The following is a 57671-nucleotide window of genomic DNA, read 5'->3' on the forward strand; positions in this document are numbered from 1 at the left end:
TGAGGCAGCACCTGGCACGGCTGGGACGGAAGTCGCTGTCGTTCTCAAAATCGGTGGAGCTGCATGACAAAGTCATCGGGCATTATCTGAACATAAAACACTATCAATAAGTTGGAGTCATTACCCGAGTCATATTCTGAAATATCCAGCGGATCAAGAAAATTCGTTGGATATTTTTTTTGCATGGATAAAATTATCGCCTCTAAAGTATGTAATAACAGGGAATGTGATGAAAAAAGTTTTATTACAAAACCATCCTGGGAGCGAGAAGTATTCTTTTAATGGCTGGGAAATATTTAATAGTAATTTTGAACGGATGATTAAAGAAAATAAGGCCATGCTGCTTTGTAAGTGGGGGTTTTATTTAACATGTGTTGTCGCTGTAATGTTTGTGTTCGCAGCGATAACATCCAACGGTTTGAATGAAAGAGGCCTGATTACCGCGGGATGCTCTTTTCTTTATCTATTAATTATGATGGGGCTTATTGTTCGGGCCGGTTTTAAAGCAAAAAAAGAACAACTGCATTATTATCAGGCTAAAGGTATTGAGCCGCTCAGTATCGAGAAGTTACAGGCGCTACAATTGATCGCACCTTATCGATTCTATCATAAGCAATGGTCTGAAACGCTGGAGTTCTGGCCGCGAAAGCCTGAACCTGGCAAAGATACCTTCCAATATCATGTGCTTCCTTTTGACTCGATCGATATCATAAGTAAAAGACGCGAGTCTTTAGAGGATCAATGGGGTATCGAAGATAGCGAAAGTTATTGTGCCTTAATGGAGCATTTTCTTTCTGGCGACCATGGAGCCAATACCTTTAAAGCAAACATGGAGGAAGCCCCAGAGCAGGTTATCGCCTTGTTGAATAAATTTGCTGTTTTTCCCTCAGACTATATCTCTGATTGCGCTAATCATAGCTCCGGTAAATCCTCGGCGAAGCTAATATGGGCGGCGGAATTATCATGGATGATCTCGATATCAAGCACAGCTTTTCAAAACGGGACAATTGAAGAAGAACTGGCCTGGCATTATATAATGCTTGCTTCTCGAAAGGCGCACGAGTTGTTCGAAAGCGAAGAAGATTATCAAAAAAATAGTCAAATGGGATTTCTTTACTGGCATATCTGCTGCTATCGCAGAAAGTTAACGGATGCTGAACTTGAAGCGTGTTATCGTTACGACAAGCAGTTTTGGGAGCACTACAGTAAGAAATGCCGTTGGCCCATAAGAAATGTTCCGTGGGGAGCATCATCCGTTAAATACTCATAAACGCCTGAAATTTTGCCGGGGGCGCTGCGCTTGCCCGGCCTACATTAGAGCGTAACTGCAATGAATTGTGCCCATTTGTAGGCCTGATAAGCGTAGCGCCATCAGGCATTTACAACTTAAATCACACCCTGCGCCAGCATCGCATCGGCAACCTTCACAAAACCGGCAATGTTCGCGCCCTGCACGTAGTTGGTTTGCTCACCTTCACCACCATGCTCAACACAGGCATGGTGGATATCCAGCATGATGTGATGCAAACGTGCGTCAACTTTCTCGGCTTTCCAGCCCAGGCGCGCAGCGTTTTGTGCCATTTCCAGGCCCGATGTAGCGACGCCACCAGCATTAGCCGCTTTACCCGGTGCAAATAGTACGCCTGCCTGCTGGAACAGTTCAGTCGCTTCGATGGTGGTCGGCATATTTGCCCCTTCGGCGACGGCTTTAACGCCATTAGCGATAAGCTGATGCGCGGCGTCAACATCCAGTTCATTCTGGGTGGCGCAAGGCAGGGCGATATCAACCGGTAGAGACCACGGCTGTTGGCCTTCGAGATAGACCAGACCAAATTCTTTGGCGTAATCTGCCACTCGACCATCGCGGCTGGCTTTGATTTCGATAAGACGTGCCAGTTTCTCTTTCGTGAATCCGCTTTCATCAACTACAGTGCCGCTGGAGTCTGACGCAGTGATCACACGAGCACCAAATTCCATCGCTTTTTCGATAGCGTACTGGGCGACGTTGCCGGAGCCAGAAACGGAAACGCGCATCCCTTCAAAACCCATACCGTGGCGTTTTAGCATTGCTTCTGTGAAATAAACCAGACCGTAGCCGGTAGCTTCCGGGCGAATAAGACTGCCGCCAAATGAAAGGCCCTTACCGGTGAAGACGCAGGCGGTATTGTTGGAGAGCTTTTTCATCATCCCCGCCATAAAGCCGACTTCACGACCACCAACCCCGATATCACCTGCCGGAACGTCGGTATCCGCGCCCAGGTGGCGATACAGTTCAGTCATCAGCGCCTGGCAAAAACGCATCACTTCACCTTCGCTTTTTCCTTTCGGATCGAAATCGCTGCCGCCTTTACCACCGCCCATCGGCAGAGTAGTCAGGGCATTTTTGAAGGTTTGTTCAAAGCCGAGGAATTTGAGAATGGAAAGGTTAACTGACGGATGGAAGCGCATACCGCCTTTGTACGGGCCGATGGCAGAGCTGAACTGCACACGCCATGCACGGTTGACTTGTATCTGGTTGCGATCATCAACCCATACCACGCGAAACTGGATCACGCGCTCCGGTTCAACCAGACGCTCCAGTAATGACATCTGGCGATATTTTGGATTTTGTTCAAGAAAAGGCCAGAGTGTGGTCATTACTTCACGAACGGCTTGCGCGAACTCGGTTTGATTCGGGTCGCGCTTTTGGACATGGTTGAGGAATGACTCCAGAGAATATGTCTGATCCATAGATATAAAACCCTTATATATTAATACGATTGTGCTTATGTTGTTTATGTCATGTGCTTTTGCAGTTTTCGACTATACCATCAAGAATGTGACGGTAAGCAAGAAAAAAATGACCCAGGAAAGCAAATTAATAACGAGAGTAATCTCATAACCAAATGCGATAACTCAGACGCTAAAGTTTTGCCACCCGGCTACCGTTATCAGTAGCAGAGACAATAACGTTAAGGAGTTCCCTGTGAGTCGAGCATTGTTCGCCGTAGTATTAGCATTTCCATTAATTGCACTGGCTAACCCGCATTATCGTCCGGACGTGGAGGTAAACGTACCGCCAGAAGTGTTCAGTTCAGGCGGGCAGTCAGCGCAGCCCTGTACTCAGTGCTGCGTTTATCAGGATCAAAATTATTCTGAAGGGGCGGTAATTAAAGCCGAAGGAATACTGCTGCAATGCCAGCGTGATGACAAAACCCTTAGCACTAATCCGCTGGTCTGGCGGCGCGTAAAGCCATAAACGCCTCTAATAATGGAATGTCAGCAGGGGCCAGCGGATATTGCAGCGCCTCTTCAGGTGAGCACCAGACCAGCGCCTGATGTTCATGTGCCTGTAACGTCCCGTGGAAGTCGGGTACGTGCCAGGCATGAAGATGGATAATCCGCCCCGAAACTTCTCGCTGATGGCTGGCAACATATTCACCCACAGTTGCTTCGATGCCCAGTTCTTCGCGTAACTCACGCACCAGCGCCTGCCGCTGACTTTCATCCGGCTCGACTTTACCACCGGCAAACTCCCATAATCCCGCCTGATCGCTCTGGGCGGGGCGTTGCGCGAGTAAAATTTTGCCATCACGTTCAATGATGGCGGCAACAACTTCAATCATTTTCATAAATTACACACGGGCAGATAAGCGAAAAATGCCATAATATCCGCACTGTTGCTCAATCAGAAAGGCTTTATATTTAAGGAGTGCCTGTGCTAGACCGCCATCTTCATCCCCGGATTAAACCGTTGTTGCATCAGTGCGTGCGGGTTCTTGATAAACCGGGCATTACGCCAGATGGTTTAACATTAGTGGGATTTGCCATCGGCGTGCTGGCTCTGCCGTTTCTGGCGCTGGGCTGGTATCTGGCGGCGCTAGTCGTCATTTTGTTGAACAGGCTGCTTGATGGTCTGGACGGTGCGCTGGCGCGGCGCAGAGAGCTTACCGACGCGGGCGGCTTTCTTGATATTTCTCTCGATTTTCTCTTTTACGCGCTGGTGCCGTTTGGCTTTATTCTTGCTGCACCGGAGCAAAATGCGCTGGCAGGCGGCTGGTTGTTGTTTGCGTTTATCGGCACGGGCAGCAGTTTTCTCGCCTTTGCTGCACTGGCAGCAAAACATCAGATTGATAACCCCGGTTATGCACATAAGTCGTTTTACTATCTGGGGGGATTAACCGAAGGCACAGAAACGATCTTACTGTTTGTGCTGGGATGTTTATTCCCTGCATGGTTTGCGTGGTTTGCGTGGATCTTCGGTGCGTTGTGCTGGATGACGACCTTTACGCGGGTGTGGAGTGGGTATCTGACGCTGAAGTCGCTCCAGCGTCAGTAATTGCAATGTTATTTGCTACTGTCCGGGCCGCGTTCACCGGTTGCTACCGGATTTTTTGGATCGCTGCTCCATTCGTACCAGCCGCCGTCATACACGGAAACATTCTTCCAACCCATGGCGCGTGCGTACATAAAGGTTTCGGACGCGCGCCAGCCGGTGCCGCAGTAGAATGAAACTTGCTGCTCTGGTTTGATATTCCACGCTTTCCACATAGCGGTAATATCATCGGCGCTGCGCATGGTGCCATCCGGGTTATGAAAATCTTCCATATGCGTCGAGTCGCTACCAGCGTGTCCCCAACGTGCGCCGGCTATTTCACCTTTTGGTTTAATATAGCTGTAACCGCTGGTCGTACCGATAAATTCTGGCCACGAACGAATGCTCACCAGCGATGCATCCTGGCGATGCAGCAGTCCACGGGCCTGTTCCATATCGAGCATCAACTGCGGTTGTGCCGGGATCTTCACGCCGAAATCCGGTTCCGCTTTCACTTTCGGTGGCGTTCCGCGCTCAACAGGCAGTCCCGCGTCGGACCAGGTTTGCCAGCCGCCATCCAGCAGGCGCACATCTTTCACGCCAGCATAAAGCATAATCTGCGCCACACGCGCTGCAGCGTATACGTCACGCCCATACAGAATGACCGTGGTGTCATGGCGAATGCCGTGTTTTGCCAGCATCGCTTTTAGTTGTTCATCAGAAACTTTGTTCCACAGCGGTTCACTTTCCACTTCGTTGGTATCGATGTAGTCAGCGCCGGGAATATGGCTGATAAGGTAAAGCTTAGGAGCGCCCCAGGCCGCTTCAATGACTTTCCAGTCACCGGCAGGTTTCGCCGTAACCTCTTTACCTTGTTGCAGGTCGTGCAGCCATTGCGGATAAACCAGCTGCTCAAAATGCGGCAGTTTTTGCAGACGGGAAGGTTCGCTTAGCGCGTCACTCAGGATGGAGATATGCGTTAAACCTGCTTTTTGCAGTCGCGTTTTGACGGCGTCGACATCTTTGTCATTACCGTACAGCGCCACCGGAGCATCGGTTTTCAGGTTATGTTGCTTGATCCACGCGTTGAGCTGTTCGGTGCTCATTTTGTCAAGCCAGCTGGCAGAGAGGTTTAAGGCGGCAGGTTCATGACCAGAAGGGCCATTTAAGGTTTGTGGCCAGCCGTTATAAAACGCGCTGGGGCGAGTATCTATCGCTTTGCCATTTTGTTGTTGAAGCTGGTCAAGTGTAAGAGGCTTCGCCAGTTCAGCGGCCCACGAAGAAGCGCAAGCCAGCCCTAAAGCCATTGCCAGCGCGGTCATTTGAGAAACACGTTTCATCGAAAATCCCGACATTGTAGTTTTGAGTGCGCCATTCTGAACTGACGCATTGAGAAAAACTTGGCGTTATCGCAGTTTGTTGTAATTTTCTGACCACTGCGCCATATCCAGAACAGAACTATCAGCAGGAACATCCTGGAGATCGTGCGTTACCTGAACGACGGGGATCGCCAGGGCGCGAACTTCGCTGAACACCCACTGGCGAAAATTATCGCGCAGAGCCACATCAAGACGGCTGAATGGCTCATCCAGGAGTAACGCTTTTGGTTGGGCGAGAAGGGCGCGTAGTAGAGCAACGCGCGCTCGCTGACCGCCAGACAAAGTGGCAGGATCCTGATGGAAAGCTCCCTCAAGGCCTGAACGCTCAAGTGCATCATTCACGGCATTACGTCGGGCATTCCCTTTAAGTGTCGCCGGTAGCGCCAGCAGTAAATTTTGCCCGACACTGAACTGGTCAAATAACAGTGCATCCTGAAAAAGAATGCCAATCTGACGCTGTGCGGTGGGTAGGATGTCAATCCGTTGCTCATTGAGCCATAGCTCACCTGTACAAGAAAACTGTTCGGCCAGTGCACCAATCATCCATGAAAACAGAGTGGATTTTCCACAGCCAGACGGCCCCATTAACGTGACAATGTCACCTTTATCCACCGTAAAGTTAACGTTTGTCAGCAAGCGGCTTTCTGGTAAACGTAGCGAAACATTTTTCACGCAGAGCATTAGCGGAGTCCTTGTCTGACATAACCTACCCATTTTGCGACTAACGCGGTCAGGGCAAAAATAATAAGCGGTAATAGCAGTTGCCATAAAGCCTGGGCGGCGAGAATACCGTTGCTGCCGCCGCTGCTTAATGCCACCGCCTCAGTGGTGAGCGTCGGAAAACGCCCCGCGCCCAGCCACAGCGTTGGCATATACTGCGCAATACCGACTGCAAATCCCACCGCGAAGGCAATCAGCACAGGGCGCAACATGAGTGGGCATTTCACGTAAAAGAAGATTTTGGCCCGCGACCAGCCCAGTGTTTGCGCAATCAAAATTAACCGTGAATCAATGCGCTGCCAGGCGGGTTGCAGGATAAACAGCATCCACGGCATCACCCACAGCAGATGCCCCCAGACCACCGCCGTCCAGCTTCCATCCAGTTTCAGCCATAGCGCCAGCGTGTACTGGCCCGCCACCAGTGGCAGAGCAGGTAATAAAATGGGCAACCATAGCCACAACTGGCGACGCTGTGGCCCCCATTCCAGCCACAGCAGTAACAGGAGCAAAGCGATGAATGTCGCCACCAGCCCCATTGTCAGGCTGTTGATGAGCGCTTCACTATTGATCGTCGACTGATCCGCGAGGATCGCCAGCAGAACCACACACAGCACACCGGTTAAGGGTAAAAAAATCGCCAGCGTATTGCCCGGCAATAAAGGCGTGGCAGGCTTGCGAACGCCATCTACGCGGGGAATAGTGCGCCGCCAGCTGCGCCATAGCAGATAGCTCAGCAAAACGTAGGCGGCGAGTAACAGCATCAACAGCAGGCTGGCAAGCGCGCCTTTTGTTTGTTGGTCAATGTCGCCCTGGGTTAACCACTGCCAGCTAATTACCGCCAGCGTCGGGGGATTACCTGGCCCGAGAATAATTGCCACATCCACGACCGACAGCGACCAGGCAACAATCGCCAGCATCGCCATTGCCAGCGCAGGCGCGACGGAGGGCAACAGCAGCCAGTTCAGGCATTGCCAGCGGCTGTAGCCCAGCGAATCCAGCACAATGACCTGCTGCAACAGCCATTTTTCGCTCAATACTGCTGCTAAGATCCACAGCAGAAATGCGCTTTCTTTCACTGCAAGGGTGAGGCCCAGACCGATGCCAAATCGGTCCATTGGCGGAGTGAAATACGGGAAATAGTCATAAAGCAGCCCTCCGTCAGCAAAGAGCAGAAGGGCGCTGGTGGCAAAAGCCACATGGGGAATGGCGAGCAGCCACGGCAGACGGGCGCACATACGCTGCCATTTCGGCCCAGGCCACAGCGCCACAATCACCAGCAGGGCAATCAACAATGCCCCGACCGCCGCGATGGTTGTCGACACCAGCGTTGCCAGTAATGCCTGCGGTAACTGTGGATCGGCAAATAACGCCTGCCAGTGTGTCAACGACAAAGCAGGCGATATCAGCGTGAGAGCTGCCGGGATCAGCGGTGCATAAATCACCGCCACCATCGCCCACAGCAAAAAGATTAATGCGTACCGTAACGGTGTAGCCATTCTTGTTCCAGCGCATTTACCCAACCTGCGTGCGGTTCAGCCAGTACCGGCGGCAGATCCTGCGGCATTCTTGATTGCAATGATTCGCGCTGCCCGTCAGGCAGTTTTTGCGGATCGAGAACAGAAGGATCGCCCCAGACAGCGGGATCTGCTTTACGCAGTTGCGCATCGGGTGAGAGCAGGAAATTGGCAACTACCTTCGCCGCAGCACTGGCATTCGCGTTGGCAGGAATGGTGACGAAATGCACGTTGCCAATCATCCCCTCGCGAAAGCCAAAACTGTAACTGCTTGCAGGCAAATCGCCGCTGGCGATTTTTTGCTGCGCATGCGCGGGGTTAAAGGTCAGCGACAGGCGCAATGTGCCGGCTTTCAGCAGAGCATCCATCCGCGCGGGTGAAGGCGGGAAATCCTTTCCTTCGCGCCACAAATACGGATGCAGCACATCAAGATATTGCCACAAGGGAGCAGTGACACGGGCGAAAGTCGCATCGTCCGGCGCTTCTTTTAATGCGGCGGGATCGGGCGTCAGCATAATCAGCAACTGTTCAAGAAACGCCGTGCCGGTAAAGTCCGGTGGGCGCGGATAGGTAACCGTGCCGGGATTGGCTTTAGCAAACTCCAGTAAGGCTTGCGGCGTTTGTGGTGGCTGTGGCGTAACATCGCGGCGGGCGATAAACGTCAGTTGTGCGCCGCCCCAGGGCGATTCCGCACCTTGTGTCGGCACAGAAAAATCTTCCCGCACCGGCAGCTGTGTGTCGACATAGCGCCAGTTGGGCAGAGTCTCCGCCCAGCCCGTTTGTAATAAATTGGCCTCTTTTAAGGTGCGGAAGTTTTCGCCGTTCACCCAGAGCAGATCCACCGAGCCGCCCGTTTTACGTCCGGCTGCGGCTTCGGTCTGAATGCGCTTCACCGCGTCTGCGGCATCCGCCAGACGGACAATCTTCAGGTTTATAGCGTAATGGGTTTTCATCTCGCCGCTCACCCAGTCGAGATAGCGGTTAATTGCGGTATCGCCGCCCCAGGCGTTAAACCAGACGGTTTGCCCTTTGGCCTCATTTTTAATTTCTTGCCAGTCACTGGCATGTGTTGCCAGAGAAAACAGCGATAACAATCCCAGCAACCACCCACAATGGCGCATCATCTCTCCTTAAGAACGTTTTTCAGGAATACGGCACAGCCCCTGAGCGGGAATGTCCATGGCAGAATTAAAACGGGCTGACAGATTTTGCAGGCCGATCAATGCCGTCAGTTCGGTGAGCGCCTGAGCGTCAAAATGCGCAGCCAGTCGGGTACGCAGGGCATCATCGACCGTTGGCGGCGTTACGCTTGCGGCTTCGGCGTACTCCAGCGCCAGCCGTTCTTCATCGCTAAAGAGCGGGCTTTGCCGCCAGTCAGCCACTGCCAGCAGTTTATCGCTGCTGCCGGTGCGCTCGGCGACTTTCATACTGGTGATATCCACACAAAACTCACACAGGCACATTTGCGCAATGCGCGCGCTGACAAGCGATCGTACTACCGGATCGAGCGGTGAGCGTTTGCGCTCCAGCCAGCCAACAAACATCGACACCAGATAAAAGATAAACGGGATCCGCCCCCACCAGCGAATGGGGCTTAGCACCTCGCCGTAATGGCGACGATGCAGCCACGCCTGTGGACGTAAAATTAAAGGAATTTTGCTAAGCGGCGGTAAACCCATCAGGCATTCCTCTTCTGGCGTTCAAGCCATATTTTCTTCGCCATAAAAATCACCACGGTCAGGGCAAACAGAATAAACAGTCCGGTGACAAACCAGAAAGTACCGCCTGTTAACATGCTGCCCGCCCAGGAATAAACAATAGTTGCCGGTAACTGACCAAGCCCGGTGGCGATAAAAAACGAGCGAAAACGTATTGAAGTCAAACCGGCAGCATAGCTGATTGGATCGAAAGGGACAAAAGGCAATAACCGACAGACCAGAATGGTGTGTTTGCCGTAGCGAGTGAAAAAGCCGTCCATACTGTCAAGCACGGTTTTGCCGGTTAATTTTTCCACCACTTCGCGGCCCATCACTCTGGCGATAAAAAAGCACAGCGCCGCGCCGGCCATCGAACTGGTCCACGACAGCAAGCCGCCCCAGAACGCGCCAAACAGCGACGCATTGGCAAAGGTGATCAAAAACGCAGGTAGCGGTGCAGCAATGGCCTGCAAAATCATCAACAAGAACGAGACAACTGCCGCCAGTGCGCCGTAAGACTGAATAAAGCGTTCTATACCCTGTTGGTCCACGGCGGCAAACGCCGCAACGCTGCGATTGATAAACTCATGGACGCCGGGAAGCAGCGCCCATGCCAGCAGCATAGCGAACAACAGGATGATGAGGGTTATACGGTAGTACCAGATTTTTCGCGATTGCATCATCATCATCCTTTATCCTGGCTTTATTCGGCGATTTTAAAGGTAACCGTTGCCAGCGTGTTATCCGCCGGGAGAACTGAGGCATTGCCTTTGAATTTAACTTCACCACGTTTTTCAACCGCACCATAAGTGTATGTTGCATTGCTGACGATGCCGACCGGGCAGCTATCCAGACACACCAGGCAACCCGTTTTCTTCTCTTCTGCTGCCGTTAAATTACCGCCAAAGCGCATGTCCAGTTTCTTGCCATTACTGTCAACAATCACTTCATCGAAGGAATACGCTTTTGCCGCCCCTTGCCAGTTGACCGAAATATCCAGTTTGCTGCCTGTGACATGAGTCGTTTCTTTATTATCCATCGTCATGTTTTCGCCCGGCGTACCACCTGCCTCTTTCAGGGCTTCATAAAATGCTTTCGGGGTCGCATAACCCATAAACAGCGATTTATGTCCGTTGGAGCCATCTTTAAACACAATACCGTGACGAGTGTCGTCGATGAGGAAACGACCATTAATTTGCACCAGCATGGTTACCGTATGGTTATTGGCATCGACACGCAGCGGTTGGCTGTTCGAAAGTCCGTCGTATTCCACTTTTGCCGCCGCATTCTCTTGTTGATCGCAGCCGCTAAGCCCAGCAACAGCCAGTAAACAGAGTGCAGCCAGTCCTTTTTTCCATGACACTGAATAATGTTGCAACATCGTTCTATCCTTCATTTTTTGGGTGAGTAAGTGGGCTGCGGCGCGAAGCAGACAGATCCACATGTTTGTGTCGGGCGTAGAGTTTTGCGAGCTGGACGAGAATAAACAGCGCCAGGCCCGCCAGACAGAGTTGTAAAATAAAGCGCAGCGTAATGCCTTCATTGGCGAGATCGCTTGCCATCACGGTATAAATAACAATACCGGGTAGGGTCGTGAGTGCCGAAATAAGGGTATAAGGCCAGAAGGCGATTGTGGTTAATCCGTAAGCGTAATTTTGAATATTGTAAGGAAACAACGGGATTAAGCGGGTCAGAATAAGAAAATCAATACCGTTACGCGCAATGCCTTTTTCAATGGCCTGGAAGGTATTGCTATGGCCAACGTATTTCAGCAGTAAATCACGTCCCAGCCAGCGCGCCAGCAGGAATGAGCACGAGGAGGCCAGCGTGGCGGCAATTAATGAGAGTAGTGTCCCTAAGAGCGGGCCAAAAACTATTCCTCCCGCGATCACCAGTATGCTTCCTGGTAACAGCAAGAGGGTGGCAATGATGAATAACAGAATATAGAGGCTATAGCCGAAAAATCCGCTCTGGCGGATGAGTGTCTGTAAGTGGGGTAAATCGGTGAGCAGATCGAATAAACCGAAAGCGTGGATAGCGTAAATGACCAGCGCAAAAATAAGACAGGCAAAAAGAAATTTACGCTCAGCGTTCATCGTGGAGTTTCCTATATCAAACTTGATAATAGAGAAGTGGTCAGACAACTAAAAACGCAGAGACGGTATAACAAAGGACGGCAGGCAACAAATCATTACTGACAGTTTGTTGATTTTTCTCAAGGTTAATTCTCCTGACCCAGTTTGAGCCAGGAGAGCTGCTAAATTAGCGGCGGAAGGTCGCCCAGACGGGGGCGTGATCGGACGGTTTTTCCATGCTGCGGATTTCATAGTCGATGCCGGTTTCTACGCAACATTCTGCCAGCGGTTGGCTGGCGAGCAGCAGGTCGATGCGCAGACCACGGTTATCGTCAAAACCTTTTGAGCGGTAATCAAACCATGAGAAACGATCTGCTGTTTGCGGATTCGCATGGCGGAAGGTATCGACCAACCCCCAGCTCATCAGCCTGTCCATCCATTCGCGCTCTTCCGGCAGGAAAGAGCATTTACCGGTACGCAGCCAGCGCTTACGGTTTTCTTCGCCAATGCCGATATCCAGATCTGTAGGGCTGATATTCATATCGCCCATAATCAGTACCGGATTATCACGTTTGAGTTCGGTTTCCAGGTAGTTTTGCAGATTCTGATAAAACTGCGCTTTTGCCGGGAATTTTATCGGATGGTCGCGGCTTTCACCCTGCGGGAAGTAACCGTTGATCACGGTGACATTACCCAGCAGTGAGGGGATTTCCGCCATAATAATCCGCCGCTGCGCCTCTTCGTCGTCACCGGGAAAGCCGCGACGCACGGCAATCGGCGTCTCTTTGGTCAGCAGCGCCACGCCATAATGGCCTTTCTGCCCGTGATAAAACACGTTGTAGCCGAGCTTCGCCACCTCTTCGAGCGGAAACATATCGTCATGAACTTTTGTCTCCTGCAGGCCAATCACATCCGGTTGGTGCTTTTCGACGATGGCTTCAAGCTGGTGAGGTCTGGCGCGCAGGCCGTTGATATTAAAAGAGACAAATTTCATAGTCGCTGCCATTTATTCAGATAAAGAGTGCGTGGATGGTAGCAGAATTTCGCGTTGCTTACCGCCTGTTGTTAAGTGATTTGATCGATGGTTGTTAATGATGTCAACGATGGCGCAAAAAATGCCCGCTTTTGGTGCGCGCTGCGTCAGAATGGCGCAGTAATTTCCAGTAAATTTCGTCAATGATCACAATTCCAGAATTATATTTTACTTCTGCATAACATTGCGTTTTTTATTCTTTTTATTCACCCACATCGCAAACGTATTCACTTTATATGCACTTTAAATGCATATGGTTTGGTTATAACTCCTTGATTTCCAGTTAGCCTCCGCCGTTTATGCACTTTTATCACTGGCTGGCACGAACCCTGCAATCTACATTTACAGCGCAAACATTACTTATTATTAACATATAAATAACGAATTATTTACTGTAGAGGTCGCTATGTCTCAGCCAATTACGCGTGAAAACTTTGATGAATGGATGATACCTGTTTACGCTCCGGCACCCTTTATACCGGTACGTGGCGAAGGTTCGCGCTTGTGGGATCAGCAGGGGAAAGAGTATATCGACTTCGCGGGTGGCATTGCGGTGAACGCGCTGGGCCATGCGCATCCGGAACTGCGTGAAGCGCTGAACGAACAGGCGAGTAAGTTCTGGCATACCGGCAACGGTTACACCAACGAGCCGGTACTGCGACTGGCGAAAAAATTGATCGACGCCACGTTTGCCGATCGCGTCTTCTTTTGTAACTCCGGTGCGGAAGCCAACGAAGCGGCGCTAAAACTGGCGCGTAAATTCGCTCACGACCGCTACGGCAGCCATAAGAGCGGCATCGTGGCGTTCAAAAATGCGTTTCATGGTCGCACGCTGTTTACTGTCAGTGCGGGTGGGCAGCCAGCCTATTCACAGGATTTTGCGCCACTGCCGGCGGATATTCGTCATGCTGCATATAACGATATTAACTCTGCCAGCGCGCTGATTGACGACTCTACCTGTGCGGTGATTGTCGAACCCATCCAGGGGGAAGGCGGTGTGGTGCCAGCCAGCAACGCGTTTTTACAAGGTCTGCGTGAATTGTGTAACCGCCACAATGCGCTGTTGATTTTTGATGAAGTACAAACCGGCGTCGGGCGCACCGGGGAACTGTATGCCTATATGCACTACGGCGTGACGCCTGATCTGTTAACTACCGCCAAAGCGCTGGGCGGCGGTTTCCCGGTCGGTGCGTTGTTGGCAACCGAAGAGTGCGCCCGCGTGATGACCGTTGGCACTCATGGCACCACCTATGGCGGTAATCCGCTGGCCTCGGCGGTGGCAGGCAAAGTGCTGGAGCTCATCAACACACCAGAGATGCTTAATGGCGTTAAACAGCGTCACGACTGGTTTGTTGAGCGTCTTAATACCCTTAATCACCGCTACGGTTTGTTCAGCGAAATTCGCGGCTTAGGTTTGTTGATTGGCTGTGTGCTGAATGCCGATTACGCCGGGCAAGCGAAACAGATCTCTCAGGAAGCGGCGAAAGCAGGCGTGATGGTACTGATTGCAGGTGGCAACGTGGTGCGTTTTGCGCCTGCGCTCAATGTCAGCGAAGAAGAGGTGACGACCGGACTGGATCGCTTTGCAGCTGCTTGCGAACACTTTGTTAGCCGAGGTTCATCATGATGGTCATCCGTCCCGTTGAGCGATCAGATGTCTCGGCGCTGATGCAGCTTGCCAGCAAAACGGGCGGCGGCCTGACGTCGCTTCCCGCCAATGAAGCCACGCTTTCGGCGCGTATCGAAAGGGCAATCAAAACCTGGCAAGGCGAACTGCCCAAAAGTGAGCAGGGCTATGTGTTCGTGCTGGAAGATAGCGAGACAGGCACCGTGGCGGGGATTTGTGCCATTGAGGTGGCGGTTGGGCTGAACGATCCCTGGTACAACTATCGCGTCGGCACGTTGGTTCACGCCTCAAAAGAGCTGAATGTCTATAACGCATTGCCGACGCTGTTTCTCAGTAACGATCACACCGGCAGCAGCGAGCTGTGCACGCTGTTTCTCGACCCGGACTGGCGCAAAGAGGGCAACGGCTATTTGCTGTCGAAATCGCGCTTTATGTTTATGGCGGCTTTTCGCGACAAGTTTAATGACAAAGTGGTTGCTGAAATGCGCGGGGTGATTGACGAACACGGCTATTCACCGTTCTGGCAAAGCCTCGGTAAACGCTTCTTTTCGATGGATTTTAGCCGCGCCGATTTTCTCTGCGGCACCGGGCAAAAGGCATTTATTGCAGAACTGATGCCGAAACATCCGATCTATACCCACTTTTTATCCCAGGAAGCCCAGGACGTCATCGGTCAGGTACATCCGCAAACCGCGCCTGCCCGCGCGGTGCTGGAGAAAGAAGGTTTTCGTTACCGCAACTATATCGACATCTTCGACGGCGGGCCAACGCTTGAGTGTGACATCGACCGCGTGCGCGCCATCCGTAAAAGTCGGCTGGTGGAAGTGGCAGAAGGGCAGCCTGCGCAGGGCGATTTTCCGGCCTGCCTGGTCGCCAATGAAAATTATCACCATTTCCGCGTGGTGCTGGTGCGTACCGATCCGGCAACCGAGCGTTTGATTTTAACCGCCGCACAACTGGATGCCCTCAAATGCCACGCAGGGGATCGCGTTCGTCTGGTGCGCCTGTGCGCAGAGGAGAAAACAGCATGACTTTATGGATTAACGGTGACTGGATAACGGGCCAGGGCGCATCGCGTGTGAAGCGTAATCCGGTATCGGGCGAGGTGTTATGGCAAGGCAATGATGCCGGTGCCGCTCAGGTCGAACAGGCTTGTCGGGCAGCCCGTGCGGCGTTTCCGCGCTGGGCGCGGCTCTCATTGGCTGAACGTCAGGTCGTTGTCGAACGCTTTGCCGGATTGCTGGAAAGCAATAAAGCCGAATTAACCGCGATTATTGCCAGAGAAACGGGTAAGCCGCGCTGGGAAGCGGCAACCGAAGTGACGGCGATGATCAATAAAATCGCGATATCAATTAAGGCGTATCACGTTCGTACCGGCGAGCAGCGTAGTGAAATGCCGGACGGTGCGGCGAGCCTGCGACATCGCCCGCACGGCGTGCTGGCGGTGTTTGGGCCGTATAATTTCCCTGGTCATTTGCCGAACGGACATATCGTTCCGGCATTGCTGGCAGGTAACACCATTATCTTTAAACCCAGCGAACTGACACCGTGGAGTGGCGAAGCGGTAATGCGTTTATGGCAGCAGGCTGGCTTGCCGCCGGGCGTACTGAACCTGGTGCAGGGCGGGCGTGAAACGGGTCAGGCGCTGAGTGCGCTGGAGGATCTCGACGGTTTGCTGTTTACCGGTAGCGCCAATACCGGCTACCAGCTGCATCGCCAGCTCTCCGGTCAGCCGGAGAAAATTCTCGCCCTTGAGATGGGCGGTAATAATCCGCTAATTATCGATGAGGTGGCGGATATCGACGCGGCTGTCCATCTGACCATTCAGTCGGCGTTTGTCACAGCCGGGCAACGCTGCACCTGCGCCCGCCGTTTATTGCTCAAAAGCGGAGCGCAGGGCGATGCGTTTCTTGCTCGTCTGGTTGCCGTCAGCCAGCGATTAACGCCGGGCAACTGGGATGACGAACCGCAGCCGTTTATTGGCGGGCTGATTTCTGAACAGGCCGCACAGCAGGTGGTTACTGCCTGGCAGCAACTGGAAGCGATGGGCGGACGAACCCTGCTTGCGCCGCGCTTATTACAATCAGAGACATCGTTGCTGACGCCGGGGATCATTGAAATGACAGGCGTTGCTGGCGTACCAGATGAAGAGGTGTTCGGGCCGCTTTTGCGCGTCTGGCGTTATGATTCTTTCGAGGAAGCGATTCGAATGGCGAATAACACTCGCTTCGGACTCTCTTGCGGTCTGGTTTCCCCCGAGCGGGAAAAATTCGATCAACTGTTGCTGGAGGCGCGGGCGGGGATTGTTAACTGGAACAAACCGCTTACTGGTGCTGCCAGTACCGCGCCATTCGGCGGCATTGGTGCATCCGGTAACCATCGCCCCAGCGCTTGGTATGCCGCAGATTACTGCGCATGGCCTATGGCGAGCCTGGAGTCGGACTCGTTAACTTTGCCCGCAACGCTTAACCCCGGGCTGGATTTTTCCGATGAGGTGGTGCGATGAACGCCTGGGAAGTTAATTTCGACGGGCTGGTAGGGCTGACGCATCATTACGCTGGCCTGTCGTTTGGTAATGAAGCCTCTACCCGTCACCGTTTTCAGGTGTCTAACCCGCGACAGGCGGCAAAACAGGGCTTACTGAAAATGAAAGCCCTTGCCGATGCGGGATTCCCCCAGGCCGTGATCCCGCCGCACGAGCGTCCGTTTATTCCGGTGCTGCGTCAGTTGGGATTCAGTGGTAGCGATGAGCAGGTACTGGAAAAAGTTGCACGCCAGGCACCGCACTGGCTTTCCAGCGTCAGTTCCGCTTCGCCAATGTGGGTAGCCAATGCGGCAACGATCGCGCCATCTGCCGATACGCTGGATGGCAAAGTGCATCTCACCGTTGCCAACCTGAACAATAAATTTCACCGTTCGCTGGAAGCGCCCGTCACTGAATCGCTGTTAAAAGCGATTTTTAACGACGAAGAGAAATTTAGCGTCCATTCGGCGTTGCCACAGGTAGCGTTGCTCGGTGATGAGGGGGCGGCAAACCACAATCGTCTCGGCGGTCATTACGGTGAACCGGGTATGCAACTTTTTGTCTACGGGCGAGAAGAAGGCAATGATACCCGGCCTTCCCGTTATCCGGCGCGACAGACTCGCGAAGCCAGCGAGGCGGTGGCAAGGCTGAATCAGGTGAATCCCCAACAGGTGATTTTCGCCCAGCAAAACCCGGACGTTATCGACCAGGGCGTTTTTCATAATGACGTGATTGCCGTGAGTAACCGCCAGGTGCTGTTTTGCCACCAACAGGCGTTCGCTCGCCAGTCACAGTTACTGGCAAACCTGCGTGCGCGGGTCAATGGTTTTATGGCGATAGAAGTTCCGGCAACTCAGGTTTCCGTGTCTGATACGGTGTCTACCTATCTGTTTAACAGCCAACTGCTGAGCCGCGATGATGGTTCCATGATGTTGGTGCTGCCTCAGGAGTGTCGGGAACACGCCGGAGTATGGGGTTATCTCAATGAACTCCTTGCCGCTGACAACCCGATTAGCGAACTAAAAGTCTTTGATTTACGTGAAAGCATGGCGAATGGCGGCGGCCCGGCGTGCCTGCGGTTGCGGGTGGTATTGACAGAAGAAGAACGCCGGGCGGTGAATCCGGCGGTGATGATGAACGATACGCTGTTTAATGCGCTCAATGACTGGGTGGATCGTTACTACCGCGATCGCCTTACTGCTGCCGATCTGGCCGACCCGCAATTGCTGCGCGAAGGGCGGGAAGCACTGGATGTATTGAGCCAATTACTGAATCTCGGTTCGGTTTATCCGTTCCAGCGCGAGGGAGGGGGCAATGGATAATTTTCTTGCTCTGACCTTAACGGGTAAAAAACCGGTTATCACCGAGCGAGAAATCAACGGCGTTCGCTGGCGCTGGCTGGGCGATGGTGTGCTGGAACTGACGCCATTAACGCCACCGCAAGGCGCACTGGTGATTTCAGCGGGAATACACGGTAATGAGACGGCACCTGTGGAGATGCTGGACGCGTTGCTTGGCGCGATATCTCACGGCGAGATCCCGTTACGTTGGCGGTTGCTGGTGATCCTCGGGAATCCTCCTGCGCTGAAGCAAGGGAAACGTTATTGCCATAGCGATATGAATCGAATGTTTGGCGGTCGTTGGCAGCTATTTGCTGAAAGCGGAGAAACCTGTCGGGCGCGCGAACTGGAACAGTGCCTGGAAGATTTTTATGACCAGGGCAAAGAATCTGTGCGCTGGCACCTTGATCTACATACCGCAATTCGTGGCTCCTTGCATCCGCAGTTCGGTGTATTACCGCAACGCGACATTTCCTGGGACGAGAAATTTCTGACGTGGCTGGGTGCGGCGGGGCTGGAGGCGCTGGTGTTCCATCAGGAACCTGGTGGTACGTTTACCCATTTCAGCGCCAGACATTTTGGCGCGCTGGCCTGTACGCTGGAACTTGGCAAAGCGTTGCCCTTTGGGCAAAACGATCTTCGCCAGTTTGCAGTAACTGCCAGCGCAATTGCTGCGCTGCTATCTGGTGAGAGTGTCGGTATCGTGAGAACACCGCCGCTCCGTTATCGGGTGGTTTCGCAAATTACTCGCCACTCGCCGTCCTTCGAAATGCATATGGCAAGTGACACGCTGAATTTTATGCCGTTTGAGAAAGGAACATTGCTGGCGCAGGACGGAGAGGAACGTTTTACCGTAACCCATGATGTAGAGTATGTGTTATTCCCTAATCCGTTGGTAGCGTTGGGATTACGCGCGGGATTAATGCTCGAAAAAATAAGCTAATACTTACCCGCAGAAATCATTCTGCGGGTATTAAGTTGCTTTCTTATAAATTAATACAGATTAATCCTGGTTATTTGCTTTATTTATCACCAGTCATCCGGTATAGTTCTTCATAATCTCTGCAAAATCATCGTGTTGTAATATTCTCTCATCACTCTCCATCAAATTTTCTTTTTTTCTCCATAATTGGCGCAAAAGTGTTTTTTACACTTTCATTGTTTTACCGTTGCTCTGATTAATTGACGCTAAAGTCAGTAAAGTTAATCTCGTCAACACGGCACGCTACTTAAGAAAGCCGTAATAAATAACTGAAAGGAAGGATATAGAATATGCGTAAATTAACTGCACTGTTTGTTGCCTCTACCCTGGCTCTTGGCGCGGCTAACCTGGCCCATGCCGCAGACACCACTACCGCAGCACCGGCTGACGCGAAGCCGATGATGCACCACAAAGGCAAGTTCGGTCCGCATCAGGACATGATGTTCAAAGACCTGAACCTGACCGACGCGCAGAAACAGCAGATCCGCGAAATCATGAAAGGCCAGCGTGACCAGATGAAACGTCCGCCGCTGGAAGAACGCCGCGCAATGCATGACATCATTGCCAGCGATACCTTCGATAAAGTAAAAGCTGAAGCGCAGATCGCAAAAATGGAAGAACAGCGCAAAGCTAACATGCTGGCGCACATGGAAACCCAGAACAAAATTTACAACATCCTGACGCCGGAACAGAAAAAGCAATTTAATGCTAATTTTGAGAAGCGTCTGACAGAACGTCCAGCGGCAAAAGGTAAAATGCCTGCAACTGCTGAATAATCTTTCAGCCAAAAAACTTAAGACCGCCGGTCTTGTCCACTACCTTGCAGTAATGCGGTGGACAGGATCGGCGGTTTTCTTTTCTCTTCTCAAACAGTTGTAAAAAAAGCCTGATCACCACTAACGTAAATCACCCGAGTTGCCGATAACCATCCACGGTTACCTGAACGATAACAATGAAAAGAACGGGCCGGGAGCGAGTATGGAATACTTTGATATGCGTAAAATGTCGGTGAATCTGTGGCGAAATGCTGCCGGTGAAACGCGCGAAATTTGCACGTTCCCACCGGCAAAACGTGATTTTTACTGGCGTGCCAGCATTGCATCCATCGCGGCGAATGGGGAGTTTTCTTTGTTTCCCGGCATGGAAAGGATAGTGACGTTGCTGGAAGGCGGCGAGATGCTCCTTGAAAGCGCAGACCGCTTTAACCATACCTTAAAACCGTTCCAGCCTTTTGCCTTTGCAGCGGACCAGGTGGTAAAAGCGAAACTGACGGCAGGGCAGATGTCGATGGATTTCAACATCATGACACGCCTGGATGTCTGTAAGGCGAAAGTCAGAATTGCCGAACGTACGTTTACTACCTTTGGCTCACGCGGCGGGGTGGTGTTTGTGATTAACGGGGCGTGGCAACTGGGCGATAAATTGCTCACTACCGACCAGGGTGCGTGCTGGTTCGATGGCAGGCACACCCTGCGGCTTTTACAACCGCAAGGTAAACTGTTGTTCAGTGAAATCAACTGGCTCGCTGGTCATTCGCCGGATCAAGTTCAGTAATTTCATAGTTACCGGAAAGCAGCGGCTTACAAAGAATTTTATAACCGTCGTGATCAAACCCGGCGGGTGTCCGAATTAACGTTGTCGCTTCTTCCAGCGAATTAACCGCCCCCAGCCACAGCCAGTTTTGAATAATATGATATTGAGTCATTTCCGGGTGCTGTTCTTTCAGCGCCACCGCCCCTTGCCAAGGCCAACACACCACCCGCAAACGCTCCAGAGACTGGCGCAAGCGTAGCGCATGTTCCTCATGGCTCTCTTTACCGCAGCATGCTCCGGCGCAACGTTTTAGCGCTGAACGAAAACATGCACGACCGCGACTTAACGGTTCCAGTCCCAGCAGGCCATAACAAAGTTTTTGTTCATCAGCGATGGTCTGCAATGCTTGCAAAGCTGCGCGCCTATTGGCAAACAGGCCAAACAGGTTGGGGGCTCGTGAAAAATCCACCTCTTTGGCATACACCACATCGACGCGCTTTTCATTTAATTGCAGGGCACAGAGCTGGCGATTGCGGCGCAACCGTTTATTAAACAGCGGCTGTTGTTCTTTGATTAATCGCGCTTCAAGGAGCAGAGCGCCGATTTCACCGGCGGTACATATCCAGCTGATCCGTCGGGATTGCCGTAGCATGGCGGCTTCATCCGGGGTACGTAAATGAGAAAGGACGCGGCTGCGGATGTTAACGCTTTTGCCGATATAGAGCGGCATGGTGTCACTTTCACCATGAAACAGATACACCCCTGGTCGGGTGGGTAAGTCATTAAGGAATGAACGTAAATGTTCGGGATATTCATAAATTGCCGCAGCTTCAAATTCGAGCCGCGGAGAAGTTAAACGCCGTACCACTGTTGACTCCGAATGCTGGTTATCTATCCAGTGTAACAGGCGGGAAGCGATTAAAAAAGAGGCGGGTCGATGACAAAGGTTACACCGTCTGACGTGCTACGCCTGTCAGGCCTATTCGACTCCTGCAATGTATTGAATTTGCATAGTTTTATAGGTCGAATAAGGCGTTCACGCCGCATCCGGCGTGAACAAATTACTCTTTTTCGCACAATCCAATATGTGCAAATTATTACTTTTTCCAGAAATCATCGAAAACGGTAATTGGCGGACGGCGTTTATGTTCGGTTTTCAGATACCAGTTCTCTATTGTTCTGGCGACCTGTTGAGGTACGTTTTTCCCTTCCAGATAGTCGTCGATATTGTCATAGGTCACGCCGAGTGCCACTTCATCTGGCAGAGAAGGGCGATCATCTTCCAGATCGGCCGTTGGCGCTTTCTTATAAAGGTGTTCCGGGCAAGCTAATGCCGCCAGTAACTGTTTACCCTGACGTTTGTTGAGACGATACAGCGGATTAATGTCCGTACCGCCGTCACCATATTTAGTGAAGAATCCGGTAATGGCTTCTGCTGCATGATCGGTGCCCACCACGACACCGCTGGTCATACCCGCAATGCTATATTGTGCTTTCATCCGCTCACGCGCTTTTTCATTGCCACGGACAAAATCGCTCAGTTCAATGCCTGCTTCCCGCAATGCCTGTTCGCTGGCCAATACCGCGCCCTTGATATTAACGGTTAATACGCGATCCGGTTGAATAAAGGCAATGGCATCCTGGCAATCTTGTTCGTCGGCCTGAACACCATAGGGCAGGCGTACGGCAATAAATTGCAGTGATTCGTTGCCGGTTTCCAGGCGCAGCTCATTAATCGCCATCTGGCACAGCTTTCCGGCAAGCGTGGAGTCCTGACCGCCGCTGATCCCGAGCACCAGTGATTTAATGAACGGATAAGTTTGCAGGTAGCTTTTCAGAAAATCGACACTACGACGAATTTCCTCTTCAGCATTAATCTGCGGTTTTGCGCCCAGCGCCTTTATTATTTGTTGTTGCAATGTCATTGAACCCCTCCAGACAGAAAAGACAAAACTTCCTTAAAGCTAACCCGTTGCTACTGAAACGACAAGCGACAGCGGGCTGAATGGTGGTTAAAACGTCATACAGGAATCCTCTGAAAGCGGAGCCGTTTCGTTCACGGGCTTGAAAAAGCGCCCAATGTATTCCAGGCTTATCTAACACGCTGATAAACAAGAGGACGGAATATGAACAAGAATATGGCAGGAATTCTGAGTGCAGCGGCGGTATTAACCATGCTGGCGGGTTGTACGGCTTATGATCGTACCAAAGACCAGTTTGTACAGCCTGTGGTGAAAGACGTCAAAAAAGGCATGAGCCGGGCGCAGGTTGCACAAATTGCGGGTAAACCTTCGTCTGAAGTGAGCATGATCCATGCTCGCGGTACTTGCCAGACCTACATCCTGGGTCAACGTGATGGTAAAGCAGAAACCTACTTTGTCGCGTTAGATGATACCGGACATGTCATCAACTCCGGTTATCAGACCTGTGCTGAATACGACACTGATCCACAGGCTGCGAAGTAATCAATTCGTCTGAAAGCTTGAGTAACAACGGAAACCGGCCATTGCGCCGGTTTTTTTTGGCCTGAGTTCTTAATTATCTTCGCGAATTATTTGCCCGAAATGTGAAGAGGGTCATAACCACAGGTCAAGGAGAAACAATTTATAAGGTCAAAGAAATACTATTGCTCAGGTCTATACCGTATACTCCTTTCAGCCACAAAAAAAGTCATGTTGGTTTCGCAAGTTACCCAGAGCATGGAAGCAGGTTAAGGCTTGCGGAGTGTCTGGCTGACAGATAATCGTCGATGAGGGCAGTTTTATGGAAAAGAAACACATTTATCTGTTTTGTTCTGCGGGCATGTCTACCTCTTTACTGGTATCAAAAATGCGCGCACAGGCAGAAAAATATGAAGTTCCGGTCATTATTGAAGCATTTCCGGAAACACTGGCTGGTGAAAAAGGTCAGAATGCCGATGTCGTGTTATTAGGGCCGCAGATTGCTTATATGTTGCCCGAAATCCAGCGTTTGTTACCCAACAAACCGGTTGAAGTAATTGACTCGCTGCTTTATGGCAAAGTCGATGGTTTAGGCGTGCTTAAGGCTGCGGTTGCAGCGATTAAAAAAGCCGCAGCAAATTAATTTATTTTAAATTTTCCCGTCAAAGAGTTATTTCATAAATCAATACCGCAATATTTAAATTGCGGTTTTTAAGGGTATTTTTCTATGAGTAATGTTATTGCATCGCTTGAAAAGGTACTCCTCCCTTTTGCAGTTAAAATAGGAAAGCAGCCACACGTTAATGCAATCAAAAATGGCTTTATTCGCTTAATGCCGTTAACCCTTGCGGGGGCCATGTTTGTATTAATTAACAACGTTTTTCTAAGCTTTGGGGAGGGGTCGTTTTTTTATTCCTTAGGTATTCGCCTCGACGCCTCAACCATTGAAACACTTAATGGTCTGAAAGGTATTGGCGGCAACGTATATAACGGAACATTAGGAATAATGTCTTTAATGGCACCGTTCTTTATTGGCATGGCGCTGGCAGAAGAGCGTAAAGTCGATGCGCTGGCGGCTGGGTTGTTATCCGTTGCAGCATTTATGACCGTCACCCCATATAGTGTCGGTGAGGCCTATGCGGTTGGTGCAAACTGGTTAGGTGGGGCGAATATCATCTCCGGGATTATTATTGGCCTGGTGGTGGCAGAAATGTTTACCTTTATTGTCCGCCGCAATTGGGTCATTAAACTGCCCGACAGCGTACCTGCTTCAGTATCGCGTTCCTTCTCGGCATTAATTCCCGGCTTTATTATTCTTTCCGTGATGGGGATTATTGCCTGGGCGTTGAATACCTGGGGCACCAACTTCCATCAGATCATTATGGATACCATCTCAACCCCACTGGCATCGTTGGGTAGCGTGGTGGGCTGGGCCTATGTGATCTTTGTTCCACTGCTCTGGTTCTTCGGTATTCATGGCGCGCTGGCGCTGACCGCACTGGACAACGGCATTATGACGCCGTGGGCACTGGAAAATATCGCGACCTATCAGCAATATGGTTCCGTCGAAGCGGCGCTGGCAGCCGGTAAGACCTTCCATATCTGGGCCAAGCCGATGCTGGACTCCTTTATTTTCCTTGGGGGCAGTGGTGCGACTTTAGGCCTGATCCTGGCTATCTTTATCGCCTCTCGCCGTGCTGATTATCGTCAGGTGGCAAAACTGGCGCTGCCGTCCGGCATCTTCCAGATTAACGAACCGATTCTGTTTGGTCTGCCAATTATCATGAACCCGGTGATGTTTATCCCGTTTGTACTGGTACAACCGATTCTGGCGGCAATCACCCTCGCAGCGTACTACATGGGCATTATTCCTCCGGTGACCAATATTGCACCGTGGACCATGCCAACCGGTCTGGGAGCCTTCTTTAACACCAACGGTAGCGTCGCCGCATTGCTGGTCGCACTCTTCAACCTTGGCATCGCAACGTTAATTTATCTGCCCTTTGTTGTGGTGGCTAACAAAGCACAAAATGCGATTGATAAAGAAGAGAGCGAAGAAGATATCGCTAACGCCCTGAAATTTTAATCGATGCCGGTACGGGTAATCGTGCCGGTAAGAAAAGAGAGGAACGATGTATGATGGATCTCGATAACATTCCCGATACGCAAACGGAAGCTGAAGAGCTGGAAGAAGTGGTGATGGGGCTGATCATCAACTCCGGACAAGCGCGCAGCCTGGCGTATGCGGCACTGAAACAGGCGAAGCAGGGCGATTTTGCCGCAGCAAAAGCCATGATGGATCAGTCACGGATGGCATTGAATGAAGCGCATCTGGTACAGACGAAACTGATTGAAGGCGATGCGGGCGAAGGTAAGATGAAAGTGAGTCTGGTGCTGGTCCACGCTCAGGATCATTTAATGACGTCCATGCTTGCGCGTGAACTGATTACTGAATTAATTGAGCTTCATGAAAAACTGAAGGCATAAGGAGTCGATGATGCAGCCAGTGATTAACGCGCCGGAAATTGCCACTGCCCGAGAACAGCAGTTGTTTAATGGCAAAAACTTCCATGTGTTTATCTATAACAAAACTGAGAGTATCAGCGGACTGCATCAGCACGACTATTATGAATTTACTCTGGTATTAACCGGGCGTTATTTCCAGGAGATTAACGGTAAGCGCGTGTTACTGGAACGGGGCGATTTTGTTTTTATTCCGTTAGGTTCGCACCATCAAAGTTTTTATGAGTTTGGTGCCACGCGCATATTGAACGTTGGGATCAGTAAACGCTTTTTTGAGCAGCATTACCTGCCATTGTTGCCTTATTGCTTTGTCGCTTCGCAGGTATACCGGACCAATAACGCTTTTCTCACCTATGTGGAAACAGTGATTTCTTCATTGAATTTCCGCGAAACAGGGCTGGAAGAGTTTGTTGAGATGGTTACTTTTTATGTCATTAACCGTTTACGTCATTACCGCGAAGAACAGGTGATTGATGATGTACCGCAGTGGCTGAAAAGTACGGTAGAAAAGATGCATGATAAAGAGCAGTTTAGTGAATCGGCGCTGGAGAATATGGTGGCGTTGTCAGCCAAATCACAGGAATATTTGACGCGAGCGACTCAACGATATTATGGCAAAACGCCAATGCAGATTATTAATGAAATCCGTATTAATTTTGCCAAAAAACAACTGGAAATGACCAACTATTCAGTGACGGATATTGCGTTTGAGGCCGGTTATAGTAGCCCGAGTTTGTTTATTAAAACGTTTAAGAAATTAACGTCCTTTACGCCTAAGAGCTATCGTAAGAAATTGACTGAATTTAATCAGTAAGTCGTTATACCTGACAATTCACATATCTGTCCTGTTGCTGGATTATTTATGTCCGGGGGGGCAGATATGCCAGATATCAGTATTCTGTACTGAAGGGAGAAATTATGAGCCAGAAATTAAAAGTCGTCACTATTGGTGGCGGGAGCAGCTATACCCCGGAGTTACTGGAAGGATTTATTAAGCGTTATCACGAATTGCCGGTCAGCGAATTATGGCTGGTGGATGTCGAAGGTGGTAAAGCGAAACTGGATATTATTTTCGATCTCTGCCAACGGATGATTGATAACGCTGGCGTCCCGATGAAGCTTTATAAAACGCTGGATCGCCGCGAAGCATTGAAAGATGCTGATTTCGTTACTACCCAACTGCGCGTTGGCCAATTACCGGCGCGTGAACTGGATGAACGTATTCCATTAAGTCATGGTTATCTTGGTCAGGAAACCAACGGCGCGGGCGGTTTGTTTAAAGGTCTGCGTACCATTCCGGTGATTTTTGACATCGTAAAAGATGTCGAAGAACTTTGTCCGAATGCATGGGTGATTAACTTCACTAACCCGGCGGGAATGGTCACTGAAGCCGTTTATCGTCATACCGGATTTAAACGCTTTATCGGCGTGTGTAATATTCCGATCGGCATGAAGATGTTTATTCGCGATGTTCTGATGCTGAAAGACAGCGATGATTTATCTATCGATTTGTTCGGCCTCAACCATATGGTGTTCATTAAGGATGTGCTGGTAAATGGCAAGTCGCGCTTTGCCGAATTGCTTGATGGTGTGGCGTCAGGGCAGTTAAAAGCGTCCTCTGTAAAAAATATTTTCGATCTGCCATTTAGTGAGGGCTTAATTCGTTCGTTGAATCTGCTGCCATGTTCTTATCTGCTGTATTACTTCAAGCAGAAAGAGATGCTGGCTATTGAAATGGGCGAATACTACAAAGGCGGCGCACGAGCGCAGGTAGTACAGAAAGTCGAGAAACAACTTTTTGAGCTGTATAAAAATCCTGAGCTGAAAGTTAAGCCGAAAGAACTGGAACAGCGCGGTGGGGCTTATTACTCTGATGCAGCATGCGAAGTGATCAACGCTATCTACAACGACAAGCAAGCAGAACATTACGTTAATATCCCGCATCATGGGCAGATTGATAATATTCCGGCAGACTGGGCAGTAGAAATGACCTGTAAGCTGGGGCGCGATGGCGCGACGCCACATCCGCGCATTACGCATTTCGATGATAAAGTAATGGGGCTGATTCACACCATTAAAGGCTTCGAGATTGCTGCCAGTAACGCCGCACTTAGCGGAGAATTTAACGATGTGTTACTGGCGCTAAACCTTAGTCCGTTGGTGCATTCCGATCGCGATGCTGAGCTGCTGGCACGCGAGATGATTCTGGCGCACGAGAAATGGCTGCCAAACTTTGCCGACTGCATCGCAGAGCTTAAAAAAGCACATTAACCGAGGCTGATTATGGAACGCTTACTGATTGTTAATGCCGATGATTTTGGCTTAAGCAAAGGTCAGAACTACGGCATTATCGAGGCCTGTCGCAATGGGATTGTCACGTCGACGACGGCGCTGGTGAATGGGCAGGCTATTGACCATGCGGTGCAGTTGAGTCGTGATGAACCGAGTCTGGCCATAGGGATGCACTTTGTCCTTACTATGGGTAAGCCACTGACAGCTATGCCGGGGTTAACCCGCGATGGTGTGCTGGGAAAATGGATCTGGCAGTTGGCAGAAGAAGATGCTTTACCGCTGGAAGAAATTACTCAGGAGCTTGTCAGTCAGTATTTGCGTTTCATTGAGCTATTTGGACGCAAACCTACGCATCTTGATAGCCATCATCATGTGCATATGTTCCCGCAGATTTTCCCGATTGTTGCCAGGTTTGCGGCAGAGCAGGGCATTGCGTTGCGGGCGGATCGTCAGATGGCGTTTGATTTGCCGGTCAACCTGCGCACTACCCAGGGATTCAGCAGTGCATTCTACGGTGAAGAGATCAGTGAGTCGCTGTTCCTGCAAGTGCTGGATGACGCAGGCCATCGGGGTGATCGTTCGCTGGAGGTGATGTGTCATCCGGCGTTTATCGATAATACTATCCGTCAGAGTGCTTACTGTTTCCCACGCTTAACGGAGCTGGATGTGTTGACATCAGCGTCGTTGAAAGGTGCTATCGCTCAGCGTGGTTATCGGTTGGGGAGTTATCGGGATGTGTAAGTGAGGATGTTTGCCAGATGCGGCGTGAACCTTGCATCCGGCGATTAATTCCTACAAAGGCGGCGTAACTGCGCCGCTTGAGACTGCTGACAAACGCAAAACTGCCTGATGCGCTTCGCTTATCAGGCCTACGTGTTTCCTGCAATATATTGAATTTGCACAGTTTTGTAGGCCGGATAAGGCGTTCACGCCGCATCCGGCATAAACAAAGCGCACTATGTAAATCATTTGAGGCGGCGCAATTGCGCCGCCTCCCATCAGGCAGGAATTTTGTCAATCTTAGGAATGCGTGACCACACGCGGTGTGCTGCCATCAGCGTTAGCAGTTCATCCATAAAACTACCGTCAGCGCTGTCAGCTTCCACAATCCCTTCTTCACCCTGGTCAGCGACCTTGATTGTTGCTTTAAACTTGCGCGCGTCACCCGCCAGCGCAATCGGTTTAAGGTGTTTGTAGGCTTCCATCAGGTAGTAGTTGGCATCGCCGTTGTCAGCGATATCCGCGATATTGCCGCAAGGGACAATGACCGCATCGACCGTCAGCGAAGGTGCACCGGCAAAGGTAGCGGCTATAGGCAACACCGTACCGTCATCCGCAGTCACTTCACCCATTCGGGAGTAGAGCAGTTTGGCATGAACGCCTTTGGCCTTCAGCGCCTTGAGAATGGCCAGAAGGTCTGCCGATCTCACTTCATCATTAAGTAAAATCGCTACCACGCGACCTTTCACATCACCGTCAGGAATGGCGTACAAACTTAAGGATGGATCCTTTTTCAGACCGTTGACGTCCGGAGGTGGGGTGATATTCAGCTGGTCGTCAGTCAGTTCGATACCGAGATTTTTCGCCACCGCCTGGGCCAGAGTGAGATCAATATGCGCCAGCTGGTCAACAACGCGCTCACGAATATACGGACGAACGACTTTGCTTAACTCAAAACTGAAACCATCGACAATATGGCGCTGCTCAAATGGCGTCTGACTTAGCCAGAACAGACGCGGATGGGAATAATATTCGCCAAACGATGGGCTGCGCTCGCGAACTTTATTGCCTTCCACGCGCTCCTGGTATGATTCAAAACCGCCGCGTTTCGGCCCCGGCGGTGTTTCGCGCGGCCAGTTATCGTTAATCGAGTTCGGTTCGTAATTAGCCGGGTTAGTGTCGATCCCCATGCGATGCATGCCGTCACGCTGGAAATTATGGTAAGGGCAGGTCGGACGGTTAATCGGAATCTCATGGAAATTTGGCCCGCCAAGACGACTGATTTGTGTATCGGTATAGGAGAATAAACGCCCCTGCAACAGCGGATCGTTGGTGAAGTCCAGACCAGGAACAATATGACCTGGATGGAATGCTGCTTGTTCGTTTTCGGCAAAGAAGTTATCCGGGTTGCGATTGAGCACCATTTTGCCGACACGCTGAACGGGCACCAGTTCTTCCGGGATAAGTTTGGTTGGATCGAGAAGATCGAAGTCGAACTTGAATTCATCTTCTTCAGGAATCAACTGGAAGCCCAGTTCGTATTCCGGAAAATCGCCTGCTTCAATGGCTTCCCACAACTCGCGGCGGTGGAAGTCCGGGTCACGTCCGGTGAGTTTTTGTGCTTCATCCCAAACGAGTGAGGCTTTACCTGCCAGTGGTTTCCAGTGGAAACGTACAAACGTTGCCTTCCCTTCGGCATTAATCAGGCGGAAGGTGTGAATACCGAAGCCTTCCATGGTGCGGTAACTGCGGGGGATGCCGCGATCCGACATCGCCCACATCACGTTGTGCAGAGTTTCAGGTTGCAGAGAAACATAATCCCAGAAAGTATCGTGGGCACTTTGCCCTTGTGGAATTGCCCAGTGCGGTTCTGGTTTTACCGCATGAACAAAATCGGGGAATTTATGCGCATCCTGGATAAAGAAGATTGGCGTGTTATTGCCAACGAGGTCAAAAATACCCTCTTCAGTATAGAACTTGGTGGCAAAACCACGGATATCACGCACGGTATCGGCAGAGCCAGCGCCACCCTGAACGGTAGAGAAACGTACAAATACTGGGGTGATTTTGTTCGGATCTGAGAGGAAATCCGCTTTGGTAATATCGCTTAAGCTTTTATATGGCTGGAAATAACCGTGAGCGGCTGATCCGCGTGCATGAACAATACGTTCCGGAATGCGCTCATGGTCAAAGTGGGTGATTTTCTCGCGCAGAATAAAATCTTCCAGCAGCGTTGGACCACGGCTACCGGCACGCAGTGAGTTTTGATCATCGGCGATGCGCACGCCCTGATTAGTGGTCAGCGCATAATTTTCACTGCCTTTGCGTACATCTTCCAGAGAATTAAGTTTTTCGTTACGCGTATCAGGGGCTTTCAGGCTCCCAGGGGCGGTAGGTTGTGCACCTGGCGGTGTTGGTTCAGCCGCTGGACGATGAGATCCGTCCTCAGGTGCCAGTGAGTCCATCCCCGGTTTCGCTTCGCTGGAATCGTGTAGTGGTGACTGGTGCTGATGTGGGTTCTTTTCGTTATGTTGCGACATTGAACTCGTCTCCTTAATTTATTACTGAAAGGGCCGCTGTTTTGGTCAAAAAACTCTCTAACTATAGACCACCAGCCAGATCCCGCTTCGGAGACTATTCTGGAAACGGTGTTATGAAATACACGCAAAGCGGGACGTACAGGGGCTAAATCGGCTAAACTACAGTTTTTCTAATTTTTAATATGCGTTTAGTGAAGCCAGTAATGAAGAAACCGCTCCGTCAGCAAAACCGCCAGATTATTAGCTATATCCCACGCACGGAACCCGCGCCGCCAGAACATGCGATAAAGATGGATTCGTTTCGTGATGTCTGGATGCTGCGTGGCAAATATGTTGCGTTTGTACTGATAGGAGAGTCATTTCTGCGCTCACCGGCGTTTACTGTGCCTGAATCTGCCCAACGTTGGGCAAATCAGATCCGCCAGGAAGGGGAAGTGACTGAGTAAGGATTACGTACCTCCCGGTTTTGCCGGGAGTTACATGGCCTGAAATTTTGTATTTCGTTGCTACATTCATTCAAACCACCTGTAACAAAAAGCTGCCTTTGACGATCTATTGCTATAAATAAGTGATCTTTTTTCTTTAATTGTTTATTTATTTTAAATGGTTAAGTTTTGCTAATCATGATGAGCTATTTTTGATAGTTCATCCTGTGGCGTCGCTCTTAAACTTATATTGTAAATGACTTAGATTTAAATGAGATAATAATTTTGTTAACAATATGAGGTGGGAGATGTTTTCTACAAACTTAATACAGAGTAATTATGGTGATTTAAATATTAAAAGTCTGGCTTTTGACTCTTTTAAAGAAAGGCTTGAGTCTACCATGGCGGCACTCACTTTCTTTATATCAACGGGTCAATGTGACTGCGATGAAATAGCAGAATCAAATTTTAATTATATGATTGCCTATATGTCTAACATTAACTATGATGCCTCAAAGCCAGGAGCGCCAACACTTAGTTTTGATACATATCTGCAGGACAATGTTAAATATAAAGTAATAATTAATAATCTTTATGGTAGTGAAATTCGGATAAGAGGTATAAATAAAGATTTTATTGGAATGGATGTCACTTCTGTGTTTCGCCCAGAAAAAATGACGAATTTGATCAATATAAAAAACAGGTTGGTTATTCATTATTTAAGGACTATATACTATGAACAAAATTATATACATCCTGTCGGGAGCATTTTTGCTGCGATTCAAAAAAATGAGAGTCTCCTAAAGTTTCCTTCGATAATATCAATGCTTAATATCAATCTTCTTTTTAATCCACTAAATCTTCCGGGAATGGGAAGTGGTATACTTGAAGATATTATGAGTATTCCAGATAGTTCACTTAGAAAACGTCTCGGGTATGAGGTTTTAAGCTTCTCGCTACAGGCACATTCATTGAGCCAGGAATGTATTGATAAGTTGGACATTTTTTCGCTGACGATCTGTTTAAATATGAGTCAGTATGCATCGCCGCGATGGAACATTTAAAAAGTAAGGCAACGGCCCCTATATGAAACGGACCGTTGCCAGCATAAGAATTAATGGTGTGCCAGTTCGGCGTCGTCTTCGCTATCCAGAATGGCTTTATCGGTTTGCTTCAGCCACTGGCTGGTCAGCGTGCCAGCTGTCATCGAGCCACTAACGTTTAGCGCCGTACGGCCCATGTCGATAAGCGGTTCAACGGAGATTAACAGCGCCACCAGGGTTACTGGCAGGCCCATCGCAGGCAGCACAATCAGTGCGGCGAAAGTTGCACCACCACCGACACCGGCAACGCCTGCGGAGCTAACGGTAACAATACCGACCAGCGTCGCAATCCACATCGGGTCCAGCGGGTTAATGCCAACCGTAGGCGCAACCATCACCGCCAGCATTGCCGGATACAAACCGGCGCAGCCGTTCTGACCAATGGTTGCACCGAAAGAGGCGGCGAAACTGGCGATGGATTCAGGAACGCCCAGACGACGCGTTTGTGCTTCCACATTCAGTGGGATAGACGCAGCACTGGAACGGCTGGTAAAGGCAAACGTCAGCACAGGCCATACCTTACGGAAGTACTTCAGCGGACTCACGCCATTAATGCCCAGCAGAATGCCATGCACTGCAAACATAATCAGCAGACCGAGGTAGGACGCGACAACGAAACTTCCCAGTTTGATGATGTCTTGCAAGTTAGAACCTGCAACCACTTTGGTCATTAGAGCCAGAACGCCGTAAGGGGTCAACTGCATGACCAGGCGAACCAGTTTCATCACCCAGCTTTGTAGGGTATCGATAGCGGCTAAGACGCGTTCACCTTTCGGCGCATCATCCTTCAGCAGTTTCAATGCAGCTACGCCGAGGAATGCGGCAAAAATTACCACGCTGATAATTGACGTCGGATTGGCTCCGGTAAGATCGGCAAACGGGTTTTTCGGGATAAAGGACAAGACCAGCTGCGGAACGCTCAGATCAGAGACTTTACCAACATAGTTACTTTCAATGGCGTTCAGACGTGCAGTTTCTGCACCACCCTGAACCAGACCTTCAGCCGTCAAACCAAACAGGTTGGTGACCAGCACACCGACCAGCGCCGCAATCAGCGTGGTAAACAAAAGCGTACCGATGGTCAGAAAACTGATTTTGCCTAACTGAGATGCGTTATGCAGACGGGCAACCGCGCTCAGAATAGAGGCGAAGACTAACGGCATAACGATCATTTGCAGCAGTTGAACATAGCCGTTACCAACGATGTTAAACCACTGTACAGAATCTTTAAGTACCTGGCTGTCAGAACCATAAATGGTATGCAGGGCAAGGCCAAAAACCACACCCATCACCAGACCCACCAGCACTTTTTTCGCCAGACTCCACTGTTTATGGCGGGTCTGAGCCAGCGCAAACAGCAGTACAACGAACACCACGATGTTCGCAATTAATGGAAAGTTCATCCCCGTTCTCCTGATCTTATTATTTCTATCACTGCGTAGCAGTCATAGTGTTGGCGCAAGATTAACAGAACTGTGAGCTGGCTCTTATATTCAAATGGAATTGCTTATTCCAGAAAGGTGATTTTTGCCTTTTTAGTATTCAACCTGATGCTTAATAAGCCGATGAAACTGGATCTGCAAGGTATTGATCATTTGCGATGACCAACGAACAGCGCTGTTCTCGGGTAATGAATGGGGCATCCATACCGACCAGACAAATAATGCCATGCAGATAAAACGTTCCAGTTGGTTGCCCTTTTGGGGAACCAGGATAGGCAAGCGGAAACGCCAGCGGCATGGCCAGAGCAGGGGAACACCGGCGGGTGTCAGCATATCGGCAAGTATGTGGCTCAAATAACCCAGCACCATTCCTTGTAGCGCATCAGCCGGAATGAACCAGCCTTCCGGAACCTTAAGGTAAAAGGTTGCCAGCAGCGCAAATACCGCCAGCAGACTGTGGGTAAAACCACGATGCCCAAAAGCGCGGGCGATCGGTTTTGATATCCATTTTAATCGCTGCCCAAGAAACGACTTTGGGTGATCGATGTCCGGTAACAAACACGTCAGGATTGCGGAAGGGACAATATGCCACCAGTCACCCTGTGCCAGCACGGGCGTCAGCTCGGCATTTTTGGCAAATACCGCACAAGCAATAGAAAAGAGAAGGTGACCTTCCGCCGTCATGATAAAACTCACTAAACTGTCGATACGTACAGTATAGGATTTTTATACAGTGCACGGAAGTGGTGACGGTGTAACTCTTTCTCTTAAATTGACGATTAATCCGTCAGTTGAATGCAATTTCAGATAAAGAACCAGGGACAGCGAGATCACTGCCCCTGGTCATTAACCGAGAAGGTCTTTTGCGGTGAATTCTGTCAGCGATGAGAGTTTGACGTCTGCTAATACAAAACGTGGATCATTTTGCGCTTCTGGCGCAGGAACGACGATGGAACGCATGCGGGCTGCTTTAGAGGCGATCATGCCATTTACCGAATCTTCCAGCGCTACGCAGGTCAGAGGGTCAACGCCCAGTTTTGCTGCGCAGTCGAGATATACTTGCGGATGCGGCTTGCTGTAAGGCAGTTTTTCGGCCGAGGCGAGGGCATCGAAACTGTCGCGTAAGTCAAACATGGTCAACACTTTTTCCAGCATATGTAGTGGTGACGCGGAGGCCAGTCCCACCAATAAACCTTGTTCTTTGCATAACGCAACGGCTTCGCGCACGCCTGGTAATAATGGACGTGTCTCTTCAACCAGTGAAATGGCACGGGCAATAACCCGTTCTACTACTTCCTGACGGCTTGGCCCATTCCACGGTTGCCGGGCGTACCAAAGATCGACCACCATATCGATGCGTAAACCTAAGGTGTCCGGCAGCTCGTTACGACGGGAGATATCCACCCCCAGGCTTGCCATCACATCCAGTTCGGCTCGATCCCATAAAGGTTCTGAGTCGATAAGTAATCCATCCATATCAAAAATTGCAGCAAGAATCTGACGCGGGGTTGACATTACAACCTCTCCTTTAGAGCATTATGTGTAAGGTATTAAGCCGTGCTTATGATTAAGCGCCTATCATATCGCCTTTAAAGAATGGGCGAAAACAGATATCTACAGGTAAACTAAGTGAAACGACGCGTCTTAATCAAGGAGAACTCATGACGTATCAACAAGCTGGACGCATTGCTGTTTTGAAAAGGATTTTGGGTTGGGTGATTTTTATACCTGCATTGATCTCTACATTGATTTCTTTGCTGAAATTTATGAATACCCGGCAGGAAAACCAGGAAGGCATTAATGCGGTCATGCTCGACTTTACTCATGTCATGATCGATATGATGCAGGCGAATACGCCTTTTTTGAATCTATTCTGGTATAACTCCCCGACGCCCAATTTTAATGGTGGCGTGAACGTTATGTTCTGGGTGATTTTCATCCTGATTTTTGTCGGACTGGCGTTGCAGGATTCCGGTGCCCGGATGAGTCGCCAGGCGCGCTTCTTGCGGGAAGGTGTTGAAGATCAACTCATTCTGGAAAAAGCCAAAGGGGAAGAGGGGCTAACGCGTGAACAAATTGAGTCCCGTATTGTTGTTCCGCACCATACTATTTTCCTGCAGTTTTTCTCACTGTATATCCTGCCGGTTATTTGTATTGCTGCAGGTTATGTGTTCTTTTCTCTGCTTGGGTTTATTTAATCAAAAGGCCGCACGGAGCGGCCATTATCCTCAACCCATATCATGCTGCTAATAATCTATCCAATGACTGCTGAGCAATAACCAAATGCTGACCGCCAAATAACCTTGCACGATTTAACAGCGTGTAGAGTTGGTAAACCGGTTGACGTTCAAGGAAATCGGCAGGTAGCGGGGATACTGACTGATAGCCGTCATAGATTTGTGGCGGCTGTTCAGTATGCAGCGGTAACATCGCCAGGTCGCACTCTCGGTCACCCCAGTAGCAGGCCGGGTCGAAAATGTACGGGCCATCCGGACCCAGTGCACAGTTGCCGGACCATAAATCGCCGTGCAACAGAGAAGGCTGCGGTTGATGTGAGGCCAGACGCTGCTGAATATGCTCGACGATGGCGTCGATATTGCCGAAAGCGATCCCTTTTTCTGCAGCCAGTTCCAACTGCCAGCCAATCCGTTGTTCAGCAAAAAACGTTGACCAGCGACGTTGCCAGGTGTTGGGCTGTGGAGTTGTGGAGAGCGCGTTATCGAAATCAAGGCCAAATTGTGGTTGGTCGCTCCATTGATGTAAACGCGCAATTTGCTGACCAAAAATAAATGCGCTATGCGCATCCAGCGGACGAGGTGGGAGATAATCCATCACCAGAAAACTGTAGTCACGGTCAGCGCCAACTGCCCAAACCTTAGGCACGGTGACGGTTTTACTACGCGACAGTAACTCCAGTTGGTCGGCTTCGGCGGTAAAACCGGGAAGCAGTTCCCTTTCATCACATTTGACGAAAAAATCATGTCCTGCATAGCGCAAATGCCATGCGGCATGGACTTCTCCGCCAGGCAGTTCATTACGCAGTTCGATTTCGCCTTCACCTAACTGCTCGCTCAAAAGACGACTGATTGCCTGCCACATGATGTCTCTCCCATGTTGTCTGCCAGATCATAAGGTTAGCGCAAGAATGCGGTGTAAAAACACGAGCTAACGCACACCACAGACTGATTATTGCCCAAAAACCATTTATTTTCTGTTGCTATTCCATTCCTCCCAGGTCGTGATGGTGATTTCAGGATCTTTGCCGGTTGCACTTTGGGTAAGCCCCGAAACCAGTTCTCTAATTTCTTCTTCACTTTGGGTACTGATAAGTCCAAAAGTGTTAGTTCCCAGCTCATGGATATTTCCCTCATCATCCGTCATAGTGAGCAAAAAACCGTCGCGAGTCAGGTAATTATTCAACTCGTTAATTTCAGTCAATGTATCCTCATGCAACATGACGGTTATGACATAACGGACAAGATCGCCACTGGCCATAGTTCACCCCTTTGTTATCACATGACTTTTGAGCATAGTCGGAGAAACGCGTTGCCGACAGGTTGGTGATGATTCCCCCAATGCTGGGGGAATGTTTTTGTTAGCGGGAAAGGTAAGCGTAAATTTTTTGCGTATCGTCATGGGAGCACAGACGTGTTCCCTGATTGAGTGTGGCTGCACTCCCCGCAGCTACGCCAAAACGAACCATCTCTTCAAGAGAGGCATTTTCTGCCAGTTTCAGTGTCATCGCGCCGACCATGCTGTCACCAGCGCCAACGGTACTCTGGCTTTTCACCGGTGGTGGCACCACCTGAATACAGTTTTCACTATCAACACCCAGCGCTCCTTGTGGACCCAGGGAAACGACAACCCGTTTGGCCTTGCCGCTATTAACGATTTCCTGCGCGGCTTTGCGGACATCGTCCGGCTGGGTGAGTTCGCGATTCACCAGCGCACTGAGTTCTTTTTGGTTAGGCTTAACCAACTCGATGTTACCAATTGCCAGTGCTGCACTTAACGCTTCGCCAGAACTGTCGACGATGCAGCGGATCCCTTGTTTTTGCGCAGCGGAAATCAGTTGGGTTAATTTTTCCAGCTTCACACCTGGCGGCAGGCTTCCGCTTATGACCAGGATGGCCCCGGATTCAATTTCCAGAACTTGCTCTTCAAGCTGGCGAAACTCATCTTCATTTAATGCCGCGCCTGGCATAACAAAACGATACTGCTCACCGCTTGCTTCCACATGTACGTGTAAATTCTGCCGGGTCCAGTCTTTGGCTTCTACAGTAGCGACGGGGACATTTTCATCCGCCAACAGTGAAACCAGGTGTTCGCCGGTCGCGCCACCCGCCGGGAAGATCGCTGTGGCACTGCCTCCAAGATGGGCAATGGCGCGGGCGACGTTGATGCCGCCGCCCCCGGGTTCGAACACCGGTGCGGTACAGCGCAGTTTTCCTTCGGGATAAATTTGCGGGGTAATTGTTGCGCTATCGAGAGAGGGCGCAAGTGTCAACGTATAGATACGTACCATCATTTCCTCCTATAGGCTGATTTCAGTCTGGCACCGAATCAGCGGAAAGTGAAGAAATTAACAATATGATTTATTGGAGCTTTATTTAAAATTTTGCAGATAAATATATATAAATAAAAATCTGTTTTCGCCACATGCTTATTCAAAAAATGAAATAAGAATACATTGCTAAGTTATTCGCGCCTTTTTATAATTCGTTACCTTTCCAGGGACGCTAATCTTTGATCCTTAAGAAAGTTTCCGGGACCGCGATGGTCTCTTTTTTTGTTGTACGGACTCTTGATAAATGAAGCTTTTGAAGACAGTTCCTGCCATCGTTATGTTGGCGGGGGGCATGTTTGCGTCACTGAATGCAGCTGCCGATGATTCCGTTTTTACTGTCATGGATGATCCTGCCAGCGCTAAAAAACCTTTCGAAGGTAATCTGAACGCAGGATATCTTGCACAATCAGGCAATACGAAAAGCTCCTCACTTACGGCTGACACCACCATGACCTGGTATGGACACACCACTGCCTGGTCGCTGTGGGGGAACGCCAGTAATACTTCTTCTAATGATGAGCGTTCTTCAGAAAAATATGCGGCGGGCGGGCGTAGCCGTTTTAATTTAACTGATTATGACTATTTATTTGGTCAGGCAAGCTGGCTGACAGACCGTTATAACGGCTATCGAGAGCGCGATGTGTTGACCGCGGGTTATGGTCGTCAGTTTTTGAATGGCCCGGTACACAGTTTCCGCTTTGAATTCGGTCCAGGTGTGCGTTACGACAAATATACCGACAATGCCAGTGAAACCCAGCCGCTGGGCTATGCCTCCGGGGCTTATGCATGGCAGTTGACTGACAACGCTAAATTTACGCAGGGTGTTTCGGTCTTTGGCGCGGAAGACACAACGCTGAACTCCGAAAGCGCATTAAATGTTGCTATTAATGAACATTTTGGACTGAAGGTGGCTTACAACGTCACATGGAACTCTGAACCTCCAGAGTCTGCACCGGAACATACCGACCGTCGGACAACCTTATCGCTGGGCTACAGCATGTAAAATTATCTGCCGGACCGTGTTATGCGGTCTGGCTGTCTTCGTTTGTCACTGCTCAGCCCCAAATCATTGCTGCCCAACGTAGCAACAACATAGCGCCACAGATTGCCAGTAGCACCACCACCATCTTCCAGTGTTTTTTATCAAAGCGTTTAGTCGGCATACCAGTGTCCTGCATATCTCTTGTGCGTGATAACGGAGTGTAACAAAAGGGACAGGCATCAAGGGATTTTTTGTTATTACAGCCGTCGGGTGGCGTTGTGCACATGGTCACTGTTTCTGCGTTTTATGAAAAAAATAAAATTATGTATCGATATATATCGTAAATAGCTGGTTATAAATACGTCTTTATTTCATCAGCACTAAAACTCAGGCTTTGGCTGATTGCATTAATAGCAGCATAATATGTTTCTACAGTTTTATAATGCTTATGATGAATGGCTATATGAACAGCTGACATGTTGTCATGATTTTTAGCGGCCAATAGTGTAAATAACTGATGTTGACTAAAAGAATGTTTTTTTGCAAAAGCACCCAGCGTCGATATATAAGATAACACGACGTCTTCATTACCCTTGCTCATGGCGATGTATAATGCAGGGGTTCCCTGTGCTGTAGCTCCTTTTAATAAATCCATGATGTTAGCTTTGCTCAACTTGTATTTAAAGGCGATGCCATTAATTTTAGAGAGGAACCGTGTGACACACAAAGGGTGATTATTTTCCATTGCGGCGTATAATCCTGGCTCACCATCATGTATTTTCATGGCTAAAATACTCATCACCAGTTTTTTGTTTAAAAGCTCTTGTGCTATTGGAGTGGTTAATGCATTCAGAAAGATATCGATTATTTCATCGAATCCATACAACATGGAGATATAAAGTCCAGGTGTTTCGTTAGCACTTTTAGTTTGCAGTAATTTAACCAGATTATCTTCATGAATGATGTGATTATCTACCAGTGACTGAATTTCTTGCATAAATATTTTCACGTTGTCAGTATGTCCGTTCATCATAGCCAAAAATAAAGCAGGTGTACCAACGCTATTCTGCGCAGTTATTATTTCAATGATTTCTTTTTCAGGGAGTATGGGCAACTGTTTGAATAATGTAATAAGCTGTTGAGTCTGGCCTGTAGCCATTATTAACAACATTGCCGATGGATGTATAGGGGCAAATGGCATTCGTGATGCAATACCCGCGAAAATAGCCCCTGGAACTCCCACAGGTAATAGGGGCAGAATAGCAATTGCACAGTTGCGAACATATCTATCAGCCCAGGTCTGAGCATCGGGACCTGAACTGATGAACTTATCAAGCGAAAGAAAGCCCCGTGCTGTCCTGTGGGTGTCTCTGACGGCAACGTTGGTATCGTTCGGGTCGTAAACGGACACAACATAATTTAATTGTCCATACACTGACTGCTTTATTCGTAGCCTTACTGACAAAGTATGATTGTCTATATATAAAATCGCGGACATATGACTGACATTGTTTGCCATCATTCGACAAAAGAAAATATCTAAAGCGAAGCCAAAATCCTTACTCGCGATAACGCGACTCCCTGCAGGAGGATGGCGAAGTAATGCTCTGAACTCCGCGTCCCGGACTAAGGGGACATGCTGCTGTATGGATTCAACGGAGGAGTAATGTTTAATCAGGTTGACTTTGCCTTTTCCATTTCTCAATGAATCAAGGGCGTATTGCAATGACAGATGGCGACAAAAAATAGCGTCAGAAGGAGATTGCAAAAAACATGCACTACCATTGAGATTTACTGTTGGGTGTATAGTTTTTTTCTCTATGGATTTTTTTAGACAGTTTCATACAATGGTTACGATCTTCAGCAGTTAACTGTTCCTGTTCAATATAATCCAGTATGCTTCGCAAATGGTTAGCTTTAATAGGCGTGGTTTCTAGTAATAAGGAAATGATTTCTTTTTTATAGTGTAATGTAATGAGTATATTTTCTGTATGGATGGGTGAAGTGGCAAAGTTAATGGTAAAAAGGGCAGTGGAATAACAATTTTGTGATATTTTTCGACAGTTTGCGGTAAATTCCTGAGTAACACAGTATGACAGCATCGAACTTAAGTCAGAGGTATCAAGTAGGGTGATGAGCTGGCGCGCAAATTGATTAATAGGCTCTGATGAAGGTGTTGGTATGTCGCTATCGATGTGCAATCTATGAGGAGACTTATAATGAGTTCTGATAATGATATCGTTTTGACTCATAATCTGTTCGCCTTATATATATCTGGAGGTTTTGAGGATGATGATTAATTATTATCGCCAGAACGAAATGTGCACGAAAAATTGTTATAAGAATTGTGTCACTTTTATCATTGTGATATGACCACTTCGTCATTAATCTCATGAGCGTTTAAAATACTACCGCCAAATCACGCAACGAACTTTGCTGGATTCAGTTTATGCTGCTGTAAATCCGCTCGCAGTAAACCTTTCAGACGCACCGTGATGTTATCAGTTGTTCTTTAAGCGTTTTGCTGGTGTACTCACTACAAACGAATTGCGAATCGAATCAATGTGAAACGGAAAGGTACAATCTCCCTTTTTTTAGTGTTAACATCGCTCAACCGGGTGGAAGGTGAGAGGTTAATGTCTTTCATTTGTGTACCTGATTGCGAACCAATTTAGCATTTGTTGGCTAGATGGTTTCGCAATGAACTGTTAATAAACAAATTTTTCTTTGTATGTGATCTTTCGTGTGGGTCACCACTGCAAATAAGGATATAAAATGCCTGTTATAACTCTTCCTGATGGCAGCCAACGCCATTACGATCACGCTGTAAGCCCCATGGATGTTGCGCTGGACATTGGTCCAGGTCTGGCGAAAGCCTGTATCGCAGGGCGCGTTAATGGCGAACTGGTTGATGCTTGCGATCTGATTGAAAACGACGCACAACTGTCGATCATTACCGCCAAAGACGAAGAAGGTCTGGAGATCATTCGTCACTCCTGTGCGCACCTGTTAGGGCACGCGATTAAACAACTTTGGCCGCATACCAAAATGGCAATCGGCCCGGTTATTGACAACGGTTTTTATTACGACGTTGATCTTGACCGCACGTTAACCCAGGAAGATGTCGAAGCACTCGAGAAGCGGATGCATGAGCTTGCTGAGAAAAACTACGACGTCATTAAGAAGAAAGTCAGCTGGCACGAAGCGCGTGAAACTTTCGCCAACCGTGGGGAGAGCTACAAAGTCTCCATTCTTGACGAAAACATCGCCCATGATGACAAGCCAGGTCTGTACTTCCATGAAGAATATGTCGATATGTGCCGCGGTCCGCACGTACCGAACATGCGTTTCTGCCATCATTTCAAACTAATGAAAACGGCAGGGGCTTACTGGCGTGGCGACAGCAACAACAAAATGTTGCAACGTATTTACGGTACGGCGTGGGCAGACAAAAAAGCACTTAACGCTTACCTGCAGCGCCTGGAAGAAGCCGCGAAACGCGACCACCGTAAAATCGGTAAACAGCTCGACCTGTACCATATGCAGGAAGAAGCGCCGGGTATGGTATTCTGGCACAACGACGGCTGGACCATCTTCCGTGAACTGGAAGTGTTTGTTCGTTCTAAACTGAAAGAGTACCAGTATCAGGAAGTTAAAGGTCCGTTCATGATGGACCGTGTCCTGTGGGAAAAAACCGGTCACTGGGACAACTACAAAGATGCAATGTTCACCACATCTTCTGAGAACCGTGAATACTGCATTAAGCCGATGAACTGCCCGGGTCACGTACAAATTTTCAACCAGGGGCTGAAGTCTTATCGCGATCTGCCGCTGCGTATGGCCGAGTTTGGTAGCTGCCACCGTAACGAGCCGTCAGGTTCGCTGCATGGCCTGATGCGCGTGCGTGGATTTACCCAGGATGACGCGCATATCTTCTGTGCTGAAGAACAAATTCGCGATGAAGTTAACGGATGTATCCGTTTAGTCTATGATATGTATAGCACTTTTGGCTTCGAGAAGATCGTCGTCAAACTCTCCACTCGTCCTGAAAAACGTATTGGCAGCGACGAAATGTGGGATCGTGCTGAGGCGGACCTGGCGGTTGCGCTGGAAGAAAACAACATCCCGTTTGAATATCAACTGGGTGAAGGCGCTTTCTACGGTCCGAAAATTGAATTTACCCTGTATGACTGCCTCGATCGTGCATGGCAGTGCGGTACAGTACAGCTGGACTTCTCTTTGCCGTCTCGTCTGAGCGCTTCTTATGTAGGCGAAGACAATGAACGTAAAGTACCGGTAATGATTCACCGCGCAATTCTGGGGTCGATGGAACGTTTCATCGGTATCCTGACCGAAGAGTTCGCTGGTTTCTTCCCGACCTGGCTTGCGCCGGTTCAGGTTGTTATCATGAATATTACCGATTCACAGTCTGAATACGTTAACGAATTGACGCAAAAACTATCAAATGCGGGCATTCGTGTTAAAGCAGACTTGAGAAATGAGAAGATTGGCTTTAAAATCCGCGAGCACACTTTGCGTCGCGTCCCATATATGCTGGTCTGTGGTGATAAAGAGGTGGAATCAGGCAAAGTTGCCGTTCGCACCCGCCGTGGTAAAGACCTGGGAAGCATGGACGTAAATGAAGTGATCGAGAAGCTGCAACAAGAGATTCGCAGCCGCAGTCTTAAACAATTGGAGGAATAAGGTATTAAAGGCGGAAAACGAGTTCAAACGGCGCGCCCTAACCGTATCAATGGCGAAATTCGCGCCCAGGAAGTTCGCTTAACAGGTCTGGAAGGCGAGCAGCTTGGTATTGTGAGTCTGAGAGAAGCTCTGGAGAAAGCAGAAGAAGCCGGAGTAGACTTAGTCGAGATCAGCCCTAACGCCGAGCCGCCGGTTTGTCGTATAATGGATTACGGCAAATTCCTCTATGAAAAGAGCAAGTCTTCTAAGGAACAGAAGAAAAAGCAAAAAGTTATCCAGGTTAAGGAAATTAAATTCCGTCCTGGTACAGATGAAGGCGACTATCAGGTAAAACTCCGCAGCCTGATTCGCTTTCTCGAAGAGGGTGATAAAGCCAAAATCACGCTGCGTTTCCGCGGTCGTGAGATGGCGCACCAGCAAATCGGTATGGAAGTGCTTAATCGCGTGAAAGACGATTTGCAAGAACTGGCAGTGGTCGAATCCTTCCCAACGAAGATCGAAGGCCGCCAGATGATCATGGTGCTCGCTCCTAAGAAGAAACAGTAAGGCCTTCAAGTAGCACTGTCTGTGGAGCCTTCGGGCTTCACAGGCTTTGTTCGCCTTTGTTTCGTTTATTAACAATGCGAAGTGGAAGTTATTAAAATGCCAAAAATTAAGACCGTACGCGGTGCTGCTAAGCGCTTCAAAAAAACCGGTAAAGGTGGTTTTAAGCACAAGCACGCTAACCTGCGTCACATTCTGACCAAAAAAGCGACCAAACGTAAACGTCACCTGCGTCCGAAAGCCATGGTTTCCAAAGGCGATCTGGGCCTAGTAATCGCGTGCCTGCCGTACGCATAAGCCGTTAACGTTTTTAACTTTTTAATTAGAATATAGATACAGGAGAGCACATATGGCTCGCGTAAAACGTGGTGTTATTGCACGTGCACGTCACAAGAAAATTTTGAAACAAGCTAAAGGCTACTACGGTGCGCGTTCTCGCGTATACCGCGTTGCCTTCCAGGCTGTTATCAAAGCTGGTCAGTATGCTTACCGTGACCGTCGTCAACGTAAGCGTCAGTTCCGTCAACTGTGGATTGCGCGTATCAACGCAGCAGCACGTCAGAACGGTATTTCTTACAGCAAATTCATCAATGGCCTGAAAAAAGCCTCTGTTGAAATCGACCGTAAGATCCTGGCTGATATCGCAGTATTCGACAAAGTAGCGTTCACCGCTCTGGTTGAAAAAGCGAAAGCAGCTCTGGCATAAGCCAGTTGAAAGAGGGAGCTAGTCTCCCTCTTTTCGTTTCAACGCCATCAAAACATTGACTTTTATCGCCGTAGCCTTTTCAATAAAGGTCTTTTGAAGAGTACCAAAAGGTAACGCAAGCAATGAATGCTGCTATTTTCCGCTTCTTTTTTTACTTTAGCACCTGAATCCAGGAGGCTAGCGCGTGAGAAGAGAAACGGAAAACAGCGCCTGAAAGCCTCCCAGTGGAGGCTTTTTTTGTATGCGCGTTTTGAAAAATAAAAAGCCTGTCTCATCAGGTGTAATTGTCGCAGCCAGACTGGACACGGCCAGCGCGGAGAAACCGGAGCGTATTTAAGTACGTGAGAATTTCGAGCACAGCCCGGGACCAAAATGGCAAGTAAAATAGCCTGATGGGATAGGCTCTAAGTCCAACGAACCAGTGTCACCACTGACACAATGAGGAAAACCATGTCACATCTCGCAGAACTGGTTGCCAGTGCGAAGGCGGCCATTAGCCAGGCGTCAGATGTTGCCGCGTTAGATAATGTGCGCGTCGAATATTTGGGTAAAAAAGGGCACTTAACCCTTCAGATGACGACCCTGCGTGAGCTGCCGCCAGAAGAGCGTCCGGCAGCTGGTGCGGTTATCAACGAAGCGAAAGAGCAGGTTCAGCAGGCGCTGAATGCGCGTAAAGCGGAACTGGAAAGCGCTGCACTGAATGCGCGTCTGGCGGCGGAAACGATTGATGTCTCTCTGCCAGGTCGTCGCATTGAAAACGGCGGTCTGCATCCGGTTACCCGTACCATCGACCGTATCGAAAGTTTCTTCGGTGAGCTTGGCTTTACCGTGGCAACCGGGCCGGAAATCGAAGACGATTATCATAACTTCGATGCTCTGAACATTCCTGGTCACCACCCGGCGCGCGCTGACCACGACACTTTCTGGTTTGACACTACCCGCCTGCTGCGTACCCAGACCTCTGGCGTACAGATCCGCACCATGAAAGCCCAGCAGCCACCGATTCGTATCATCGCGCCTGGCCGTGTTTATCGTAACGACTACGACCAGACTCACACGCCGATGTTCCATCAGATGGAAGGTCTGATTGTTGATACCAACATCAGCTTTACCAACCTGAAAGGCACGCTGCACGACTTCCTGCGTAACTTCTTTGAGGAAGATTTGCAGATTCGCTTCCGTCCTTCCTACTTCCCGTTTACCGAACCTTCTGCAGAAGTGGACGTCATGGGTAAAAACGGTAAATGGCTGGAAGTGCTGGGCTGCGGGATGGTGCATCCGAACGTGTTGCGTAACGTTGGCATCGACCCGGAAGTTTACTCTGGTTTCGCCTTCGGGATGGGGATGGAGCGTCTGACTATGTTGCGTTACGGCGTCACCGACCTGCGTTCATTCTTCGAAAACGATCTGCGTTTCCTCAAACAGTTTAAATAAGGCAGGAATAGATTATGAAATTCAGTGAACTGTGGTTACGCGAATGGGTGAACCCGGCGATTGATAGCGATGCGCTGGCAAATCAAATCACTATGGCGGGCCTGGAAGTTGACGGTGTAGAACCGGTTGCCGGCAGCTTCCACGGCGTGGTCGTTGGTGAAGTGGTTGAGTGTGCGCAGCATCCGAACGCTGACAAACTGCGTGTGACAAAAGTGAATGTCGGCGGCGATCGCCTGCTGGACATCGTCTGCGGTGCGCCAAACTGCCGTCAGGGCCTGCGTGTAGCGGTAGCGACCATTGGTGCTGTTCTGCCGGGTGATTTCAAAATTAAAGCGGCGAAACTGCGTGGCGAACCGTCTGAAGGGATGCTGTGCTCCTTCTCTGAACTGGGCATTTCTGACGATCACAGCGGCATTATCGAACTGCCTGCGGATGCGCCGATTGGCACCGATATCCGTGAATACCTGAAACTTGATGACAACACCATCGAAATCAGCGTGACGCCAAACCGTGCCGACTGCTTAGGCATCATTGGTGTTGCGCGTGACGTTGCCGTGCTGAACCAGCTGCCGCTGGTTCAACCGGAAATCGTTCCGGTTGGTGCGACCATCGACGACACGCTGCCGATTACAGTCGAAGCGCCGGAAGCCTGCCCGCGTTATCTTGGCCGTGTGGTAAAAGGCATTAACGTTAAAGCGCCAACTCCGCTGTGGATGAAAGAAAAACTGCGTCGTTGCGGGATCCGTTCTATCGATGCAGTTGTTGACGTCACCAACTATGTGCTGCTCGAACTGGGCCAGCCGATGCACGCTTTCGATAAAGATCGCATTGAAGGCGGCATTGTGGTGCGGATGGCGAAAGAGGGCGAAACGCTGGTGCTGCTCGACGGTACTGAAGCGAAGCTGAATGCTGACACTCTGGTCATCGCCGACCACAACAAGGCGCTGGCGATGGGCGGCATCTTCGGTGGCGAACACTCTGGCGTGAATGACGAAACACAAAACGTGCTGCTGGAATGCGCGTTCTTTAGCCCGCTGTCTATCACCGGTCGTGCTCGTCGTCATGGCCTGCATACCGATGCGTCTCACCGTTATGAGCGTGGCGTTGATCCGGCACTGCAGCACAAAGCGATGGAACGTGCGACCCGTCTGCTGATCGACATCTGCGGTGGTGAGGCTGGCCCGGTAATTGATATCACCAACGAAGCAACGCTGCCGAAGCGTGCAACCATCACTCTACGTCGTAGCAAACTGGATCGCCTGATCGGCCATCATATTGCGGATGAGCAGGTAACTGACATTCTGCGTCGTCTCGGCTGCGAAGTGACCGAAGGCAAAGACGAATGGCAGGCAGTTGCGCCGAGCTGGCGTTTCGATATGGAGATTGAAGAAGATCTGGTTGAAGAAGTCGCGCGTGTTTACGGCTACAACAACATCCCGGATGAGCCGGTACAGGCAAGCCTGATTATGGGTACTCACCGTGAAGCTGACCTGTCGCTCAAGCGCGTGAAAACGCTGCTCAACGACAAAGGCTATCAGGAAGTGATCACCTACAGCTTCGTTGATCCGAAAGTGCAGCAGATGATCCATCCAGGCGTTGAAGCCTTACTGCTGCCAAGCCCGATCTCTGTTGAAATGTCAGCAATGCGTCTTTCTCTGTGGACTGGCCTGCTGGCAACCGTGGTGTACAACCAGAACCGTCAGCAGAACCGTGTGCGCATTTTCGAAAGCGGTCTGCGTTTCGTACCAGATACTCAGGCACCGTTGGGCATTCGTCAGGATCTGATGTTAGCCGGTGTGATTTGCGGTAACCGTTACGAAGAGCACTGGAACCTGGCAAAAGAGACCGTTGATTTCTATGATTTGAAAGGCGATCTTGAATCCGTTCTCGACCTGACCGGTAAACTGAATGAGGTTGAGTTCCGTGCAGAAGCGAATCCGGCACTGCATCCGGGGCAATCCGCAGCGATTTATCTGAAAGGTGAACGTATTGGTTTTGTTGGGGTTGTTCATCCTGAACTGGAACGTAAACTGGATCTTAACGGTCGCACTCTGGTGTTCGAACTGGAGTGGAACAAGCTCGCAGACCGCGTGGTGCCTCAGGCGCGCGAGATTTCTCGCTTCCCGGCGAACCGTCGTGACATCGCGGTGGTGGTCGCAGAAAACGTTCCCGCAGCGGATATTTTATCCGAATGTAAGAAAGTTGGCGTAAATCAGGTAGTTGGCGTAAACTTATTTGACGTGTACCGCGGTAAGGGTGTTGCGGAGGGGTATAAGAGCCTCGCCATAAGCCTGATCCTGCAAGATACCAGCCGTACACTCGAAGAAGAGGAGATTGCCGCTACCGTCGCCAAATGTGTAGAGGCATTAAAAGAGCGATTCCAGGCATCATTGAGGGATTGAACCTATGGCGCTTACAAAAGCTGAAATGTCAGAATATCTGTTTGATAAGCTTGGGCTTAGCAAGCGGGATGCCAAAGAACTGGTTGAACTGTTTTTCGAAGAGATCCGTCGCGCTCTGGAAAACGGCGAACAGGTGAAACTCTCTGGTTTTGGTAACTTCGATCTGCGTGATAAGAATCAACGCCCGGGACGTAACCCGAAAACGGGCGAGGATATTCCCATTACAGCACGGCGCGTGGTGACCTTCAGACCCGGGCAGAAGTTAAAAAGCCGGGTCGAAAACGCTTCGCCCAAAGACGAGTAATCTGATCTAACTAAAAAGGCCGCTCTGCGGCCTTTTTTCTTTTCACTGTCGAAGAGTCACCGTAAAATCAACGCCATGACACTTCAGCAGAACGGATACCATGCTGACACTTGCCCGCCAACAACAGCGACAAAATATTCGCTGGTTATTATGCCTGTCAGTTTTGATGCTGCTGGCGCTTCTCTTAAGCCTTTGCGCCGGTGAACAATGGATCTCGCCAGGTGACTGGTTTACTCCTCGTGGCGAACTGTTCGTCTGGCAAATTCGCCTGCCACGTACGCTGGCTGTATTGCTGGTTGGTGCGGCGCTGGCTATATCCGGCGCTGTAATGCAGGCGTTGTTTGAAAATCCTCTGGCAGAACCTGGACTACTTGGCGTCTCTAACGGCGCAGGCGTGGGGCTTATCGCCGCGGTATTGCTTGGGCAAGGGCAACTCCCCAACTGGGCGCTAGGGCTGTGTGCGATTGCTGGCGCGCTTATCATCACTTTAATACTCTTACGTTTCGCCCGTCGTCATCTTTCGACCAGTCGGTTATTGCTGGCTGGCGTTGCATTAGGGATTATCTGTAGCGCACTAATGACGTGGGCTATCTACTTTTCCACCTCAGTTGATTTGCGTCAGCTGATGTACTGGATGATGGGCGGTTTTGGCGGCGTAGACTGGCGGCAAAGCTGGCTGATGCTGGCATTGATCCCCGTGTTGTTGTGGATCTGTTGTCAGTCCAGGCCGATGAATATGTTAGCACTTGGCGAGATCTCGGCGCGGCAACTGGGTTTACCCCTGTGGTTCTGGCGCAATGTGCTGGTGGCAGCGACCGGCTGGATGGTTGGCGTCAGTGTGGCGCTGGCGGGTGCTATCGGCTTTATTGGTCTGGTGATCCCCCATATTCTCCGGTTGTGTGGTTTAACCGATCATCGCGTATTACTTCCCGGCTGCGCGCTGGCAGGGGCGAGCGCATTGCTGCTGGCCGATATTGTAGCGCGCCTGGCATTAGCTGCCGCAGAGCTGCCTATTGGCGTGGTCACCGCAACGTTAGGTGCGCCGGTATTTATCTGGTTATTGTTAAAAGCAGGACGTTAGCCGCAAAAAGACGGTCTATGATTAAAAGCTAAGATTTTTACTGACCACACCCAGGAGAAACGATGCAAGATTCCATTCTGACGACCGTAGTGAAAGATATCGACGGTGAAGTGACCACGCTGGAGAAGTTCGCCGGTAATGTGCTGTTGATTGTCAATGTCGCCTCAAAGTGTGGCTTAACGCCGCAATATGAGCAGTTGGAGAATATTCAGAAAGCCTGGGTCGATCGAGGTTTTATGGTGCTGGGATTCCCGTGCAACCAGTTTCTGGAACAAGAACCGGGCAGCGATGAAGAGATTAAAACTTACTGTACCACCACATGGGGGGTGACGTTCCCGATGTTCAGTAAGATTGAAGTTAATGGCGAAGGACGCCATCCGCTGTATCAAAAATTGATTGCCGCAGCGCCGACCGCAGTCGCGCCGGAAGAGAGCGGATTCTATGCCCGTATGGTCAGCAAAGGCCGTGCACCGCTGTACCCGGATGATATTTTATGGAATTTTGAAAAATTCCTGGTTGGCAGGGACGGAAAAGTCATCCAGCGTTTTTCCCCGGATATGACGCCGGAAGATCCCATTGTGATGGAAAGCATTAAACTGGCGTTGGCAAAATAATGTCTATTGTGATGCAGTTACAAGATGTTGCGGAATCTACCCGCCTGGGGCCGCTTTCTGGCGAGGTTCGGGCTGGGGAGATCCTGCACCTGGTGGGGCCGAATGGCGCGGGTAAGAGTACCTTACTGGCGCGAATGGCCGGAATGACCAGCGGTAAGGGAAGCATTCAGTTCGCGGGGCAACCACTGGAAGCATGGTCCGCAACAAAACTCGCGCTGCATCGCGCCTATCTTTCACAACAGCAGACGCCGCCGTTTGCAATGCCGGTCTGGCACTACCTGACACTGCATCAGCACGATAAAACGCGTACCGAACTACTGAATGATGTCGCAGGGGCGCTGGCTCTTGATGACAAACTCGGACGTAGCACCAATCAACTTTCCGGCGGTGAATGGCAACGCGTACGTCTTGCTGCGGTGGTGTTGCAAATCACACCACAAGCCAATCCCGCAGGCCAATTGCTGCTTCTTGATGAGCCGATGAACAGTCTTGATGTTGCGCAACAAAGTGCGTTAGACAAAATTCTGAGCGCGCTGTGTCAGCAAGGACTGGCGATTGTGATGAGCAGTCACGATCTCAACCACACATTGCGTCATGCGCATCGGGCGTGGTTGCTAAAAGGTGGAAAAATGCTGGCCAGTGGACGCAGGGAAGAGGTGCTCACGCCGCCAAATCTGGCGCAGGCCTATGGGATGAATTTTCGCCGTCTGGATATCGAAGGTCACAGAATGCTGATTTCGACCATCTGATTTCATTAGTATCTTGAAAATCGGGTAATTACGACGCTAAATTAATGCAAGAATAAAAAACAGAGGAACCGTACGGAATGCGTTTCTGCCTTATTTTGATCACAGCACTGCTTCTGGCCGGGTGTAGCCACCATAAAGCACCGCCGCCAAATGCCAGACTTTCTGATTCGATTACCGTTATTGCCGGTTTGAACGACCAGCTACAAAGCTGGCATGGCACGCCGTATCGTTATGGTGGCATGACGCGGCGCGGTGTGGACTGTTCGGGATTTGTGGTTGTGACGATGCGCGATCGTTTCGATTTGCAGCTGCCCCGTGAAACCAAACAACAAGCCTCTATTGGCACACAAATTGATAAAGACGAGTTGCTGCCAGGTGACCTGGTCTTTTTCAAAACGGGGTCCGGACAAAATGGTTTGCATGTAGGTATTTACGATACCAACAACCAATTTATCCACGCCTCTACCAGCAAGGGAGTGATGCGTTCCTCACTTGATAATGTCTATTGGCAGAAAAATTTCTGGCAGGCGAGACGAATCTAGTATGTCGAAAAATGGACGGCGATGATACATCGCCGTCCATTTACTCCTGAATACAGTAGTATTTTGCAGACAAAAATTCCGTAAATGGATTATTCGTTTATAATCAGGATAATCTAAAAAAAGGACCCCTGAAAAAGTGGTTAACATGGAACAAATGAAAGTTACTCCTTCTGTAATTGTTATGTCTTATGGCCTCATCCCTTTTAGCCGGATACTGAAAAACATCCTTCGAGAGGGACGGTTACCATGAAGATTTTTTTGGAGAATCTTTATCATTCTGATTGCTATTTCCTGCCGATAAGAGATAACCAGCAAGACCTTGTCGGCGTTGAGTTAATTACTCATTTCTCCAGTGAAGATGGTACGGTTCGTATCCCGACGAGTCGGGTTATAGCGCAACTTACCGAGGAGCAACATTGGCAATTATTTTCTGAGCAGTTGGAATTGCTAAAATCATGCCAACACTTTTTTATTCAACATAAACTCTTTGCCTGGCTTAATTTAACCCCACAAGTGGCTACTTTATTATTAGACAGGGATAATTACGCGGGCGAACTATTAAAATATCCGTTTATTGAACTGTTGATTAATGAGAATTACCCGCATCTCAATGAAGGAAAAGATAATCGCGATCTTTTGTCCTTATCGCAAATGTATCCCCTTGTGTTAGGTAATTTGGGCGCAGGCAATAGCACAATGAAAGCGGTTTTTGATGGTCTTTTCACCCGCGTCATGCTGGATAAAACTTTTATTCAGCAACAAATCACGCATCGCTCCTTCGAACCGTTTATTCGTGCGATCCAGGCGCAAATTTCCCCATGTTGCAATTGCATCATCGCGGGGGGCATTGATACGCCAGAAATAATGGCACAGATTACCCCCTTTGATTTCCATGCTCTCCAGGGATGCCTGTGGCCTGCCGTTCCTGTAAATCAGATAACGACGTTGGTTCAGCGATAACCCTCCTGTTTGCTGGTGTTTAAGACGAGAGTAACCGTCTACACTATCAAACAGGAGGATCTATGACCCTGTCTTTTATTACCCGTTGGCGCGATGAATTGCCAGCAACCTATACAACACTTTCCCCTACGCCTTTAAATAATGCCCGGCTGATTTGGCATAATGCCGAACTGGCTAACACGCTGGGTATTCCATCGTCACTGTTTAAAAATGGCGCAGGTGTCTGGGGTGGCGAAACCCTACTGCCTGGTATGTCACCACTGGCGCAGGTTTACAGTGGTCATCAGTTCGGCGTCTGGGCGGGCCAACTGGGTGATGGGCGCGGCATTTTACTCGGCGAACAACGGCTTGCTGATGGCACTACAATGGACTGGCATCTGAAAGGCGCTGGCCTGACGCCTTATTCGCGAATGGGTGATGGACGGGCGGTTTTACGTTCGACGATACGAGAAAGTCTCGCCAGTGAGGCGATGCATTATCTGGGCATTCCGACGACCCGCGCTTTAAGTATCGTCACCAGCGATTCGCCAGTGTATCGGGAAACGGTGGAGCCAGGCGCGATGCTGATGCGTGTGGCACCAAGTCATCTGCGCTTTGGTCATTTCGAACATTTTTACTATCGCCGCGAGCCGGAAAAGGTTCGTCAGTTAGCTGACTTTGCCATTCGTCATTACTGGTCACATCTTGCAGATGATGAGGACAAATACCGTCTCTGGTTTACCGATGTTGTCGCACGTACCGCATCGTTAATTGCCCAATGGCAGACGGTCGGCTTTGCTCATGGGGTGATGAATACCGACAACATGTCGCTGCTGGGGCTGACGCTTGATTACGGGCCGTTTGGTTTTCTTGATGATTACGAACCCGGTTTTATTTGTAATCACTCGGATCACCAAGGGCGTTACAGCTTTGACAATCAACCTGCCGTCGCATTGTGGAATTTACAGCGTCTGGCGCAGACATTGTCACCATTTGTTGCCGTAGATGCCCTGAATGAGGCCCTGGACAGCTATCAGCAGGTTTTGTTGACGCATTATGGACAACGGATGCGGCAGAAACTGGGCTTCATCACGGAGCAAAAAGAGGATAACGCGCTACTGAATGAATTATTCAGTCTGATGGCGCGAGAGCGCAGCGATTATACCCGCACATTTCGCATGCTGAGTCTGACCGAGCAGCACAGCGCGGCGTCACCGCTACGTGATGAGTTTATTGATCGTGCGGCATTTGATGACTGGTTTGCCCGTTATCGGGGACGTTTGCAACAAGACGAGGTTAGCGATAGTGAGCGTCAGCAACTGATGCAAAGCGTTAACCCAGCTCTGGTATTGCGCAACTGGTTGGCGCAACGGGCGATTGAAGCGGCAGAAAAGGGTGATATGACGGAATTGCACCGCCTGCATGAGGCGTTGCGAAATCCTTTCAGCGACAGAGATGATAACTATGTCAGTCGTCCACCTGACTGGGGTAAACGGCTGGAAGTCAGCTGCTCGAGTTAAAGGCTACTTGGTCAACAGCAGCTTGCCAGCCTGAGTTTTACGAAGCAGATATTCTTGCCCGTCATGATCGATAATCAGTTTGCCATCCGGACCTAACAGTGTCTGGCTGGAAATTCGCCGAATAGGCTGCGGGGAAGCGGTCTTGTGATTGGCATCCGTTTCAGGCGTGAGTTTTCTGCTATCCGTATAACGCATAAAAATTAATAATAATTGATATAACAATGATTCTTATTATCAATATTATAGCTGACCAGAGCAAGCAGTAATGTGTTGAGAAGACAACAAGTTGCGCAGAAATGCCCATCCCATCAGGAATGGGCACGCATTTAAAAGCGGGTATCTACCGCAGAGGCGAGTTTTTCGACCAGGCGTTCGGTATCTTCCCAGCCCAGACACGGGTCGGTAATGGATTGACCGTAAGTGAGCGGCTGACCGCCGACGATTTTTTGCGTTCCTTCGCGCAGGAAACTTTCCGCCATAATTCCAGCAATCGCCGTAGAGCCATTGCGGATTTGCTGACAAATATCCTCACAAACTTCTAACTGGCGACGGTGCTGCTTCTGGCAGTTACCGTGGCTGAAATCCACCACCAGATGTTCAGGTAAATCAAACTCGTGCAGCGTATCGCAGGCTGCGGCGATATCATCGGCATGATAATTCGGTTTTTTGCCGCCACGCATAATAATGTGGCCATACGGGTTGCCGCTGGTCTGATAGATGGTCATCTGACCATTTTTGTCTGGCGAGAGGAACATATGGCTGGCGCGGGCTGCGCGGATAGCATCCACAGCAATCCGCGTATTGCCATCGGTACCATTTTTAAAACCTACCGGACAGGAGAGTGCCGAAGCCATTTCACGGTGGATCTGACTTTCGGTAGTACGTGCGCCAATCGCGCCCCAACTGATTAAATCAGCAATAAACTGACCGGTCACCATATCGAGGAACTCAGTCGCGGTAGGGACACCCAGCTCATTTACCTGTAAAAGTAATTTGCGCGCCAGCTCCAGACCGTGATTTACCCGATAGCTGCCGTTTAAATCTGGATCGGAGATTAGCCCTTTCCAGCCGACAACAGTTCGTGGTTTTTCAAAATAGGTGCGCATTACGATTTCCAGCCGTGACTGGTACTGGTTGCGCAGCGACTGCAGACGGGTGGCGTATTCCATTGCAGCGGTGAGATCGTGGATCGAGCAGGGGCCAATAATGACCAACAGTCGCTTATCTTCACCATTCAGTATTTTTTCAATTCTGCGGCGGGAGTCGGTGACATGGGTGGCGACGCCAGGCGTTACGGGATACCGTAGCGCGAGTTCGACGGGCGTTACCAGGCTCTCAATACGCGCAGTACGGAGTTCGTCAGTTCTGTTCATTACAAGTCTCAGAAATTTGTTGCTTCTACGGCAGGACTGCCGGGAAGTGATGCGCATCACGATAAACCAATCGCAGCTGATTTCAAGTGCGAGGTGTGTCACACCTCGCCGGGTGGTTAGCATGATAACAAAAAAACAAGCTAATGCACTAGTTCTCTAGTACATTCGGCGGCTAAGCCCCATGATATCGAGGATCTTGGTGGCAATCTCTTCTACCGAATAATTGGTACTGTTAATCCACGGGATCTGATTTTTACGGTACAACGCTTCCACTTCCGCGACTTCCATCCTGCACTGACGAAGCGAGGCATAGCGACTGTTCTCCCGACGTTCCTCGCGAATCGCCGCCAGACGTTCCGGGTCGATAGTCAGGCCGAACAATTTATGCTGAAGCGGTTTGAGCGACGCGGGTAGCACCAGATTATCCATATCGTCGGCAATAAAGGGGTAGTTTGCCGCGCGGATACCAAATTGCATTGCCAGATACAGACTGGTGGGGGTTTTACCACAGCGAGAAACACCGAGCAGGATCACCTGAGCCTGGTCCAGATTGCGCAACGAAATGCCGTCATCGTGGGCGAGGGTGTAATCAATCGCCGCAATGCGCGCATCATATTTATTGAGATTATTAGGGTTAAGGCCGTGGGTTCGGTGAGCAATCGGCGTTGGATCCAGTTTCATCTCTTGTTGTAGCGGGGCAACCAGCGCCTGAACAATATCCTGGCAAAAACCTTCACTTTGCAAGATGATGGCGCGAATCTCCGGCAACACGATGGAGTAGAAGACCAGCGGGCGCACACCTGTCTGGTGATAAATTGCGTCAATCTGATCCTTCACTGCCCGTGCACGGCTCTCATTTTCGACAAACGGCAGCGTAATGCTGCTGATAGTGACGGGAAATTGTGACATTACTGCGTGTCCTAATACCTCCGCAGTTATTGCCGTACCATCAGAAATATAAAAAACGTGGCGATCAACAGCATTATCCATTTTGTTCTTCCCGTGAT

Annotated in this window: 59 protein-coding genes, 2 pseudogenes and 1 other annotated feature; of the genes and pseudogenes, 36 read left to right on the forward strand and 25 right to left on the reverse strand. The window is 49.8% G+C overall.

Annotation, left to right across the window (positions count from 1 at the left end; genetic code table 11):
* Together K0778_RS01500 and K0778_RS01505 are read left to right on the forward strand one after the other, a co-directional pair.
* On the forward strand, positions 1-110 hold a 110-nt coding region (locus K0778_RS01500; RefSeq protein WP_019725171.1), incomplete at its 5' end, for an IS1 family transposase.
* 119 nt (positions 111-229) lie between these two features.
* On the forward strand, positions 230-1270 hold the full coding sequence (locus K0778_RS01505; protein ID WP_000756910.1) for a DUF1266 domain-containing protein: 1041 nt from the start codon (positions 230-232) through the stop codon (positions 1268-1270).
* Positions 1271-1386: 116 nt separating this feature from the next.
* On the opposite strand, the gene gdhA is transcribed toward K0778_RS01505, so the two are convergent.
* Positions 1387-2730 (reverse strand): NADP-specific glutamate dehydrogenase, encoded by a 1344-nt coding sequence (gdhA, locus tag K0778_RS01510; protein WP_000373021.1) that lies wholly within the window; start codon positions 2728-2730, stop codon positions 1387-1389.
* Between the two features lie 235 nt (positions 2731-2965).
* Here gdhA and K0778_RS01515 point away from each other — a divergent pair, with 235 nt between their 5' ends.
* Entirely contained in the window at positions 2966-3238 is a 273-nt protein-coding gene (locus K0778_RS01515; RefSeq protein WP_000085240.1) for a YnjH family protein, read from the forward strand.
* On the opposite strand, the gene nudG is transcribed toward K0778_RS01515, so the two are convergent.
* Complete coding sequence (gene nudG / locus K0778_RS01520) at positions 3204-3611, reverse strand: CTP pyrophosphohydrolase (protein WP_000781888.1); 408 nt, start codon at positions 3609-3611, stop codon at positions 3204-3206. The genes K0778_RS01515 and nudG overlap by 35 nt on opposite strands.
* Before the next feature lie 86 nt (positions 3612-3697).
* Between nudG and K0778_RS01525 the strand changes: the two genes are divergently transcribed.
* Entirely contained in the window at positions 3698-4318 is a 621-nt protein-coding gene (locus K0778_RS01525; protein ID WP_001295484.1) for a CDP-alcohol phosphatidyltransferase family protein, read from the forward strand.
* 8 nt (positions 4319-4326) lie between these two features.
* Here the strand turns inward: K0778_RS01525 and ynjE are convergent, their stop codons facing one another.
* The 9 genes from ynjE to xthA all read right to left on the reverse strand — a co-directional run bounded on the left by ynjE (position 4327) and on the right by xthA (position 12673).
* On the reverse strand, positions 4327-5634 hold the full coding sequence (ynjE, locus tag K0778_RS01530; protein ID WP_001301291.1) for a thiosulfate sulfurtransferase YnjE: 1308 nt from the start codon (positions 5632-5634) through the stop codon (positions 4327-4329).
* A 66-nt stretch (positions 5635-5700) separates the two neighbouring features.
* Positions 5701-6354 carry an ATP-binding cassette domain-containing protein gene (locus tag K0778_RS01535; RefSeq protein WP_001300558.1) on the reverse strand — a complete coding sequence of 218 codons (654 nt, stop codon included), beginning with the start codon at positions 6352-6354 and terminating at the stop codon, positions 5701-5703.
* Positions 6354-7889, reverse strand: a complete 1536-nt coding sequence (locus tag K0778_RS01540) for an ABC transporter permease subunit (RefSeq protein ID WP_000224958.1) — start codon at positions 7887-7889, stop codon at positions 6354-6356. Before K0778_RS01540 ends, K0778_RS01535 begins: the two co-directional genes overlap by 1 nt.
* Positions 7862-9028 carry an ABC transporter substrate-binding protein gene (locus tag K0778_RS01545; protein ID WP_001215339.1) on the reverse strand — a complete coding sequence of 389 codons (1167 nt, stop codon included), beginning with the start codon at positions 9026-9028 and terminating at the stop codon, positions 7862-7864. The genes K0778_RS01540 and K0778_RS01545 overlap by 28 nt, the downstream gene beginning before the upstream one ends.
* A gap of 9 nt (positions 9029-9037) precedes the next feature.
* Positions 9038-9586 (reverse strand): carboxymuconolactone decarboxylase family protein, encoded by a 549-nt coding sequence (locus tag K0778_RS01550; protein ID WP_000524097.1) that lies wholly within the window; start codon positions 9584-9586, stop codon positions 9038-9040.
* The gene (locus K0778_RS01555) at positions 9586-10293 is read right to left on the reverse strand and encodes a TVP38/TMEM64 family protein (protein WP_000980098.1); all 708 of its coding nucleotides are present in this window, start codon (positions 10291-10293) and stop codon (positions 9586-9588) included. The genes K0778_RS01550 and K0778_RS01555 overlap by 1 nt, the downstream gene beginning before the upstream one ends.
* Positions 10294-10307: 14 nt before the next feature.
* Positions 10308-10985 (reverse strand): lipoprotein YdjY, encoded by a 678-nt coding sequence (gene ydjY / locus K0778_RS01560; RefSeq protein ID WP_063084517.1) that lies wholly within the window; start codon positions 10983-10985, stop codon positions 10308-10310.
* Positions 10986-10989: 4 nt separating this feature from the next.
* Positions 10990-11700, reverse strand: a complete 711-nt coding sequence (locus K0778_RS01565; RefSeq protein ID WP_001300395.1) for a TVP38/TMEM64 family protein — start codon at positions 11698-11700, stop codon at positions 10990-10992.
* A gap of 166 nt (positions 11701-11866) precedes the next feature.
* The gene (gene xthA, locus K0778_RS01570) at positions 11867-12673 is read right to left on the reverse strand and encodes an exodeoxyribonuclease III (RefSeq protein WP_000673918.1); all 807 of its coding nucleotides are present in this window, start codon (positions 12671-12673) and stop codon (positions 11867-11869) included.
* Between the two features lie 445 nt (positions 12674-13118).
* Here xthA and astC point away from each other — a divergent pair, with 445 nt between their 5' ends.
* The 7 genes from astC to ves all read left to right on the forward strand — a co-directional run bounded on the left by astC (position 13119) and on the right by ves (position 20739).
* Positions 13119-14339, forward strand: a complete 1221-nt coding sequence (gene astC / locus K0778_RS01575; RefSeq protein WP_000081986.1) for a succinylornithine/acetylornithine transaminase — start codon at positions 13119-13121, stop codon at positions 14337-14339.
* A complete protein-coding gene (astA, locus tag K0778_RS01580; protein ID WP_000989419.1) occupies positions 14336-15370 on the forward strand; it encodes an arginine N-succinyltransferase in 1035 nt (344 codons plus the stop codon). The genes astC and astA overlap by 4 nt, the downstream gene beginning before the upstream one ends.
* Complete coding sequence (gene astD, locus K0778_RS01585; RefSeq protein ID WP_000177254.1) at positions 15367-16845, forward strand: succinylglutamate-semialdehyde dehydrogenase; 1479 nt, start codon at positions 15367-15369, stop codon at positions 16843-16845. The genes astA and astD overlap by 4 nt, the downstream gene beginning before the upstream one ends.
* Complete coding sequence (gene astB, locus K0778_RS01590; RefSeq protein WP_000995016.1) at positions 16842-18185, forward strand: N-succinylarginine dihydrolase; 1344 nt, start codon at positions 16842-16844, stop codon at positions 18183-18185. The genes astD and astB overlap by 4 nt, the downstream gene beginning before the upstream one ends.
* Positions 18178-19146 carry a succinylglutamate desuccinylase gene (astE, locus tag K0778_RS01595; RefSeq protein WP_063084518.1) on the forward strand — a complete coding sequence of 323 codons (969 nt, stop codon included), beginning with the start codon at positions 18178-18180 and terminating at the stop codon, positions 19144-19146. Before astB ends, astE begins: the two co-directional genes overlap by 8 nt.
* 329 nt (positions 19147-19475) lie before the next feature.
* Positions 19476-19961 (forward strand): ATP-independent periplasmic protein-refolding chaperone Spy, encoded by a 486-nt coding sequence (gene spy, locus K0778_RS01600; protein WP_001228984.1) that lies wholly within the window; start codon positions 19476-19478, stop codon positions 19959-19961.
* Positions 19962-20163: 202 nt separating this feature from the next.
* A complete protein-coding gene (ves, locus tag K0778_RS01605; protein WP_001300480.1) occupies positions 20164-20739 on the forward strand; it encodes an environmental stress-induced protein Ves in 576 nt (191 codons plus the stop codon).
* On the opposite strand, the gene cho is transcribed toward ves, so the two are convergent.
* Entirely contained in the window at positions 20699-21586 is an 888-nt protein-coding gene (cho, locus tag K0778_RS01610) for an excinuclease Cho (RefSeq protein ID WP_000252397.1), read from the reverse strand. The two genes, ves and cho, sit on opposite strands and share 41 nt — an antisense overlap.
* Before the next feature lie 229 nt (positions 21587-21815).
* Positions 21816-22643 carry an ammonia-dependent NAD(+) synthetase gene (gene nadE / locus K0778_RS01615; RefSeq protein WP_000175026.1) on the reverse strand — a complete coding sequence of 276 codons (828 nt, stop codon included), beginning with the start codon at positions 22641-22643 and terminating at the stop codon, positions 21816-21818.
* 201 nt (positions 22644-22844) lie between these two features.
* On the opposite strand from nadE, the gene osmE reads away from it, so the two are divergent.
* From osmE to chbG, 7 genes are all read left to right on the forward strand, one after another.
* A complete protein-coding gene (gene osmE / locus K0778_RS01620; RefSeq protein ID WP_001039044.1) occupies positions 22845-23183 on the forward strand; it encodes an osmotically-inducible lipoprotein OsmE in 339 nt (112 codons plus the stop codon).
* Positions 23184-23481: 298 nt separating this feature from the next.
* Entirely contained in the window at positions 23482-23802 is a 321-nt protein-coding gene (gene chbB, locus K0778_RS01625) for a PTS N,N'-diacetylchitobiose transporter subunit IIB (protein ID WP_000412169.1), read from the forward strand.
* Positions 23803-23886: 84 nt separating this feature from the next.
* Positions 23887-25245 (forward strand): PTS N,N'-diacetylchitobiose transporter subunit IIC, encoded by a 1359-nt coding sequence (chbC, locus tag K0778_RS01630; RefSeq protein WP_000073041.1) that lies wholly within the window; start codon positions 23887-23889, stop codon positions 25243-25245.
* A 50-nt stretch (positions 25246-25295) separates the two neighbouring features.
* Positions 25296-25646: a PTS N,N'-diacetylchitobiose transporter subunit IIA gene (chbA, locus tag K0778_RS01635; protein WP_000968919.1), complete on the forward strand. Its 351-nt coding sequence runs from the start codon at positions 25296-25298 to the stop codon at positions 25644-25646.
* A gap of 7 nt (positions 25647-25653) precedes the next feature.
* Positions 25654-26496: a transcriptional regulator ChbR gene (gene chbR / locus K0778_RS01640; RefSeq protein ID WP_000983647.1), complete on the forward strand. Its 843-nt coding sequence runs from the start codon at positions 25654-25656 to the stop codon at positions 26494-26496.
* Positions 26497-26600: 104 nt separating this feature from the next.
* Positions 26601-27953, forward strand: a complete 1353-nt coding sequence (gene celF, locus K0778_RS01645) for a 6-phospho-beta-glucosidase (protein WP_000078757.1) — start codon at positions 26601-26603, stop codon at positions 27951-27953.
* Positions 27954-27965: 12 nt separating this feature from the next.
* On the forward strand, positions 27966-28715 hold the full coding sequence (chbG, locus tag K0778_RS01650) for a chitin disaccharide deacetylase (RefSeq protein ID WP_000440471.1): 750 nt from the start codon (positions 27966-27968) through the stop codon (positions 28713-28715).
* 257 nt (positions 28716-28972) lie between these two features.
* Here chbG and katE read toward each other — a convergent pair whose 3' ends face one another.
* Positions 28973-31234, reverse strand: coding sequence for a catalase HPII (gene katE, locus K0778_RS01655; RefSeq protein ID WP_000077873.1), 2262 nt, complete (start codon positions 31232-31234; stop codon positions 28973-28975).
* Between the two features lie 182 nt (positions 31235-31416).
* On the opposite strand from katE, the gene cedA reads away from it, so the two are divergent.
* Entirely contained in the window at positions 31417-31680 is a 264-nt protein-coding gene (cedA, locus tag K0778_RS01660; protein ID WP_001241551.1) for a cell division activator CedA, read from the forward strand.
* Positions 31681-31967: 287 nt separating this feature from the next.
* A pseudogene (ydjO, locus tag K0778_RS01665) lies at positions 31968-32749 on the forward strand (protein YdjO).
* 24 nt (positions 32750-32773) lie between these two features.
* Here the strand turns inward: ydjO and tcyP are convergent.
* The 3 genes from tcyP to hxpB form a co-directional block, all read right to left on the reverse strand.
* Complete coding sequence (gene tcyP / locus K0778_RS01670; RefSeq protein WP_001010696.1) at positions 32774-34165, reverse strand: cystine/sulfocysteine:cation symporter; 1392 nt, start codon at positions 34163-34165, stop codon at positions 32774-32776.
* Between the two features lie 132 nt (positions 34166-34297).
* Positions 34298-34888: a metal-dependent hydrolase gene (locus tag K0778_RS01675; RefSeq protein WP_001297653.1), complete on the reverse strand. Its 591-nt coding sequence runs from the start codon at positions 34886-34888 to the stop codon at positions 34298-34300.
* A gap of 162 nt (positions 34889-35050) precedes the next feature.
* The gene (gene hxpB / locus K0778_RS01680; protein ID WP_063084429.1) at positions 35051-35719 is read right to left on the reverse strand and encodes a hexitol phosphatase HxpB; all 669 of its coding nucleotides are present in this window, start codon (positions 35717-35719) and stop codon (positions 35051-35053) included.
* A 146-nt stretch (positions 35720-35865) separates the two neighbouring features.
* On the opposite strand from hxpB, the gene K0778_RS01685 reads away from it, so the two are divergent.
* Positions 35866-36402, forward strand: a complete 537-nt coding sequence (locus tag K0778_RS01685) for a YniB family protein (protein WP_000222172.1) — start codon at positions 35866-35868, stop codon at positions 36400-36402.
* 40 nt (positions 36403-36442) lie between these two features.
* Here the strand turns inward: K0778_RS01685 and K0778_RS01690 are convergent, their stop codons facing one another.
* From K0778_RS01690 to pfkB, 3 genes are all read right to left on the reverse strand, one after another.
* Entirely contained in the window at positions 36443-37303 is an 861-nt protein-coding gene (locus K0778_RS01690; protein WP_001619517.1) for a fructosamine kinase family protein, read from the reverse strand.
* A gap of 105 nt (positions 37304-37408) precedes the next feature.
* Complete coding sequence (ghoS, locus tag K0778_RS01695; RefSeq protein ID WP_000146159.1) at positions 37409-37699, reverse strand: type V toxin-antitoxin system endoribonuclease antitoxin GhoS; 291 nt, start codon at positions 37697-37699, stop codon at positions 37409-37411.
* 100 nt (positions 37700-37799) lie between these two features.
* Positions 37800-38729 carry a 6-phosphofructokinase II gene (gene pfkB / locus K0778_RS01700; protein ID WP_000251727.1) on the reverse strand — a complete coding sequence of 310 codons (930 nt, stop codon included), beginning with the start codon at positions 38727-38729 and terminating at the stop codon, positions 37800-37802.
* Between the two features lie 286 nt (positions 38730-39015).
* Between pfkB and K0778_RS01705 the strand changes: the two genes are divergently transcribed.
* Positions 39016-39774, forward strand: a complete 759-nt coding sequence (locus K0778_RS01705; protein WP_000771391.1) for a YdiY family protein — start codon at positions 39016-39018, stop codon at positions 39772-39774.
* A 52-nt stretch (positions 39775-39826) separates the two neighbouring features.
* Here K0778_RS01705 and yniD read toward each other — a convergent pair whose 3' ends face one another.
* Positions 39827-39934 carry a small membrane protein YniD gene (gene yniD / locus K0778_RS01710; RefSeq protein WP_001142445.1) on the reverse strand — a complete coding sequence of 36 codons (108 nt, stop codon included), beginning with the start codon at positions 39932-39934 and terminating at the stop codon, positions 39827-39829.
* Between the two features lie 171 nt (positions 39935-40105).
* Positions 40106-42005: pseudogene (gene espL1, locus K0778_RS01715) on the reverse strand (type III secretion system effector EspL1).
* 523 nt (positions 42006-42528) lie between these two features.
* On the opposite strand from espL1, the gene thrS reads away from it, so the two are divergent.
* From thrS to selO, 14 genes are all read left to right on the forward strand, one after another.
* Positions 42529-44457 (forward strand): threonine--tRNA ligase, encoded by a 1929-nt coding sequence (thrS, locus tag K0778_RS01720; RefSeq protein WP_063084895.1) that lies wholly within the window; start codon positions 42529-42531, stop codon positions 44455-44457.
* Between the two features lie 3 nt (positions 44458-44460).
* Entirely contained in the window at positions 44461-45003 is a 543-nt protein-coding gene (infC, locus tag K0778_RS01725; protein WP_001700733.1) for a translation initiation factor IF-3, read from the forward strand.
* Between the two features lie 96 nt (positions 45004-45099).
* Positions 45100-45297: a 50S ribosomal protein L35 gene (gene rpmI / locus K0778_RS01730; protein ID WP_001124225.1), complete on the forward strand. Its 198-nt coding sequence runs from the start codon at positions 45100-45102 to the stop codon at positions 45295-45297.
* Positions 45298-45349: 52 nt separating this feature from the next.
* Positions 45350-45706: a 50S ribosomal protein L20 gene (gene rplT, locus K0778_RS01735; RefSeq protein WP_000124850.1), complete on the forward strand. Its 357-nt coding sequence runs from the start codon at positions 45350-45352 to the stop codon at positions 45704-45706.
* A 116-nt stretch (positions 45707-45822) separates the two neighbouring features.
* Positions 45823-45947 (forward strand) — a sequence feature (Phe leader region).
* Positions 45829-45873: a pheST operon leader peptide PheM gene (gene pheM / locus K0778_RS01740; protein ID WP_001386830.1), complete on the forward strand. Its 45-nt coding sequence runs from the start codon at positions 45829-45831 to the stop codon at positions 45871-45873. (Overlaps the previous feature by 45 nt.)
* A 209-nt stretch (positions 45948-46156) precedes the next feature.
* A complete protein-coding gene (gene pheS, locus K0778_RS01745) occupies positions 46157-47140 on the forward strand; it encodes a phenylalanine--tRNA ligase subunit alpha (protein ID WP_000018596.1) in 984 nt (327 codons plus the stop codon).
* A gap of 14 nt (positions 47141-47154) precedes the next feature.
* Positions 47155-49542 (forward strand): phenylalanine--tRNA ligase subunit beta, encoded by a 2388-nt coding sequence (pheT, locus tag K0778_RS01750; RefSeq protein WP_000672380.1) that lies wholly within the window; start codon positions 47155-47157, stop codon positions 49540-49542.
* A 4-nt stretch (positions 49543-49546) separates the two neighbouring features.
* On the forward strand, positions 49547-49846 hold the full coding sequence (gene ihfA / locus K0778_RS01755; protein WP_001229265.1) for an integration host factor subunit alpha: 300 nt from the start codon (positions 49547-49549) through the stop codon (positions 49844-49846).
* 100 nt (positions 49847-49946) lie between these two features.
* Complete coding sequence (gene btuC, locus K0778_RS01760; RefSeq protein ID WP_000956528.1) at positions 49947-50927, forward strand: vitamin B12 ABC transporter permease BtuC; 981 nt, start codon at positions 49947-49949, stop codon at positions 50925-50927.
* Positions 50928-50989: 62 nt separating this feature from the next.
* On the forward strand, positions 50990-51541 hold the full coding sequence (btuE, locus tag K0778_RS01765; RefSeq protein ID WP_001154168.1) for a bifunctional thioredoxin/glutathione peroxidase: 552 nt from the start codon (positions 50990-50992) through the stop codon (positions 51539-51541).
* Positions 51541-52290, forward strand: a complete 750-nt coding sequence (gene btuD / locus K0778_RS01770; RefSeq protein WP_000029466.1) for a vitamin B12 ABC transporter ATP-binding protein BtuD — start codon at positions 51541-51543, stop codon at positions 52288-52290. Before btuE ends, btuD begins: the two co-directional genes overlap by 1 nt.
* A 77-nt stretch (positions 52291-52367) precedes the next feature.
* Complete coding sequence (locus K0778_RS01775) at positions 52368-52832, forward strand: C40 family peptidase (protein WP_001209795.1); 465 nt, start codon at positions 52368-52370, stop codon at positions 52830-52832.
* A gap of 246 nt (positions 52833-53078) precedes the next feature.
* A complete protein-coding gene (ydiV, locus tag K0778_RS01780; protein ID WP_001619515.1) occupies positions 53079-53792 on the forward strand; it encodes an anti-FlhDC factor in 714 nt (237 codons plus the stop codon).
* Positions 53793-53854: 62 nt separating this feature from the next.
* On the forward strand, positions 53855-55291 hold the full coding sequence (gene selO, locus K0778_RS01785; protein ID WP_021559249.1) for a protein adenylyltransferase SelO: 1437 nt from the start codon (positions 53855-53857) through the stop codon (positions 55289-55291).
* A gap of 3 nt (positions 55292-55294) precedes the next feature.
* Here selO and hemP read toward each other — a convergent pair whose 3' ends face one another.
* The 3 genes from hemP to ppsR form a co-directional block, all read right to left on the reverse strand.
* Positions 55295-55486: a hemin uptake protein HemP gene (gene hemP, locus K0778_RS01790; RefSeq protein ID WP_001270809.1), complete on the reverse strand. Its 192-nt coding sequence runs from the start codon at positions 55484-55486 to the stop codon at positions 55295-55297.
* Between the two features lie 131 nt (positions 55487-55617).
* A complete protein-coding gene (gene aroH / locus K0778_RS01795; RefSeq protein ID WP_001082243.1) occupies positions 55618-56664 on the reverse strand; it encodes a 3-deoxy-7-phosphoheptulonate synthase AroH in 1047 nt (348 codons plus the stop codon).
* A gap of 156 nt (positions 56665-56820) precedes the next feature.
* Positions 56821-57654 carry a posphoenolpyruvate synthetase regulatory kinase/phosphorylase PpsR gene (ppsR, locus tag K0778_RS01800; RefSeq protein WP_000368046.1) on the reverse strand — a complete coding sequence of 278 codons (834 nt, stop codon included), beginning with the start codon at positions 57652-57654 and terminating at the stop codon, positions 56821-56823.
* Positions 57655-57671 lie beyond the last annotated feature (17 nt).

The sequence above is a fragment of the Escherichia sp. XD33 genome, from assembly GCF_019375075.1.
Taxonomy (GTDB): domain Bacteria; phylum Pseudomonadota; class Gammaproteobacteria; order Enterobacterales; family Enterobacteriaceae; genus Enterobacter; species Enterobacter flexneri_A.

Coding starts and splice junctions, on each gene's coding strand:
- K0778_RS01505 (WP_000756910.1), top strand. CDS start 230: ATGAAAAAAGTTTTATTACAAAACCATCCTGGGAGCGAGAAGTATTCT.
- gdhA (WP_000373021.1), bottom strand. CDS start 2,730: ATGGATCAGACATATTCTCTGGAGTCATTCCTCAACCATGTCCAAAAG.
- nudG (WP_000781888.1), bottom strand. CDS start 3,611: ATGAAAATGATTGAAGTTGTTGCCGCCATCATTGAACGTGATGGCAAA.
- ynjE (WP_001301291.1), bottom strand. CDS start 5,634: ATGAAACGTGTTTCTCAAATGACCGCGCTGGCAATGGCTTTAGGGCTG.
- K0778_RS01535 (WP_001300558.1), bottom strand. CDS start 6,354: ATGCTCTGCGTGAAAAATGTTTCGCTACGTTTACCAGAAAGCCGCTTG.
- K0778_RS01540 (WP_000224958.1), bottom strand. CDS start 7,889: ATGGCTACACCGTTACGGTACGCATTAATCTTTTTGCTGTGGGCGATG.
- K0778_RS01545 (WP_001215339.1), bottom strand. CDS start 9,028: ATGCGCCATTGTGGGTGGTTGCTGGGATTGTTATCGCTGTTTTCTCTG.
- K0778_RS01550 (WP_000524097.1), bottom strand. CDS start 9,586: ATGGGTTTACCGCCGCTTAGCAAAATTCCTTTAATTTTACGTCCACAG.
- K0778_RS01555 (WP_000980098.1), bottom strand. CDS start 10,293: ATGATGATGATGCAATCGCGAAAAATCTGGTACTACCGTATAACCCTC.
- ydjY (WP_063084517.1), bottom strand. CDS start 10,985: ATGTTGCAACATTATTCAGTGTCATGGAAAAAAGGACTGGCTGCACTC.
- K0778_RS01565 (WP_001300395.1), bottom strand. CDS start 11,700: ATGAACGCTGAGCGTAAATTTCTTTTTGCCTGTCTTATTTTTGCGCTG.
- xthA (WP_000673918.1), bottom strand. CDS start 12,673: ATGAAATTTGTCTCTTTTAATATCAACGGCCTGCGCGCCAGACCTCAC.
- astC (WP_000081986.1), top strand. CDS start 13,119: ATGTCTCAGCCAATTACGCGTGAAAACTTTGATGAATGGATGATACCT.
- astA (WP_000989419.1), top strand. CDS start 14,336: ATGATGGTCATCCGTCCCGTTGAGCGATCAGATGTCTCGGCGCTGATG.
- astD (WP_000177254.1), top strand. CDS start 15,367: ATGACTTTATGGATTAACGGTGACTGGATAACGGGCCAGGGCGCATCG.
- astB (WP_000995016.1), top strand. CDS start 16,842: ATGAACGCCTGGGAAGTTAATTTCGACGGGCTGGTAGGGCTGACGCAT.
- astE (WP_063084518.1), top strand. CDS start 18,178: ATGGATAATTTTCTTGCTCTGACCTTAACGGGTAAAAAACCGGTTATC.
- spy (WP_001228984.1), top strand. CDS start 19,476: ATGCGTAAATTAACTGCACTGTTTGTTGCCTCTACCCTGGCTCTTGGC.
- ves (WP_001300480.1), top strand. CDS start 20,164: ATGGAATACTTTGATATGCGTAAAATGTCGGTGAATCTGTGGCGAAAT.
- nadE (WP_000175026.1), bottom strand. CDS start 22,643: ATGACATTGCAACAACAAATAATAAAGGCGCTGGGCGCAAAACCGCAG.
- osmE (WP_001039044.1), top strand. CDS start 22,845: ATGAACAAGAATATGGCAGGAATTCTGAGTGCAGCGGCGGTATTAACC.
- chbB (WP_000412169.1), top strand. CDS start 23,482: ATGGAAAAGAAACACATTTATCTGTTTTGTTCTGCGGGCATGTCTACC.
- chbC (WP_000073041.1), top strand. CDS start 23,887: ATGAGTAATGTTATTGCATCGCTTGAAAAGGTACTCCTCCCTTTTGCA.
- chbA (WP_000968919.1), top strand. CDS start 25,296: ATGATGGATCTCGATAACATTCCCGATACGCAAACGGAAGCTGAAGAG.
- chbR (WP_000983647.1), top strand. CDS start 25,654: ATGATGCAGCCAGTGATTAACGCGCCGGAAATTGCCACTGCCCGAGAA.
- celF (WP_000078757.1), top strand. CDS start 26,601: ATGAGCCAGAAATTAAAAGTCGTCACTATTGGTGGCGGGAGCAGCTAT.
- chbG (WP_000440471.1), top strand. CDS start 27,966: ATGGAACGCTTACTGATTGTTAATGCCGATGATTTTGGCTTAAGCAAA.
- katE (WP_000077873.1), bottom strand. CDS start 31,234: ATGTCGCAACATAACGAAAAGAACCCACATCAGCACCAGTCACCACTA.
- cedA (WP_001241551.1), top strand. CDS start 31,417: ATGCGTTTAGTGAAGCCAGTAATGAAGAAACCGCTCCGTCAGCAAAAC.
- tcyP (WP_001010696.1), bottom strand. CDS start 34,165: ATGAACTTTCCATTAATTGCGAACATCGTGGTGTTCGTTGTACTGCTG.
- K0778_RS01675 (WP_001297653.1), bottom strand. CDS start 34,888: ATGACGGCGGAAGGTCACCTTCTCTTTTCTATTGCTTGTGCGGTATTT.
- hxpB (WP_063084429.1), bottom strand. CDS start 35,719: ATGTCAACCCCGCGTCAGATTCTTGCTGCAATTTTTGATATGGATGGA.
- K0778_RS01685 (WP_000222172.1), top strand. CDS start 35,866: ATGACGTATCAACAAGCTGGACGCATTGCTGTTTTGAAAAGGATTTTG.
- K0778_RS01690 (WP_001619517.1), bottom strand. CDS start 37,303: ATGTGGCAGGCAATCAGTCGTCTTTTGAGCGAGCAGTTAGGTGAAGGC.
- ghoS (WP_000146159.1), bottom strand. CDS start 37,699: ATGGCCAGTGGCGATCTTGTCCGTTATGTCATAACCGTCATGTTGCAT.
- pfkB (WP_000251727.1), bottom strand. CDS start 38,729: ATGGTACGTATCTATACGTTGACACTTGCGCCCTCTCTCGATAGCGCA.
- K0778_RS01705 (WP_000771391.1), top strand. CDS start 39,016: ATGAAGCTTTTGAAGACAGTTCCTGCCATCGTTATGTTGGCGGGGGGC.
- yniD (WP_001142445.1), bottom strand. CDS start 39,934: ATGCCGACTAAACGCTTTGATAAAAAACACTGGAAGATGGTGGTGGTG.
- thrS (WP_063084895.1), top strand. CDS start 42,529: ATGCCTGTTATAACTCTTCCTGATGGCAGCCAACGCCATTACGATCAC.
- rpmI (WP_001124225.1), top strand. CDS start 45,100: ATGCCAAAAATTAAGACCGTACGCGGTGCTGCTAAGCGCTTCAAAAAA.
- rplT (WP_000124850.1), top strand. CDS start 45,350: ATGGCTCGCGTAAAACGTGGTGTTATTGCACGTGCACGTCACAAGAAA.
- pheS (WP_000018596.1), top strand. CDS start 46,157: ATGTCACATCTCGCAGAACTGGTTGCCAGTGCGAAGGCGGCCATTAGC.
- pheT (WP_000672380.1), top strand. CDS start 47,155: ATGAAATTCAGTGAACTGTGGTTACGCGAATGGGTGAACCCGGCGATT.
- ihfA (WP_001229265.1), top strand. CDS start 49,547: ATGGCGCTTACAAAAGCTGAAATGTCAGAATATCTGTTTGATAAGCTT.
- btuC (WP_000956528.1), top strand. CDS start 49,947: ATGCTGACACTTGCCCGCCAACAACAGCGACAAAATATTCGCTGGTTA.
- btuE (WP_001154168.1), top strand. CDS start 50,990: ATGCAAGATTCCATTCTGACGACCGTAGTGAAAGATATCGACGGTGAA.
- btuD (WP_000029466.1), top strand. CDS start 51,541: ATGTCTATTGTGATGCAGTTACAAGATGTTGCGGAATCTACCCGCCTG.
- K0778_RS01775 (WP_001209795.1), top strand. CDS start 52,368: ATGCGTTTCTGCCTTATTTTGATCACAGCACTGCTTCTGGCCGGGTGT.
- ydiV (WP_001619515.1), top strand. CDS start 53,079: ATGAAGATTTTTTTGGAGAATCTTTATCATTCTGATTGCTATTTCCTG.
- selO (WP_021559249.1), top strand. CDS start 53,855: ATGACCCTGTCTTTTATTACCCGTTGGCGCGATGAATTGCCAGCAACC.
- hemP (WP_001270809.1), bottom strand. CDS start 55,486: ATGCGTTATACGGATAGCAGAAAACTCACGCCTGAAACGGATGCCAAT.
- aroH (WP_001082243.1), bottom strand. CDS start 56,664: ATGAACAGAACTGACGAACTCCGTACTGCGCGTATTGAGAGCCTGGTA.
- ppsR (WP_000368046.1), bottom strand. CDS start 57,654: ATGGATAATGCTGTTGATCGCCACGTTTTTTATATTTCTGATGGTACG.